This is a genomic window from Streptomyces sp. NPDC007088, from assembly GCF_042869355.1.
Classification (GTDB): domain Bacteria; phylum Actinomycetota; class Actinomycetes; order Streptomycetales; family Streptomycetaceae; genus Streptomyces.
In genome coordinates this window covers 1-57040 of the sequence record NZ_JBIAFO010000024.1, presented here as the reverse complement: position 1 = coordinate 57040, position 57040 = coordinate 1, and the positions used below count along the sequence as shown (strand labels likewise).

Below are 57040 nucleotides of genomic sequence, written 5' to 3'. Positions count from 1 at the left end.
GCGGCACATGAACAAGGGCGTGATGGTCGGAGCGGTGAAGGGATGACTGTGATGAAGCCTTCGATGAGCCGCCGCGGCTTCCTCGCCTCGGCCGCCGGTGCCACCGCCGGCCTGGCCCTGGCCGGCTGCGGCGACTACCAGCCGGTCTCGGCCAGGGCGGCCAACGCCGCCGCCCCGCTGCCCCAGTACATCCCGTACAAGGGGGTGCCGACGTCGATGCCCGCCACCGCGAGCGGCGTCTCCGCCGGCTACCGGCACTATCCGTCGCACCCGGTCGAGGCGCTGCCCGACGGCCCGCCCGCCAAGGGACCCGCCATCAAGATCATGACGCTGATCTTCAACCCGGTGCCACCACCGGTGGGCAAGAACGTCATGTGGCAGGCGCTCAACCGGTCCGTCGGCTGTGATCTCGAATTCGAGATCACGCCGGTCGCCGACTACCCGGACAAGTTCGCCGTGACCCTCGCGGGCGGCGATCTGCCCGACGCGATGCTCATGCTGCCGCCGAGCAACAACTCCGCGGCCACCCCCGGCATGCTGGACGCCCTCTTCGAGGACCTCACCCCGCACCTGTCGGGTGACAACGTCCGCGACTACCCCTACCTCGCCACCATCCCCTCCGCCTCGTGGGCGCCCTGCGTGCTCAACGGCGGGATCTACGGAATCCCGATGCCCCGCCCGGTCTCCGGCGGACCGGTCTTCACCCGGCTCGACCTGATCAACCAGCGGCACCTGGACCCGAGGCCGAGGAGCGGGGCGGAATTCCTCCAGTTGTGCAAGGACGTCACGGACCGCAGGCGCAACCAGTACGCGATGGGCGACCCGATCACCGCGTTCGACACGGTCATGCAGATGCTGCACGGCCCCAACCGGTGGCGCGAGGACCGGGGCAGGTTCATCTGGTGGTTCGAGACCGAGGAGTGCAAGCAGGCCCTGGACACGGTCCGCCGGATGACGAAGGACGGGGTGATGCACCCGGACGCCTACAGCGTCACCGGCAAGGTCAAGGACTGGTTCGGCAACGGGCAGATCGTCATCAATCCCGACGGCGCGGCCGCGTGGAACGACTACTACACCACCTACGGCGCGGCCACGAAGGGATTCGACCTCGGCTACCTGCTCCCACCGGGCTGGGACGGCGGCGAGGGCGTGCAGTGGCAGGGCCAGTCCTACTACGGCGTCCTCATCGTCAAGAAGGCGCCCAAGGCGCGGATCAAACAGATCCTGCGCGCGATGAACGCCCTCGCCTCCCCCTTCGGCACGGACGGCTACCTGCTGCGCAAGTACGGCGTCCGGGGCCCGGACCACACCGTCAAGGGCACCGACCCGATCCTCACCCCCAAGGGCACGGCCGAGGTCACGCTGCCGACGATCTTCGCCACGGACGCCCCCTTCACGCTGTACTACCCGCGCAAACCGGAGATCGTCCACACGCAGTACGCCTTCCAGTCCGAGGCCAACAAAGTGCTGCTCCCCGACCCGACCGAGGCCCTGTACTCGCCGACCAACGCCAAGATGTCCGCGCTGCTGCAGAAAACCCTGGACGACACCCGCAAGGGCATCATGCAGGGCCGCGTCCCCCTGAAGGAGTGGGACGACGCGATGCGCGACTGGCGCGGGAAAGCCGGCGACAAGATCCGGTCCGAGTACGAACAGGCATGGGAGATCCGCCACTGATGCCCCGCACCCCCGCCCAGTCCCGCGCCCACTGGGAGCGCACCGCCGACCGCATGCTGCTCGCCGTACGCCCCCACGCCACCGAGGACCACGGACTCATCCACCTGCCCGGTGTGCCGAGCCACAACGGCGCGCACAGCGACGGCCTGGAGGGCTTCGCCCGCACGTTCCTGCTGGCCGGCTTCCGGCTGGCGGGGGCCGCGGGCGCCGACCCCCACGACCTCGCCGGGTGGTACGCCGCCGGCCTGGCCGCCGGCACCGACCCGAAGAACCCGCGACGCTGGCCGACCTTCGCCGAGTGCAACCAGGCCAAGGTGGAGGCCGCCTCGATCGCCCTCGCGCTGCACGAGACCCGGCCGTGGATCTGGGACCGGCTCTCCGCACGCGTCCGGCAACGGGTGCTGGACTGGCTGGCCCCCATGGTCGGCAACCTCATGCCCGGCAACAACTGGATCTGGTTCCAGGCGGTCACCGAGGCGTTCGCCCGCACCGCCGGAGGCGAGTGGCTGCAACAGGACCTCGACCGCACCATCGCCCTCACCGACGGCTGGTACGCGGGCGAGGGCTGGTACTCCGACGGCCTCACCGGCGCCGGGCACCGCAACTTCGACCACTACAACGGCTGGGCGATGCACCTGTACCCGCTGTGGTTCTGCCGCATTCTCGGCGACGCGGCACCCGACGGACTGCTCGACCGCTACCGGCGAAGGCTGCACCGCTTCCTGCGGGACCAGCGGCTGCTGATCGGCGGCAACGGCTCGCCGCTGATCCAGGGCCGCTCGCTCACCTACCGGCACGCCGCGCTCGCCCCGATATGGACCGGCGCGCTCTTCGACGCCACCCCCCTCCCGCCGGGGGAGACCCGGGCGATCGCCACCCGCGTGCTCGACCACTTCACCGGGCACGGAGCGGTCGACACGGAGGGACTGCTCACCCTCGGCTGGCACCGGCCCTTCCGCGGCGTCCTCCAGGGCTACTCCGGACCCGCCTCCCCGTACTGGGCCGCCAAGGGCTTCATCGGCCTCGTCCTGCCGCCCGGACATCCCGTGTGGACCGAGGAGGAAACCCCGCTCGCCGTCGAACAGGGCGACTTCCACGCCACGTTGACCTCGCCGGGCTGGCTCGTCTCCGGCACGGCGTCGGACGGGGTCGTACGCGTCGTCCACCACGGCGGCGACCACAGCGACCCGGCCCGTCCGCACGCCGACGACCCCGGTTACGCGCGCTTCGCCTACTCCACGCACACCGCGCCGGAGACACCCGGCGACCCCACCCTCCCGGGAGGCAGCGCGGGCGCCGACCCGCTCGACAACGCCGTCGTACTGCTCGACGCGGCCGGACGCGCCTCGCACCGGCGCCCGGCCACGAGGATCTCACTCAACGGCGCCACAGCCGTCTCGCGCTCGCGCGCGCACTGGCCGCGGGACGCCACCTGGGACGTCTTCGGCGGCCCGGACACGGCGTACGCCCTCGGGCCCTGGATCACCGTCGGCTCCGCGCTGCGCGGCTCGGTCGAGGTCCGGGCCGTACGCGTCGACGGCGACCCCGGACCCGGCCACGTCCTGCGCGTCGGCGGCTGGGCGCTGGCCGTCGACCGTGCGCCGGCCGACACCCGCACCGCCCGGGTCGAGGGCGCAGACGGTCTCCTCTCCTCCGTCGTCGGGGTGCGGGGGCTCCCGAACGCCTCCGTGGTGCCCGCAACCGACAGCAACGCCCTCGGCCCCGCCTCCGGCACGCCCGTCGTGGAGACCGAAGGCCCCGTCGCCCACGCGACCTTGCACATCGCGCTGGTCCACCTCGGCGCCACCGCCCCCGCCGCCCCGCCCTCCGTCACCACCCGCGCCCGGGGCACCACTCTGCTCGCCGACGTGACCTGGCCGGACGGCACGGTCGACACCCTCCGGCTGCCCGCCCCCGACCCGGCCGCGTACACCCCCTGGAAGGACCCCGCCCGTGCATGACGACCGCCGGATCATCGAGGACCGGATCCGTAAACTGCTCGACCGGGTCGTCCGCCCCGCCCTCTACAGCGCCGCGGTCCCCTTCGACCTCAGCGCCTGGTACGTCGAGGGCGAACCGGTCCCCGTGGCCGCCGCCCTCGCCGCCGACTACCAGCCCTTCACCCACGGCGCCACCTGGGGCGGCCCCTGGGCGACGACCTGGCTGCGGGCGAAGGCGAAGATCCCCGACACCTGGCAGGGCCGGCGCGTCGAGGCCGTCTTCGACCTGGGCTTCGACCTCACCAAGGGCCCCGGCGGCCAGGCGGAGGGACTGGTCCACGACGCGCGGGGCGTACCGCTCCAGGGCCTCCACCCGTACCACCGCAGCGTGCTGCTGGCCCAGTCCGCGACCGGCGGCGCCGAGATCGACCTGCTCGTCGAACTGGCCGCCAACCCGCCCATCGTCGGCAGCGCCGGCCTGCACACCCACCACGGCTCGCCGCACACCGCGGGAACCGGCCACCTCTACGCCCTCAGGCAGGCCGAGATCGCGGTGCGCGAGAACGACGTGTGGCACCTCGTCCACGACCTTGAGGTCCTCGACGAGCTGATGCGGGAACTGCCGCTCGGCTCCACCCGGCGCCACGAGATCCTGCACGCCCTGCGCCGCGCCGCGGACGCCGTCGACCCGGCCGACGTCGCGGGCAGCGCGGCCGCCGCCCGCGACCGTCTGGCCGACATGCTCGCCCGGCCCGCGCACGCCTCCGCGCACACCCTCGCCGCCGTCGGCCACGCCCACATCGACTCGGCCTGGCTGTGGCCCGTGCGCGAGACGGTACGCAAGTGCGCGCGCACCTTCACCAACATGACCACCCTGGCCGAGGAGTACCCGGAGCTGGTCTTCGCCTGCTCCTCCGCCCAGCAGTACGCGTGGATGAAGGAACAGCGGCCCGAGATCTTCGCCCGTATCCGGGAGGCGGTCGAGAAGGGCACCTGGGCACCGGTCGGCGGCATGTGGGTCGAGGCCGACGGCAACCTCCCCGGCGGGGAGGCCCTGGCCCGTCAACTCGTCTACGGGCGCCGCTTCTTCGCCGAGGAGTTCGGCATCCAGCAGAAGGGCGTGTGGCTGCCCGACTCCTTCGGCTACACCGCCGCCTATCCGCAGCTCGCCCGGCTGGCCGGGGCGGAGTGGTTCCTCACCCAGAAACTCTCCTGGAACGAGACCAACCAGCTGCCGCACCACACCTTCCACTGGGAAGGCATCGACGGCACCCGCGTCTTCACCCACTTCCCGCCCGTCGACAGCTACAACGCCTCGCTCACCGCCGCCGAACTCGCGCACGCCGAGCGCAACTTCAGGGACAAGGGCGTGGCCACCCGCTCCCTCGTGCCCTTCGGGTACGGCGACGGCGGGGGCGGCCCCAGCCGCACCATGCTGGAGAAGGCCCGCCGGCTGCGCGACCTGGAGGGCTCACCGAAGGTCCTCGTGGAGGACCCCGACACGTTCTTCGCGAAAGCCCGCGCCGAGCGCTCCGAACTCCCGGTGTGGCGCGGCGAGCTGTACCTGGAGAACCACCGCGGTACCTACACCAGCCAGGCCCGCACCAAGCGCGGCAACCGCCGCAGCGAGGCCCTGCTGCGCGAGGCCGAGCTGTGGGCCGCCACCGCCGCGGTGCGGGCCGGGGCACCGTACCCCTACGAACGCCTGGAGACGGCCTGGCGGAAGGTGCTGCTCAACCAGTTCCACGACATCCTGCCCGGCTCCTCCATCGCCTGGGTGCACCAGCAGGCCGAGCGCGAGTACACCGAGATCCGCGAGGAGCTGGAGACGCTGATCGCCGACGCCGCGAGCCGGCTGCCCGGCGCCCCCGCCCTCCTCAACGCCGGCCCGTACGCGCGCCGCGAGGTCGCCGTCCTCGCGGGAGGCGGCACCGGGTTCGAGGGCGGCCAGCGGCTGTCGAACGGGGACATGGCCCTGCTCGCCGACGTCGGCGCGCTCGCCTCCGGCGGCACCGTGGACACGCCCCGCCGGCCGGTCACCGCCACCGCCGAGGACGGCGGCTTCAGGCTCGACAACGGCCTGCTCTCCGTCGTCGTGGACCGCCGGGGTCTGCTCACCTCGGTCCACGACCACGCCGCGGACCGCGAGGCCATCGCCCCCGGCACCGCGGGCAACCTGCTCCAACTGCACCCGGACGACCCGAACCTGTGGTCCGCGTGGAACATCGACTCCTACTACCGTGACACCGTCCACGACCTCGACCAGGCCGAGTCCGTGACGCTCGTGGACGAGGGGCCCCTCCTGGCGTCCGTGCGGGTCGAACACGCGCACGGCGCCTCGCGCTTCGTCCAGCACATCGAACTCGCCGCCGAGGGCGCCCAGATCACCGTCCGCAACGACATCGACTGGCAGGAGCGCGACACCGTCCTGAAGGCGGCCTGGCCGCTGGACGTGCACGCGGAACGGGAGAGCGCCGAGATCCAGTTCGGCCATGTGCAGCGGCCCACACACGAGAACACCAGCTGGGAGGCGGCCCGCTTCGAACTGTGGGCGCACCGCTGGGTGCACGTGGGGGAGCGGCGCTGGGGCGCGGCCCTGATCACCGACTCCACGTACGGCCACGACGTCCGCCGCGACACCCGTGAGGACGGCGGCACGACCACCACGGTACGGCTCTCCCTGCTCCGCGCCCCGCACAGTCCGGACCCGCGGGCCGACCGCGGGCGACACCGCTTCCGTTACGCGCTGCGTCCCGGCGCCGGCGTCGAGGAGGCCGTCGCCTCCGGCTACGCGCTGAACCTGCCGCTGCGACCGGCCCGCGTCGAGGCCGCCGCCCTGGTCGCCCTCGACACCACCGACATCGTGGTGGAGTCGGTGAAACTCGCCGACGACCGCGGCGGCGATGTCGTGGTGCGGCTGTACGAAGCCTGCGGCGGAGCGGTCCGCGCGCGCCTGGCCGCGGGCTTCCCCCTCGCCGCCGCCTTCGACTGCGACCTGCTGGAGCAGCCTCTCGCAGACCTGGAACCGTCCCGGGACGGTGGCGTGGACCTCAGGTTCCGTCCCTTCCAGATCCGCACCCTGCGGCTGCGCCCCGCGCCGCACTGAAGCGGGCAAAGGCACGCCGAGGAGGGTGAGCGCCGCGAGGCCCACCACCCGGTGCGGGGTGGCGGCCGTGGCTCAGCGGACCGCCGCCACCCACCCCGCGGTCCCGGCACCCGCTCTTGTCTCCGCACCTCGGCACTGGGAGGCTGCAGTGCCGCCTTCACCACGACCGGCGGACGTTCGACGGTCGTTCGCGTGGTGTTGGCGGCGCTGTCACCGGGGACGGCGATGTTCGGTGTCCTCACGTCCGCGCGGATCAGGAAGCGACCCCCCATGGCTCACACCCCCTCACGCAGAACGTTCCTCGTCTCCGCGACGGCCGTGGCCGCCGCCATGGCCGGCGGCGCCGCACGGGCCGCGACGGGCGCGGGGCCCGCGCCCGCCGCCGAGCCGGTGACGGTCGCCACCGATCCGCGGCTCGCACCGGTGCGGCACGTCGTGATCCTCATGCAGGAGAACCGCAGCTTCGACCACTACTTCGGGATGCTGAAGGGCGTACGCGGCTTCGGCGACCACACCGCCGTCGACCTGCCCGGCACCACCTCGGGCCCCTCCGGCCGGTCCGTCTTCCAGCAGCCGCGCGGCGGCGGTTCGCTCTTCCCCTGGCAGCTCAGCGCGGGCAGCGGCGGCTGGCGCAGCGCGCAGTGCAAGGTGGACGGCGGCGGCCACAGCTGGAGCGACCAGCACAACGCCTGGAACGGCGGCCGGATGAACAACTGGTACGCGGCCAAGAGCGGTACGGGAATGACGATGGGCTACCACACCCGCGCCGATCTCCCCTACACGTACGCGCTCGCCGACGCGTACACGGTCTGCGACGCCTACCACTGCTCCTCGCTCACCGGTACCGGCCCCAACCGCAACTACCTGTGGTCGGGTTCGACCGGCGTCGGTCTCGCGGGCGCCAACCAGGCCAACACCAACGGTGGTGACTTCCGCCGCAAGGAACAGAACTGGCAGACCTACGCCGAGGCGCTCCAGGGCGCCGGGGTGAGCTGGAAGGTCTATCAGGTCTACGACCGGGACGCGGCCCGCAACTACGGGGACAACGCCCTGGAGTACTTCAAGCCCTTCCTGACGAAGGACGCCGCACAGGACGGCAAGGGCGACGCGACGCTGTGGCAGCGGGGCGTGGCGGGGGTCCCCTACGACGGCGGGGACGTGGCGGACGCGCTTGTCGCCGCGCTCCGCGCCGACGTCCGCGCGGGGACGCTGCCGCGGGTCTCGTGGATCGTCACCGACTACGCCAACTCCGAGCACCCGAACGCGAGTCCGGGCAAGGGGGCGACGGTCACCAAGCGGGTGCTCGAAGCGCTCGCCGGCGACCAGAAGACGCTCGACTCGACGGTCTTCATCCTCACCTACGACGAGAACGACGGCTTCTTCGACCATGTGCCGCCCCCCGTGCCCGCCGACACCGGCGACCAGGCCGAGTACTCCGGCGGGGCCCCGGTCGGCCTCGGCTTCCGCGTACCGATGATCATCGCCTCGCCGTGGACGCGCACCGGCCGGGTCAACTCGCAGGTCTTCGACCACACGTCGGTACTGCGCTTCCTGGAGAAGTGGACCGGGGTGGGCTGCCCGAACATCAGCCCGTGGCGGCGCGCGGTGTGCGGCGACCTCACCTCGGCCTTCGACTTCGACAACCCCGTCTTCGGCCCGCTCCCCGCGCTGCCGGCGGTGACCCCGGCGGGCCAGCCCGTGATGGACACGAGCGCGTGCACGGTCACGAGCGCGCCCAGCGCCCCGTCCGGCACCGGCACCCTGCCGGTCCAGGAGAGCGGCAACAAACCCGCCTGCGCGCTGCCCTATCAGGTCAACGCCTACCTCGACCGCTACGAGGGCGGCAGCCCCAGCGGTACGCAGAAGATCTGGGTCAGCCTGGAGAACAAGGGCGCGCAGGCCACGTCGGCCGCGCACCTCGCGGCGTACGCCAACGGCTACCGCGGCGGCGGCCCCTGGCAGTACACGGTCGGCCCCGACGCCGCCACGAGCGACTTCTTCAACATCGGGGCCGGTTACGGCGGCGGGCGCTACGACCTGTCGGTGACCGGGCCGAACCGCTTCCTGCGCCGCTTCCGGGGCGACACGGGCGCGGGCGCCGGGCGCTTCGCACGCGTCCGCAGCCACTTCGACCCGTACGACGGCAAGCCGGCCCTGTGGCTCACGCTGACCAACGACGACCCGGGGCGCGCGCTCACCTTCACGGTGACCTCGACGCACTACCGCACCGGTACGTGGACGTACGAGGTCGCGTCGGGGCAGAGCGTCTCGGACTACTTCCAGCAGGTCGCCTACGCGGACGGCTGGTACGACTTCACGGTCACCGTGGCCGGCGACGCCGCCTTCTCCCAGCGCTTCGCCGGCCACATCGAGACGGGTGCCGTGAGCCGCACGGGCTCCGTGGTCTGAGCCCAGACGCCCTCGCGGGGCTCACCGGACCACGCCGAGCCCCGCGAGGCCGCCGCGCGAGGCCGTCCCACCGCACTGGAACGCCGGCCGCGCCCTGGCCGGCCGCTTCCGCGCGCCGTGGCGTCTGCTGGCCGGACCCGGCGTCATCGTCTCCCAGACCGTCGGCTCCTTCGGTGAGGGTGCCCAGTACGGTGCGGAGTTCCAGCGGAACCGCCGTCAGCGCGGGCACCTCACTCCGGCTCCGTTACGAGCCGGAGTGAGGTGAGCGCTTCCGTGATCAGGTCGCGTAGAGGCCGCCGTTCCCCCGGCTGAATCCACCGTTGCTCGGCCGCCTGCTGGATGAGCAGCCCCGCACCCGCTGCCAGCAGGGCGGTCTCCCCGTCGAGTCCGCGTTCACGCAGCGCCTCGGCTGTCGCGGCGGTAAGCGCCGCGCGTTTGGCTTCCTCGCGTTCCTGGAGTTCGGGAGTGGCATCGATGATCGTCCGCCGTGGCGCGGCCGGCACGCGGAAGTCCTCCAGCACCTCGTCGGCGGTGGCGCGCAGTGCCCGTACCACCATCTCGATCGGCCGCAGCCCGGCGGGGCACGCGCGCACCTCGCGGACCAGGACTCGCTTTTGGATCTCGGAGGTACGGCCGAAGAGGACTTCGCGCTTACTGGAGAAGTGGTTGAAGAAGGTGCGCTCCGTCAGACCGGCATGTGCGGCGATCTGCGCGACCGTCGTCTGGTCGTAGCCCTGCGCCGTGAACAGGCCGAGGGCGGCGTCGTGCAGGCGCTCGGCGGCGTTCGGCTCCCATCTCGGCATGGGGGCCACGATAGCGATTGCATTGACTGTAGTCACGTCGTACTGTGATTGCAGTCCCTGTCATCAAGACGCTCGCTGTGCGGGCGAGCTCTGGAGGCGACCAACGGTCCCTTCCCCGGGGCGTCGCCCCCCGGCCCGGTCGCGGTCGCGACCGCCCGCGTCCTCGCGCTGCCGTACGGGACGCGCCCGTTCCGCACGGTGGTGGACTTCACCCGCCCCGGCGTGGACGACATCCCCTCACTCGGTCACGTCACCCATCCGCAGAGCCATGCGCCACATGGGCTTCGAGCGGCTTCTCACCCTTGCACTCAGCTGAAGGACGCCATGAGAATCAGCGGAAACACCCTCTTCATCCCCGGTGCGACCAGCGGCATCGGTCTCGCCCTCGCCCAGCGCTTCAAGAGCCGCGGCAACACGGTCATCATCGGGGGGCGCCGCACCGAGATCCTCGACGAACTACGCGAGCAGGGTTTCGGCACCGTACGTATCGACACGGCCGACCCGAACAGCGTCACCGAGGCCGCCGCCCGGGTGATCGCCGAGTACCCGGACCTCAACGGCCTCGTCAACATGGCCGGGATCATGGTCCCCGAGGACTGGCACAAGGCCGAGGACTTCCTCTCGGTCGCCGAGGACACCGTTAACGTCAACCTTCTCGGCCCCATCCGGCTCATCGCCGCCTTCACCGAACAGTTGCAGAGCCAACCCAGCGCGACGATCATCAACGTCTCCTCCGGGCTCGCCTTCGTGCCGCTGGCACGCACCGCCACCTACTCGGCGACGAAGGCCGCGATCCACGCGCTCAGCGAAGCCGTCCGTGTCCAGTACGCGGACACGTCCGTACAGGTCATCGAGCTCGTCCCGCCGGTGGTCGCCACCGGCCTCGCCGACACCGCCCGCAACCCGCGCGCCATCCCCCTCGACGACTTCGCCGACCACGTCGTCGAACTGCTGGAGGGTGAACCCGACGCCCACGAGATCCTCGTCGAGCAGGTCGGACTCCAGCGCTACGCCGAGCGGCGCGGCGACTACGAGAAGGTCTTCGGCATCATCAACGGCCTACAGCGGCCGTAGCGCCTGCCGCCCCGCCACAGACGCGCCGCCGCCTCCCCGACCCGCTCAGCGGGTCGGGGAGGCGGCGGCTGCCGTGTCTCAGATCTCCTTGAAGTGCTCGAAAGGCTCCGCGCAGGAGCGGCACCGGTGCAGGGCGCGGCAGGAGGTCGCCGAGAAGCGGGAGAGTTCCTCGGTGTCACCCGCCCCGCACCGCGGGCACCGGACCTGAGCGCGGTGGCGGGTGGGGGACAGGCTCAGGGGTACCGGGCCCGAGCGGTGGCGGGGGGCCGGGCCCGGCGGGACGATCTGGTGTTCCGCGAGCGCCGCCCTGCCCTTCTCGGTGATCCAGTCGGTGGTCCACGGCGGGTCGAGCACGGTCCGCACCCGCGCCTCGCCGTACCCCGCCTCCCGCAGCGCCCGTACCGTCGAGGCGCGCATCTCGGCCATCGCGGGGCAGCCCGAGTACGTCGGGGTCAGCGACACCACGAGGGTGCCGTCCTCGTCGCGGGCCACGCCCCGCAGGACGCCGAGGTCGGCGAGGGTCAGCATCGGCAGCTCCGGGTCCTGGACCCGCGCCGCGGCCTCCCAGGCGCCGGCGAGGTCCGCGGGCACCCGGGGCGGCGCGCCCGCCGCCCCGGTCACCACGTCGCCCCCGGGTGGGCGCGGGCGACGACCTGAAGCTCCGCGAGCAGCGGCTCCAGGTGCTCCGTACGCGCGCCCGACCTGCCGCTGCCGGGCACCGGGGCCGCGGCGGGCACCGTCAGGCCGGCGGCCGTGAGGACCTGTTCCCACACGTCGCGGGACTCGGCCGCGACCTCACCGGCGTCGACACCGAGCGGGGCGGCCGAGGTGTCCTCGGCCAGTTCCCCGAGCCAGGGCGTGACCTCGGCGACCGCCGCCGTCATCCGGCGGCGCGACTGGTCGGTGCCGTCGCCCAGGCGCACCGCCCAGTCGGCGGCGAACTGCCGGTGGTAGGCCAGCTCCTTGACGCCCTTCGCGGCGATCGCCGCGAGCACCGGGTCGGGTGCCGAGGTGAGCCGCTGGAAGAGGGCCAGCCGCCACGCGGACACCGCGAGCAGCCGCGCCACGGAGAACGCGAAGTCGCCGTTGGGCAGTTCGGCGAGGCGGATGTTGCGGAACTCGGCGGCGTCCCGGAAGTAGGCGTAGTGGTCCTCGTCCCGGCCCGTGCCGTCGACCTGGCCGACCCGCGCGTACAGCAACCGGGCCTGACCGAGCAGGTCGAGGCCGATGTTGGCGAGGGCGAGCTCGATCTCCAGCTCGGGCGCGGCGGTCACCCACTGCGCGAGCCGCTGCGCGCTCACCAGCGCGTCGTCCGCGAGCGCCAGGCACAGCGCGGTGAGCGCCGGTGTGTCGACCCCCGCCGGAAGGCCCGTCTCCACCCCGTGCAGCGGGTCCTCGAAGCCCGTGCCGAAGGCCCAGCGCGCGTCGCCGTCCGCCGAGGAGTCGGCCAGCGACAGATTCAGGTGATCGTCACTCATGTGACCACTGCTCCTAGATGTACGGATAAGGATGCGATGTGTACGCGAGAACCCGGAGGGGTTCAGATGTGCGGGACGTCGGCGGGGATCTCGTAGAACGTCGGGTGCCGGTACACCTTGTCGCCGCTCGGCGCGAAGAAGGGGTCCTTCTCGTCCGGGGCCGAGGCGGCGATGTCGTCACTGCGCACCGCCCAGATCGACACCCCCTCGTTGCGGCGCGTGTACAGGTCCCGCGCGTTGGTCAGGGCCATCCGGTCGTCGGCCGCGCGCAGCGAACCGACGTGTACGTGGTTGAGGCCCCGCTTGCCGCGTACGAAGATCTCGTACAGCGGCCAGGAGTCCCGCACCGACTGGTTCTGGTCCGCGCTCATGCCGCGATCTCCGTCCGCTCACTGCCCGAGTGCTTCGCGGCGTGCGCCGCGGCCGCCTCGCGCACCCAGGCGCCGTCCTCGTGGGCGGCCCTGCGCCGCTCCACCCGTTCCTCGTTGCAGGGGCCGTCGCCCTTGATGACCCGCGTCAGCTCCGCGTAGTCGGGGGTCCCGAAGTCGTGGCGCCCCTCCTCCTCGTTCCACTTCAGCTCCGGGTCGGGCAGCGTCACGCCCAGGTGCCGGGCCTGCGGCACCGTCATGTCGACGAAGCGGCGGCGCAGTTCGTCGTTGGAGTGCCGCTTGATCTTCCAGGCCATCGACCGCTCCGAGTTCGGGGAGTCGCCGTCCGGCGGCCCGAACATCATCAGCGAGGGCCACCACCAGCGGTCCACGGCCTCCTGCACCATCCGCCGCTGGGCCTCGGTGCCCCGCATCATCGTCATGAGCAGTTCGTAGCCCTGGCGCTGGTGGAAGGACTCCTCCTTGCACACCCGGATCATGGCCCGCGCGTACGGCCCGTAGCTGGTGCGGCACAGCGGCACCTGATTGCAGATGGCGGCGCCGTCCACGAACCATCCGATGACGCCCACGTCGGCGAAGGTCGGAGTCGGATAGTTGAAGATCGAGGAGTACTTCTGCCGTCCGCTGATCAGCATCTCGGTCAGCTCGGCGCGGTCCGCGCCCAGCGTCTCCGCCGCGCTGTACAGGTAGAGGCCGTGCCCGGCCTCGTCCTGGACCTTCGCGAACAGGATCGACTTGCGCCGCAGCGAGGGGGCGCGGGTGATCCAGTCGCCCTCCGGCTGCATCCCGATGATCTCGGAGTGCGCGTGCTGGGCGATCTGCCGCACCAGCGTCCTGCGGTATCCCTCGGGCATCCAGTCGCGCGGCTCCACCCGCTGGTCCCGGGCGATGGTCGCGTCGAAGTGCTCCTGGAGCCGGTCCTCGGCCCCGTCGAGCGGGGTGACCTCAGCGGTGTCGCTCATGCCCTCACGTCCTTTCGCGGGATCTCGTGCCTGTGCGGGGTGACGGTCACGGGGATCAGCTCTCCCATCGGTAGAAGCCCTGTCCGCTGGAGCGGCCCAGCTCGCCGCGGGCCACCTTCTCGCGCAGCAGGCGCGGCGGCGCGAAACGCTCACCGAGGGTGCTGTGCAGGTACTCGGCGATCGCGAGCCGTACGTCCAGGCCGACGAGGTCGGTCAGGCGCAGCGGCCCCATCGGGTGCTTGTAGCCCAGCGACATCGCGTCGTCGATGGCCTCGGGCTCGGCGACGCCCTCCTCGACCATCCGGATCGCCTCCAGGCCCAGAGCCACCCCGAGGCGGCTGCTCGCGAAGCCGGGGGAGTCCTTGACCACGACGTCCTTCTTGCCGAGGCCCGCGGTCCAGGCGAGCGCCCGGTCCACGGCCCACCGCTCCGTACCGGCCGCGACGACCAGCTCGACCAGGGACGAGGCGGGAACCGGGTTGAAGAAGTGCATCCCGAGGAAGCGGCCGGGCCGCGTCAGCGCCGCCGAAAGCTCCGTCACCGAGAGGGAACTCGTGTTGGTCGCGAGCACGGTGTCCGCGCCGACGGCCCCCTCGGCCGCCGCGAGCAGCTCCGCCTTGAGCCCCGCGATCTCCGGCACGGCCTCGACGACCAGCTCGACCCCCTCCGGCAGCCGTGCGACCTCGCCCACGAAGGACAGGCGCCCGAGGATCTCGGCGGGCCCGGCGGGCAGCAGCCCGCGCCCCCCGGCACGCTCCAGCGAACCCGCGATCCGCTCCCGCACCCTCGCGGCCGCGTCCTTGTCCTGCTCCACCACGGTGACCCGGGCTCCGGCGGTCGCGAAGGACTGGGCGATGCCCGCACCCATCCGGCCGCCACCGATCACCGCGGCGTACCGCGGTACTTCCGCGCTCATGCCTGGACCTCCGTCCGTTTGCTACCCGACTTGTGCCCGCTGCCGGTGTCCCTCTCGCGCTTCCTGTCCAGGAATCCCGTCATGCGGTCCCTTTTGTCCTGCCCCTCGAACAGGACGGCCTGCGCGAGGTCGTCCGCGACCGGGTGCGCCCCGGGGGAGTCCACGACCAGCTTGGTCAGCCGCAGCGCCGTCGGGGAGGACTTCGCCATCCGGTCCAGTACGGCGTGCGCGGCCGGCAGCAGCTCCTCGGCCGCCACGACGTCCATCACCAGTCCGCAGCCGAGCGCCGACGCCGCGTCCAGCGTGCGTCCCGCGAGCAGGACCTGCTTGGCGACGGACTCGCCGACCAGCTCGGGCAGCCGCCAGCAGGCGCCGGCCGCCGCGAGGATGCCCAGGCCCGGCTCCGGGTTGCCGAAGACGGCCTTCGGCCCCGCGATCCGCAGGTCGCACGCGTAGCTCAGCTCCGCGCCGCCGCCCAGGGCCCAGCCGTCCACGGCGGCGAGGGTCGGCATCGGCAGCCTCCGCACCCGCTCGAACAGCCGGCTGTTCACGCCCTGGAGCGCCTGGTCCCGGCCGCGCTCCAGCAGCTCCGCGATGTCGGCGCCGCCCGCGAAGGCGCCGCCCGCGCCGGTCAGCAGCAGCATCCTGGGCTCGCGCTCCAGCAGCTCGCACACCGTGTGCAGTTCGCGGATCATCAGGGCGCTGATCGCGTTGCGCGCCTCGGGGCGGTCCAGGGTGACGACCACCCGGTCCTCGCCGGTCTCGACGCGCAGGGTCTCGAACGCGGGCAGTCCCGCGCGATCGGTACTCACACCCGCTCCACGAGCAGCGCCACGCCCTGGCCGACGCCGACGCACAGGGTCGCGAGACCGCGCCGGGCGTCCTCGCGTTCCAGGCGGCCCAGCAGGGTCAGCAGGACGCGGGAGCCGGAGGAGCCCAGCGGATGGCCCAGGGCGATGGCCCCGCCGTCCGCGTTGACCTCGGCCTCGTCCAGCCCCAGCCGGTCGATCACGCCGATGGCCTGAGCGGCGAAGGCCTCGTTGAGTTCGACGGCGTCGAGGCTGTCGACGGACCAGCCGGCCCGGTCCAGGGCCTTGAGCGTCGCCGGCACCGGGCCGAGGCCCATGAGGTGCGGCTCCACACCGGCCGAGGCGGAGGCCACGATCCGGGCACGCGGCGTCAGCCCGTACTGTTCGACGGCCGCCGCGCTCGCCACGACCAGCGCCGAGGCGCCGTCCGAGAGCGGCGAGGAGGAGCCCGCGGTCACGACGCCGCCGTCCCGGAAGACCGTACGCAGCTTGCCGAGCTTCTCCATCGAAGAGCCGGCGCGCGGACCCTCGTCCCGGGTGACCTCGCCGTCCTTGACGGGGACGGGCACGATCTCGCGGTCGAAACGGCCCGCCTCCTGCGCGGCCAGCGCCCGTTCGTGGCTGCGCAGCGCGAACGCGTCGGACCGCTCACGGGTGGTCCCGTCGAGCGCGGCGACCTCCTCGGCGGTCTCGCCCATGCTCAGCGTGCGGCGCGGCCCGCCGGGGCCCGCGGCGCGGTCGGCGGCGGCGAAGCGCGGGTTGGTGAAGCGCCAGCCCAGCGAGGTGTCGAAGACCTCGCCCGGCTTCGCCCACGGGGTGCCCGGCTTCGCCATGACCCAGGGGGCTCGGGTCATCGACTCGACGCCGCCCGCCACCGCGACGCGCGCCTCCCCGGCCCGGATCGCCTGCGCGGCGGAGGCCACGGCGGTGAGTCCGGAGGCGCACAACCGGTTCACGGTGTAGCCGGGGACGGTGTGCGGCAGCCCCGCGAGCAGGACGGCCATGCGGGCGACGTCGCGGTTGTCCTCACCGGCCTGGTTGGCGGCGCCGAGGATCACCTCGTCGATCGCCTCACCGGGCACCCCGGCGCGCCGCACGGCCTCGCCGACCACGAGGGCGGCGAGGTCGTCGGGGCGCACCGCGGCCAGCGCGCCGCCGTAGCGGCCCTGCGGGGTGCGGGCGCCGTCGATCAGGTAGACCTCGTCAGGCACGGCCGCCCTCCTCGTCCGCGGGGGTGGCGGGACGCCGGGACTGCAGTACCGCGAACCGGCCCGTCACGAACGCCGGATCGGTCAGGGTCGCCGAGGCGGCCGGGTTGGCCTGCGAGCCGTGGAAGTCGCTGAAGGCCGCGGACTGGTTCACGAAGACCTGCCCGGTGAAGTTCTCCGCGAGGTGCACGCCCGCGTCCAGGGCCGCCTCGCGCGCCGCCTCCAGGACCGGCTCCTCAGTGGAGTGCACGGTCGCGGTCAGCGCGCCGAACCGTCCGATCGTCTCGCGCAGCAGGTCGAGGGAGTGCTCGGTGGAGTCGGTCGCGATCACGAAGGAGACGGGACCGAACCACTCGGCCCGGTACACCTCGGCGTCCTCGGTCGCGTCCAGTACCGCGACCAGCGGGGTGCGCAGGACGGCCTGCGGGTACTCGGGGTGCTCGACCGGCCTGCCCCCGTACCGGACGCTGCCGACCGTACGGGCCTTCTCGACGCGGTCCAGGACGGCGCCGGTCGCGAGGGCGCCCAGGGTGCCGGCGGCCCGCTGCGGGTCGCCGAGCAGCTTGTCGAGGGCGCCGGAGAGGTCGGCGGCGAACTCGGCGGGGGTCTTGACGCCCTGGTCGCCGCGCAGACCCGAGCGGGGCACGTACAGGTTCTGCGGGGTCGTGCACATCTGGCCGCTGTAGAGCGACAGCGAGAACGCCAGATTGCGCAGCAGGCCCTTGTAGTCGTCGGTGGAGTCGAGGACGACGGTGTTGAGACCGGCCTTCTCGGTGTGCACCGCGGCCTGCCGGGCGTTGTCCTCCAGCCAGTCGCCAAAGCGCGTCGAACCGGTGAAGTCCACGATCCGCACGTCCGGATGGGTGGCGAGCGGCTGGGCCGAACGGCCGTCGGCCGCCTCCGCCGCCAGCAGTACGACGTTCGGGTCGAAGCCCGCCTCGGCCAGCACGTCCCGGGCGAGGCGGACGCTGAGCGCGAGCGGGAGCACGGCGTTCGCGTGCGGCTTGACGATCACCGGGTTGCCGGTGACCAGGCTCGCGAACAGGCCCGGATAGCCGTTCCAGGTGGGGAAGGTGTTGCAGGCGACGAGCACCGAGACGCCCCGGCCGACCGGGGTGAAGGTCTTGTCGAGGGCGATCGGCTCGCCCTTGCGCTGCGGCTTGACCCAGGAGGCGGTCGCCGGGTGCCGCTTCTGCGCGGCCCACGCGTAGGCCACGGCCTCCAGGCCCCGGTCCTGCGCGTTGGCGCCGCCGGCCTGGAAGGCCATGACGAAGGGCTGGCCGGTCGTGTGGTGCACGGCGTGCGCCATCTCGAAGCTCGCCGCGTTGAGCCGCGCGAGGATCTCGGCGGCGACCCCGGCCCGCTCGTCGGGCGTGGCGCGCCGCCACGCGCGGCCCGCCGTCCTGGCGACGGCCACGGCCTCGGCCGGGTCCACCCGCGGGTAGGTGATGCCGAGCTTCAGCCCGTACGGGGAGACCTCGGCGCCCACCGCCCCGGCCTCGCCCGGGTGGCCGGGCAGATCGAAGGGCTTGTCCAGGCGGGCGCGGAAGGCCGCCTCGCCCGCCGCGGGCGCCTCCTCGCCGTAGACCGACTTGCTGGGCGACTCCGGGTAGGCCGAGAAGTAGCCGCGCTCCGTCACGGCGTCGGCCGCCCGGCGCAGCAGCACCTCGTGACGTGCGAAGAAATCGGTCCTGGCCGTGGCGGAAGAAGACATGGGACCCCTTGACAGGCTGTTCGGATGCTGAATTACTGACCCGGTCGAAAGCTAACCGAATGTTCGGTCGGGCAGCAAGGGTGGTGAGCGCCACATGGGACGTGGCAGTGACACGAAGCCGGTCGAAGCGCACCATGGGAAGGCGGGGGACCCGGGCGCCGCAGCGGCGTCCGGACCGAGTCCGGAGCGCGCCATGTGGGCGAGGGACGCCGCTTCCCAGGGGCTGGGAATGGAACTGCTGTCCTCGGGGGACGGCGCCGCCCGGGTCCGCATGACGGTGACCGCCGCCATGGTCAACGGCCACGGCGTCGCCCACGGCGGTTTCCTGTTCACGCTCGCCGACACGGCCTTCGCCCTCGCCTGCAACAGCCGCGGTCCGGTGACCGTGGGGGCGGGCGCCGACATCGATTTCCTGGCCCCGGCCTTCGAGGGCGACGTCCTCGTCGCCGAGGCGGCAGAACGCGCCCGGTTCGGCCGCAGCGGTCTGTACGACGTGCGCATCGAGCGCGACGACCCCCAGCACAGCATCGTCGTCGAATTCCGCGGCCGTAGCCGCGTGATCCGCGGCGTGGAGGAAACAGCATGACGATCACCGAGGCCGGCACAACGGAGTCCTGGCCGGACAAGCCGCCCACCGGGAAGGCCCCGCGGTTGGGGGAGCCGCTTCCCGAGGCGCTGCGCGACACGGCCGAGCGGATGAGCCGCGAGGAGATCCGGGCGCTCCAGCTGGAGCGGCTCCAGCACACCCTGCGTCACGCCTACACCAATGTGCCGCTGTACCGCCGCAAGTTCGACGAGGCGGGCGTGCGCCCCGAGGACTGCCGGACCCTCGCGGACATCGCCAGGTTCCCCTTCACCACCAAGGCCGACCTGCGCGACACCTACCCCTTCGGGATGTTCGCGGTCCCGCAGAGCGAGGTCCGCCGCGTCCACGCCTCCAGCGGCACCACCGGCCGGCCCACCGTCGTCGGCTACACCGAGCGGGACCTCTCGAACTGGGCCGACCTCATCGCGCGCTCGCTGCGCGCTGCCGGGGCCCGGCCCGGTGACAAACTCCACAACGCCTACGGCTACGGGCTGTTCACCGGCGGACTCGGCGCGCACTACGGAGCCGAACGGGCCGGCTGTACCGTGATCCCGGCCTCCGGCGGCATGACCGCCCGCCAGGTGCAGCTCATCCAGGACTTCGAGCCCGCCGTCATCATGGTCACCCCCTCCTACCTGCTGACGCTGCTCGACGAGTTCGAGCGCCAGGGTGTGGACCCCCGGTCCACCTCGCTGCGCGTGGGCGTCTTCGGGGCCGAGCCGTGGACGGAGGAGATGCGCCGCGAGATCGAGGAGCGCATGGACATCCACGCGGTCGACATCTACGGCCTCTCCGAGGTCATGGGGCCCGGCGTCGCCCAGGAGTGCGTGGAGACCAAGGACGGTCTGCATGTCTGGGAGGACCACTTCCTGCCGGAGGTCGTCGACCCGGTCACGGACGAGGCGCTCCCCGACGGCGCCCCGGGCGAACTGGTCTTCACCTCGCTGACCAAGGAGGCGCTGCCGGTCATCCGCTACCGCACCCGCGACCTGACCCGGCTGCTGCCGGGCACCGCGCGGCCCGGGATGCGCCGGATGGAGAAGATCACCGGGCGCTGCGACGACATGATCATCCTGCGCGGGGTCAACCTCTTCCCGAGCCAGATCGAGGAGATCGTCCTCCAGACCCCCGCGCTCGCTCCGCACTTCCAGGTCAGACTGAGCCGCCGGGGCCGCATGGACCACCTCACGGTCCGCGTCGAGGCCCGCCACGACGCCTCCGCCCCGGCGCGCGAGAGCGCGGCCGCCGCCGTGACGAAGCGCGTCAAGGACGTCATCGGCGTCAGCGTCGCCGTCGACGTGGTCGACCCCGACACCCTGGAGCGCTCGGTCGGCAAGATCCGCCGCGTCATCGACGCGCGCGACAAGGACTGACCGGCTGCGGCGCCGTCCCGTGGCGGCCGTGACGGCGCTGCGGGACGGCCGCCGGGCCCGAGGCGACTGACGGGACGGCCGCCGGGCCCGCGGTGACTGACCGGGACGGCCGCCGGGCCCCGGGTGACCGACCCGGACGGCCGCGCTCACGGTTTTATGGTGTGACCTGTCTTACTCCTGGCCTTCGCGGGGCAACCTTTCGCACCTCTGTTTGTCTGACAACCGGATATGCGTGTGCCGGACGTCGAGCTGGGGGAGGCCGCCGAGTGAAGATCTCTTTCCTGATCCACAACGCCTATGGGATCGGCGCCACCATCCGGGGCACCACCCATCTCTCGGCCGCGCTCGCCGAGCGGCACGAGGTCGAGGTGGTCAGCGTGCACCGCGTCGCCGACGTCCCCGCCCTGCCCTTCGACCCCCGGGTCCGCGTCGGCTCCCTCATCGACATGCGCGAGGGCACCCCCGGCTACGAGGGCGACCACGTCCTGAACACCGGCACCCACCGCATGTTCCCCGACCCCGCCGTGGAACACGGCAGGCTGCGCTACCGCACCCTGCACGACCTGCGCCTGACCGAGTGGCTGGCCTGGACCGACGCCGAGGCCGTGATCGCCACCCGCCCCCTGCTCAACGGCTACCTCGCCCGGCACGGCAGCGACCGCTACCTGCGCATCGGCCAGGAACACCGCTTCCTCGACGCGTACGGGGAGCGGCTGCGCGCCGACCAGAACAGCGCGATCGGCTCCCTGGACGCCTTCGTCACCCTGACCGAGGCCGACGCCCGCGCCTACCGTGCCGCCCTCCCCTCCGCGGCCGACCGCGTGCACGCCGTCCCGCACGGCGTCCCCGCCACCGCCGCACACGAGTCCACCCGAGAGTCCAGGACCGTCGTGGCGGCCGGCCGGCTGGTGCCCGGAAAGCGCTACGACCGGCTGATCGACGCCTTCGCCAAGGTCAGCGGGGAGCGCCCCGGCTGGACCCTGCGCATCTACGGCCGTGGCCCCGAGCACGGGGCGCTGCGCCGCCGCATCGACAGCCTCGGCCTGTACGACCGCGTGTTCCTCATGGGCGCGGTCACCTCCATGGAGACGGAGTGGGCCAAGGCCGCCGTGGCCGCCGTCAGCTCCGACGAGGAGCCCTTCGGCCTGGGCATCGTGGAGGCCATGCGCTGCGCGGTGCCCGTCCTCGCGACCGACTGCCCGCACGGCCCCGCGACGATCATCGAGCACGACCGCAACGGGCTGCTCGTCCCGCGGGCCGGCGGCACCGACGCCTTCGCCCAGGCGCTCGCCTCCCTCATGGACGACCGTGCCCTGCGCCACCGCCTGGGCCGGGCCGCCGTCCCGCGCGCCGCCCAGTTCGACCCGGCCGTCGCCGCCGGACGCTACGAGGAGATCTTCCGGTCCGTCCAGGAGCGCCGCGCCCGCGAGCGCGCCGAACTCGACGCCCTCACCCCGGGCCGGGGCCGCGCCGCCAGAGCCGTCGCCGCCCCCAGGGAACCGGCCGCCGCCCGGCGCCCGCGCCTCCGGCCCCGCCGGGGCGCCGCGGGGACCGGGGCCACGCCCGCCGTCCCGCGCCCCGCGGGGCCGCCCGCCGCCCGCGCCAGGATCGTCTTCGACGGCGCGCTGGAGATCTCCCTCGACCCGGACACCGTCCCCGCGGGCCCGCTCGACTTCCTGGCCCGCCTGCGCCACGACCCCGAGGGCCGGGAGCTGCGCCTGCGGCTGCCCGGTGAGGGCGAGCCCCGCGTGGTGCTGGAGCGGCGCGCGAACCGCCTCGCCGAGGGGCGCTGGGACACCTATCTCATACGCCGGGACACCGGCAAGCGGCGCCGGCTGCGCGCCCTGCTCGTCGAACAGGCCGCGCTGCTCGAACTCGAACCGGTCGTCGACGCCGAGGGGCTGTCCTCCTGGGTCCCCTACCGCACGGCCGACGGCTACCTCGCCGTACGCGCCTGGCAGCGCCCCGCGCACGCCGAGATCCGGGCCGTGGAGAGCGGCGAGTCCGGCCTGCTGGTGAGCGCACGGCTCTACGGGGCGGCGCGGCTGCCCGCCGAGGGCGCGACCGTCCGGGCACAGGCCCGGGACCCGAGGACGGAGAGCTTCACCCTGACCGCCCGCGACCACGGCGGCGGCTCCTTCTCCTTCTCGTTCCCCTACGTCGTGCCGCTCACCGGCCGGCGCGCCGCCGAGGACGTGTGGGACTTCAGCCTGCTGCCCGAACCGGACTCCGCACCGATACCCGTGGGCAGGGTCCTCGGCGACATCGTGGACCGCAAGAGGACCGACATCCTGCCCCAGACACTCCTGAGCCACCCGGAGCGCGACACCACGACCCGCGTGCGCCCCTTCTTCAACGTCAAGGGCGATCTCTCGCTGCTCCTGCGCGACCGGACACCCGCGGCGGCCGACACCGTGCCCCTCGACTGACCCACCGGGCGGGCCCCTGCTGGACACGGCCCCGGGTAACGGTGAGACGGTGGCTGGAGAGCCGTACGAGCACCGAACCTGGAGGGACACCATGACCGCGTACAAGGTCGTCAACCCCGCCACGGGAGTCACCGAGCGTGAGTACCCCGAGGCCACCGACGCCGAGATCCAGGACGCCCTGGACCGCTCCCACCGGGCCTTCCTCGCCCGGCGCGACAGCGAGGTGAAGGACAGGGCGGCCGTCCTGGAACGGGTCGCCGCCCTCTACACCGAGCGCAAGGAGGAACTGGCCGCGATCATCACGCGGGAGATGGGCAAACCGGTCGCCCAGGCCCGGGGCGAGATCGACATCGTCGCCTCCATCTACCGCTACTACGCGAAGAACGGCCCCGGCTTCCTCAAGGACGAGGAACTCGACGTCGTCGCCGGCGGCAGCGCCGTGGTCCGCAAGGAGGGCATCGGCCCGCTGCTCGGGATCATGCCGTGGAACTTCCCGTACTATCAGGTGGCCCGGTTCGCGGCCCCCAACCTGATGCTCGGCAACACGATCCTGCTCAAGCACGCCCCGCAGTGCCCCGAGTCGGCACTCGCCATGGAGAAGGTCTTCCAGGACGCGGGCCTGGCCGAGGGCGCGTACATCAACCTGTTCGCGAGCAACGAGCAGGTATCCGACATCATCGCCGACCCGCGCGTGCAGGGCGTGTCCCTCACCGGTTCCGAGCGGGCCGGGGCGGCCGTCGCCGAGCAGGCGGGGCGCCACCTCAAGAAGGTCGTGCTCGAACTGGGCGGATCGGACCCCTTCCTGGTCCTGGAACCCGCCAGCCTCGACCGCGCCGTCAAGACCGCCTTCGTCGGCCGCTTCGGCAACGCGGGCCAGGCGTGCAACGCCGCCAAGCGCATCATCGTCCTGGCCGACCAGTACGAGGAGTTCACCGCCAAGTTCGCCGAGACGGTCAAGGCCGTGACCCCCGGCGATCCCGGTGACCCCGAGACCTTCATGGGCCCGCTCTCCTCCGAGCAGGCGGTGCGCAACCTCGCCGCGCAGATCGAGGACGCGGTCGAGAACGGCGCGACGGTCCTCACCGGCGGCAAGCGCGTCGACCGTGCGGGCGCCTGGTACGAGCCGACCGTCCTGACCGGCGTGCGCCCCGGGATGCGCGCCTTCCAGGAGGAGCTGTTCGGCCCGGCCGCCGTGATCTACAAGGTGGACACCGAGGAAGAGGCCGTCGCACTGGCCAACAACACCCCCTACGGCCTCGGCGCCTCCATCGCCGCCGCCGACGAGGAGCGGGCGCTGCGCGTCGCGGAGCAGCTCGACACCGGCATGGTCTACATCAACGAGGCCGGCGGCACCGCCGCGGAACTTCCCTTCGGCGGGGTCAAGCGCTCCGGCATCGGCCGGGAACTGGGCAAGTACGGCATGGAGGAGTTCGCCAACAAGAAGCTGGTCCGCGTCAAGCGCTGACCCACCCGGTTGCCGTCCCGGCCGCCGCCCCGCTACGCATAGACACTGTCTACGAGCTTCTGGTAGACAGTGTCCATGCGTACCGAGGGGGAACAGCCGACGGAACGGGCGGGAGCCGAAGTCCCCTTGCGGGAGCGGCTGGTGGACGTGGGCGTCGAACTCGTGCTGGACAGGGGCGCGGAGGCGCTCGGCCTGCGCGAGATCGCCCGCCGGGCGGGTGTCTCGCACGGCGCCCCGCGCCGCTGGTTCCCCACCCACCGCGCGCTGCTCTCGGCGATCGCCCGCCGCGGCTTCACCGACCTGGCCGGGCGCCTGGAGCGCGCCGCCCCGCGCGACTCGCCCGCGAGCGCCCGCGAACAGATCGAGGCCCTGGCCCGGGTCCACCTCGCGTACGCCCGGGAGCGGCGCGGCATGTTCGAGCTGATGTTCCGCCACGAACTGCTCGAAGGGGGCACGCGGGCGGGCACAGACCCCGAGATCTCCTCGGGAAGCGCGCGGACCGAGGCGGCGGCGCTCCCGCCGCTGCGCGCGGCCAGCCTGCCCCTCCTGCGCGGACTCGCCGCGCTCATCGCCCGGCACCGCGCCGAGCACGGGCTTCCCGGGACACCCGCACCCGAGGTGACGGCGGTGGCGCTCTGGTCCAACCTGCACGGACTCGCCCAACTGAGCGGCTGGGGCAGCCTCGGCCTCGCCCTCGGGACGGGCGCCGACGGGACGAGTGAGGAAGCGCGGCTGCTGACCGCCGTACTCGACGCCCACCTGGCCGGGCCCGCGTGAAAGGGGACGCCGGGCCCCCCGCCCGGCCGGTACTCGCCGCGAGCGTCACCGGCGCCGCGCTCGTCGCACTCGACGGCACGGTCCTGCTGATCGCCCAGCCCCGGCTCGCCGCCGAGTTCGGCGCGACGGCCGCGCAGGTGCAGTGGACGAGCACCGCCTACCTGCTCGCCGTCGCCGCGTTCCTCGTCCTCGCGGGCGGGCTCGGCGACCGCTACGGGCACGTGCGGCTGCTGCGGGTGGGCTGTGCCGGCTTCGCCGCCGCCTCCGCCGGTATCGCCCTCGCGCCCGGACTCGGCTGGGTCGTGGCGCTGCGTGCCGCCCAGGGCGTGTGCGGCGCGCTGCTGCAACCCGCGACCCTCGCCCTGCTGCGCACCGCCTACCCCCAGGACCGGGTCCCCCGCGCGGTCGCGCTGCGCACGGCCGGCATCGGGACCGCCTCGGCGGCGGGCCCGCTGCTCGGCGGGGCGCTCGTCGCCTCCCACGGCTGGCGCGCGGTGTTCGTCCTCAACGTGCCCGTGGCCCTCGCCGTCCTGCTCGCGACGACCCTCGTACGGATACCGGCGTCCACCGGGGCCCGCCCGGCCGGCCCGCGCGCCCGACTGTCCGGCCCCGCTCTCCTGGTGGGCCTGCTCGCCGCCGTCGTGTACACGCTGTCCACCGTGCCGCGCGCCGGCTGGGGCGGCGCCGCCGTGCTGCCCGGACTGGGCGGGACGGCGGTGCTGGGTGCCCTGCTCCTGGCGCGTGAACGCCGGACCACGGCGCCCCTGCTGCCCTCCGCCGTGGCCCGCTCGCGTCCGGTCGTGGCCTGTCTCGCCCTGCTCCTGACCTCGTCGGCCGCCCTCCAGGGCACGCTGTTCCAGGCCACGTTCGTCCTTCAGGACAGCCGCGGCCTCGGTCCGCTCGACGCCGCCCTGCGCATGGCACCGCTCACCGTGCTGATGGTGCTCGGCGCGCCGGCCGCCGCCGCGCTGCTGCGCCGCGCGGGCCCGCGTCGTACGGCGCTCGGCGGAAGCCTCCTGCTGGTCCTCGGCGTGGCGGCCGTGACCGGTGGCGCGGGGCCCGGCGGGAGGGGCCTCGTCCTGGGCGGCGGGGCGGCGCTGCTCGGTGCCGGCTTCGCCGCCGTCATGGTCACCGCCACCGGCACCGTCGTGGCCGAGGTGCCCGCCGGGTACGCCGGGACCGTCGGCGGGCTCAAACAGAGCGCCGCCACCGTCGGACCGGTCCTCGGTATCGCCCTGGCCTCGGGCGGGCCCGCCGCACACGGTTTCGCCGGACCGCTGCTCGCCGCCCTCGCGATTCTCGGGCTGTTCCCGGCCGCCTTGCTGCCCGGCCGGCTCAGCCCAGCCGCAACACCCGCACCCCGTACGGGGCGAGCCGCACCTCCGCCACCGCTTCCCCCGAGTCCACGTCCCGCAACTGCCTCCCTCCGCAGTCCGGACGCACCCGCGTCTCCTCGGCGCTCTGACTGACCAGCCACACGAAGCGGCGGCCGTCCTCGTGCTCCAGGACGTCGGCGGCCACCTCGGGCATCCCCGTGGTCACCGGCCGCCGGGCGCCCGCGAGTTGTGCGAGCGCCGCGTAGAGGCGGTGCGTCGCCTCGGGGTTGACCCGTGCCGTCCGCGCCGCCATGTGCTCCAGCGGGTACGTCGCCAACACGGTCCGGCCCGCGCCCAGTTCGTGCACCAGCAGGGCCGGGCGGCCGTGCGCGTCGACGGCGACCACCCGGGCCCCGGCGGGCACCACCGGCAGGTACGCCCTGCTGTCCTCGTTGCCCGCCACCGCGAACCGCAGCACCTCACCGGCCGCGAGCGGGCCGAAGTCCTCGGTGAAGGTCATCTCCAGGACCTCGTCCTCGATGGGCTCGGCCACCCCGTACGTCAGTTGCTGCTCGACGCCGAACAGCCCGTCCAGGCCGTGGAACCAGGGGCCCCGGGTCGTCGGGTACTCACCCGAGCAGAAGGACAGGTACACCGTGGCGCCCGCCCGCGCCCGCTCCTCCAGCGTGCGCCGCCCCCGCGTCGTCAGCTGCCGGGTGGCGGGCAGCAGGTACAGCAGGGCGTCCGGGGCGATGCCGTCCGCCTCCCTGGTCAGTCCCACCGGCAGGTCGGCGGCGTGGGCCGACACGTACGCCTGGTGCAGCGAGGAGAAGATGAGCGGCCGGTCGGCGGGCCGGCTGTAGGGGTAGCCGCGCTCCAGGAAGGCCGGCACCACGAGGGCCGCGTCCGCGTCGCAGCGGCGGCAGTTCGGGAAGTCCACCGCCTTGAGGGTCGCGGCGAAGGAGGCCAGCTCCAGCAGGGGCGGCTTGGGGCGGCCAAGGGCGTCGGTGACGCCGAAGTGCATCTCGAAGGGGTGGTGGTCGTAGGGCGACTGGTCCCACAGCGCGTCATAGTCCGTGTTGTTCCACGCCATCCAGCCGCTCGCCCCGCCCAGCAGCGAGTTGTGCAGGGTCTGCCGGTAGTAGACACCGGCCGCGCCCGCCGACACGGTGTCCGTGGACAGGCCGAACTCCTCCAGCACCACCGGCTGCCCGGTCACCGCGGCCAGTTCGCACTCGAAGGCCGCCCGGTAGTGCTGACGCGTGCGGTCGGTGTCCGAGCGGTAGACGTGCGGGCCCACGAAGTCGACGTACTCGGCGGTCTGCCGCAGCGAGAAACCGTTGTCGCGCCCGGTGACCTCGATGCCCCAGGCCCCGTCGCCCAGCGACACCGGCTGTGTCCCGCCCGCCGCGCGCACCGCGTCGCACATGAACTGCGCCCAGGCCGTGACGACGTCGCTGGAGGGCGGATCCACCTGATAGACGCGGCCGTAACCGGGCATCTCGTTGGTGATGAGCCAGCCGGTCACCGCGGGGTGGTCCTTGAAGCGACGCGTCATCTGCGACACGAACCACGCCTGCCGCCCCAGCAGCCACACGTCCTCGTACAGGTCGCGGTCCCCGCGCCAGGCCGGGTCCCAGTTCTCCCCGGACATGTGGCCCACGATGAAGGTGGGCACCGTGCCCATGCCCAGCTCCGTGTGCGCGTCGAGGAAGTCCCCGAAACGCGCGCACAGTTCCTCGTCCACCCGGTGCGGCTCGGGGTGGAAGTCGGGCCAGTAGAAGAAGGAACGGGTCATGTTCAGGCCGTGCTCGCGCAGGACGGACAGCTCCTCGCGGACCGTTACCGGATCATAGGAGCGCCACATCAGCGGACCTCCGGTACGCGACCAGAAGTTGGCGCCGAGCCACGGCAGGAGCGCGGAATCGTGGGTGAGCTGAACGCTGTGACGTCGCATGAGGCTGTGCGGGTCCTTCGTGTCGTGGAGGGATGACGGGGCGCCGCCCGGTCGGTGCGGCGCCACCCGGTCGGGGATCAGCGGGGTGTGTGCGGGCCCGTCGACTCACGGACCACCAGGCGCGGGCGGCCGGTCAGCGGGGCGTCGGGCACCTGCGACTCGCCGACCTGACGCAGCAGTTCACGGGCGGCGGCCGCGCCGACCTGCCGCACCTGCTGGTCGACGGTGGTCAGCCGCGGGTGCAGCCACCGGCCGAGGGGCAGGTTGTCGTACCCGACGACGGCGAGGTCCTGCGGCACCCGCAGCCCCCGGCGCTGCGCCGTGCCGATGCCGCACACCGCCATCGAGTCGTTGGCGTACACGACGGCGGTCGGCGGCTGCGCGAGCGCGAGCAGGTCCTCGGTGGCCCGGACGGCGGCCGCCTCGGTGAAGTCGGTGTGCACGACCCGGACCGGACGCAGCCCCGCGCCCGCCAGCTCGGCGAGCACGGCCGCACCGCGCGACCGGGTGTGCAGCAGTTCCCCGGGGCCCGTCACGCAGGCGATCCGGCGGTGCCCGAGGGCCAGCAGATGACGTACCGCCTCCCGCACCCCCGCCTCCTGCTCGGCCAGGCCCACCGAGGGCACCTGCGACTCCTGACCACCGGCGCCCAGCAGCACGGCGGGCAGGCCCAGCCGGCGCAGCAGCGGGGGCCGGGGATCGTCGGCGCGCGCGTCGGTCAGTACCGCCCCGTCGACCCGGCTCCCGGCCGCCAGCCGCTCGTACAGCGCGCTCTCCTCGCGCACGTCGTCCACGAGGTGCAGCAGCAGCCCGTAGCCGCGCGGCGACAACTCGCCCTCCAGACCCGTGATCAGCTCGCTGAAGTGGGGGTCCGCTCCCAGTACGTCGGTGGGCCGGCGCACCACCAGGGCGAGTGTCCTGGTACGCGAGCGGCGCAGCGCCGCCGCCGAGGCCGAGGGCGACCAGCCCAGCTCACGCGCGGTGTCGAGGACCCGTCGGCGGGTGGCCTCGGAGAGCCGCCCGGTCCCGTTGAGCGCCTGGGACACGGCGGCCGTGGAGACCCCGGCCAGCTCCGCCACCCGCTTGATCGTCGGCCGCCCGCTCACATCTTCACCGCCCCGGCCACGAGGGCCTGTTGCATCCGCTTCTGGAGCACGGTGTAGACGACCCAGACCGGAACCAGGGTCAGCACCGTGCCCGCCGTGAGCACACCGTAGTCGGTGCCGGTGATCGACTTGAGCGTGGGCAGCGCCACCTGGACCGTGCGCCGCGCCGGGTCCGGGCCGATGATCACCAGTGAGTACAGGTACTCGTTCCAGAAGGTCAGGAAGTTCATCAGCAGGATCGTCGCGATGCCCGGCAGGCACATCGGCGTGTACACGTGGCGCAGCACGGCGAAGGTCGAGGCGCCGTCGATGCGCGCCGCCTCCTCCATCTCGGGCGGGATGGTGCGCATGAACTGCACGAGAATCACCACCGACAGCGGCATCGCCGTGGCGGGCAGGAACAGCACCATGAAGACCTGCGTGTGGAACAGGCCGGTGGCCGCCGCGAGCAGGAAGGTCGGGAACAGCGCGGCGAAGGTCGGGATGAGGAAACCCAGCGAGAAGACCCCCTCGATCACCGCGCCCAGCCGCCCCGTGGCCCGCGCCAGCGCGAACGCGGCCGGCAGCGCGAGCGCCACCGTCAGGACCAGGGAACCCGCCGTCACCACTCCTGAGTTGAGGATCGCCAGGCCCAGGTCGGCATCGCCGAAGGAGGAGGTGAAGTTGCGCGGGGACAGGGAGGAGGGCAGCGAGAAGGCGTTCGAGAAGATCTGGTCGTTCGTCTTGAACGACGACACCAGCAGGTAGTACAGCGGGACGAGCAGCAGGGCCGCGTACGCCCAGGCGAGGATGTGCGCGGGCAGCCAGGACTTGCCGTGCTTCACGGGAGCAGCTCCGTTTCGGGAAAGGGCACACGGTTCGGGAGGGGGCCCGCGGAACAGCGCGCACGGGGGAGGACACCGAGGGCGGTTCGCGGGCGGGCCGTGTGCCAGAGGTCAGTAGCTCTGCCGGAAGACCCGGCGGATGCTCAGCAGGCCCACGAGCCCCACCAGGAACAGGATCACGCCCACCGCCTGGCTGTAGCCGAGATCGGCCGCGATGAACGCCTTCTGGTAGACGAGGAAGGACAGGGTGGTCGAGGAGGTGCCCGGACCGCCCTGGGTCAGCAGCAGCACCTGCTGCGCCGAACCGAACAGCGTCCACAGGAACTGGAGCATGGTCACCACGCCCACGTAGTCCCGGATCACCGGGAAGTGGATGCGCCACATCGCGCGCCAGTGCCCGGCCCCGTCCAGCTGCGCCGCCTCGCCGACCTCCTCGGGCACACTGGCGAGCCGCGCCGCGAACAGGACGGCGGTGAAACCGATCCCGCTCCACACGTCCAGCGCGATCACGCAGGCCAGCGCGGAGGAGGGCGAGGCGAGCCAGGCATCGGTGAGCGAGCCCAGGCCGGCCGCCTTGAGCACCCCGTTGACCAGGCCGTCCGGGGACAGTGCCGCGTAGAACACCATCGCCTTCGCGGGCGTCGAGATGAGCCCCGGGACGAACAGCAGGTACCGCAGTGCCCGGTGACCGGGCGGACGCTGGGCGACGTAGTAGCCGAGCATGTAGGCGCAGCCGATCATCACCGGCAGGGCGATCACCATCTGCACCGCCGTGTTGCGCACGGCGTCCCAGAACGTCGGATCGTCGAACACCGTACGGAAGTTGCCGAGGCCCGCGAAGGACACGGGCTGGAGCATCCCCGGCCAGCGCAGGGCGGCGATCACGAAGATCGCGACCATCGGCCCGACCATGAAGACCAGATACCACACGAGTGCGGGCACCGCGAGGATCGTGCCGCCCTGCTGCTTGCGGCGCGCGCGGCGCTCCGGCTCGGGCGCGGGGTCGGCGGGCAGCACCGCCGGGGCGCCGCCGGGGGACAACAGGGTCATGGGTCACTTCCAGGACGTCAGGGCGAAAGGGCGCACGGGGACGGGAGCGGCGAGAAGCCGTACGGGCGAGGGAGCGGACGGGCGGGCGGCGCGCGGCGCGGCCGGGGGAGCGGGGGCCACGGGCCGGTTGCCGCTCATGCCGAGCGGTAGGCGGCTTCGAGGGCCCGGCGCACCGCCGCCGCGCTGGTGCCGCGGGTGAAGGCCGTACTGGTGGCCGTGATGAGCGGCTGGTTGGCGACCGGCGGGACGTACACGTCGGGCACCACCGCCTGGCTCACCGAGTCCCCCAGCCGCTGGGCGGCGGCCACCAGCGGAAAGTCCCGGCTGGTCGTGGTGGTCCGCAGCGCCATGTCCCGCCCGCTCTCCGTCACGAAGCGGGACACGATGTCGTCCCGGTACAGGAAGCGCACGAACTTCTCGACCGCGTCGAGCTTCTTGCGCCCGTTCGGGCTGATCCACAGGCCGATCAGCGTGTAGGTGCGCAGGATCGTCGGCAGCTTGTGCGCGGCGCCCGGGGCGAGCGGCCAGCCGCCCACCTCGGTGTGCGCCGCGATCCGCGCCGGTACCTTCGCGAGCGCCGAGGACATCGCGGACTGGATCGCCGCGCGCCCGGTGTTGAACTGGGTGGTCATCGTGTCCGAGGTGAGGCCCTGCGCCTTGTCGGCGAAGACCCCCGCCTCCCGCAGGTGCACGAAGTACTCGATGCCCCGCCGCGCCCCTCGACTGCCGCTGAAGTCGCCCGTGCGGTAGAGGTGTTCGGCCTCACCTGCGCTCAGGAAGGTCTGGATGACCTGGGCCAGCAGCTTCTGCCCGGTCCAGTCGTTGCCGCCCACGGTGACCGGGGCGATCCCCTTGGCGCGCAGTCTGCGTGCGGCGCCGATCAGCGCGTCCCCGGTCCGCGGCGGGCCGTCGACACCGGCCCGCTCCAGCAGTGCCGTGTTGTAGGCGACGGGCCAGTTGGTCGCGAAGTACGGGAAGGCGCGCAGCCTGCCCTCGCCGTCCGTCCAGGCCCGCAGCGCCTGGGGCAGCACGCGCTCGCGCAAGCCCCAGTCGTCGAGGTGTTCGCGCACGTCGACCGTGGCTCCCACCCCGGTCCAGGCCAGCGTCTTGTCGTACAGGTTGACCATGACGACGTCCGGCTCCTTGCGGGCCAGCCGGGAGGTCTCGTAGACCTGCGCGAGGTCGTCGCCGTTGACCAGATTCTTGATCCGCAGCCCCGGATGCTCCTTCTCGAACAGCCGGCAGGCCGCGAGATAGGTGGGCGATCCGGGCGCGGTCGTCCCCAGCTGGGTGTGGACCACGAGGGTGCCGGGATCGGCGTCCGAGGAGCACCCACCGAGGGTGGGTACGGCGGCAGCAGTGGCAAGTCCGGCACCGGCGGCGAACAGGCCCCGCCGACTCAAGGGGGAGCGCACAGCGAACTCTCTCCAACCAGGAGGGTTAATCGATATACCAGGGGGTGGGCTAGACAGTAGGAACGGCGTGGGCGGGGTGTCAAGGGGTTCGCGCGCGGGTATCGGGCCGCGGGCGCCCGCCGTGCGCCCGCCGCGTCCGCCTCCGGTGCCGGCGTCACGGAGCCCTCCGGTGGCGGCGTCAGAGAGCGCTGCGGCGCGTGCGTCAGGGAGCCCTCGGTGCCGGCGTCAGGAGTGCGGGGGCCTGTCCGGCGGGGACGCGGCCTCCGAGTGGAGCAGCCGCCGTGCGGACCCGCCCCCGCCGGGGTTAGGACTGGGAGGGGCGCCGCGGGGCACCCGGCTCACCATCTGGTTCACCACTCAGCCCAGCAGCGAGGACCGACAGCCGCATGCCGACCCCACCACAGCCGCAGGACGGAACGGACGAGGACCCCGGCGCCTCGCTGCTCGACGGACTCACCGTCGACGACCGGCGCCCGGAGCGCCCCCTTCTGCTCGACGCCGAGGGCCGGTCGCTGCGCACCTGGCGCGAGAACTACCCCTACGAGCGGAAGATGGGCCGAGGCGCCTACGACAAGCGCAAACGCGTCCTCCAGATCGAGATGCTGAAGGTGCAGCGCTGGGTCAAGGACACCGGTCAGCGCCTCGTCGTGGTGTGCGAGGGGCGGGACGCGGCCGGGAAGGGCGGCACCATCCAGCGGTTCACCGAACGCCTCAACCCGCGTGGCGCCCGCGTCGTCGCCCTGGAGAAACCGACCGAACGCGAGGCCGGGCAGTGGTACTTCCAGCGCTACGTCAGCCAGCTCCCCTCCGCAGGGGAGATCGTGTTCTTCGACCGCTCCTGGTACAACCGCGCGGGGGTCGAGCGGGTCATGGGCTTCTGCACCACCGAGGAGTACGAGCACTTCCTGCGCCAGACCCCCGACTTCGAGCGCATGCTCACCGACGACGGCGTCATCCTCGTCAAGTTCTGGTTCTCGGTCTCCCGCGCCGAACAGCGCACCCGGTTCGCGATCCGCCAGATCGACCCCGTACGGCAGTGGAAACTGTCCCCGATCGACCTCGCCTCCCTGGATCGCTGGGACGACTACACCGAGGCGAAGATCGACATGTTCCGCGCCACCGACACCGACGCCGCGCCCTGGACCGTCGTCAAGAACAACGACAAACGGCGCGGCCGGCTGGAGGCCATGCGCAGTCTGCTCGACCGGCTCGACTACCCGGCCAAGGACCACAAGGCGGTGGGTACCCCCGACTCCAGGATCGTCGGGCCCGCCGACACCCTGCTGGAGGCCGGGGAGGAGAGCGCCAGTCTCTCGCCCACCCCGCTCGCCCCCGGCGGCCAGGGGCGCGGCACCCACCCCGAGACGTAGACCGGCCGGGTCCGCGCGCGGTACGGGTCCGCGCGCGGTACGGGGCCCGCGCGGCGCGGGCACCTCCGGGGCCCTGGCATGATCGAGGGATGTCAGATCGCATCATCGCCGCGTGTGACGGGGCGTCGAAGGGAAACCCGGGCCCCGCCGCCTGGGCGTGGGTCGCCGCCGACGCGGAGGGCACCCCGGAGCGCTGGGAGGCCGGACCGCTCGGCGTGGCCACCAACAACGTGGCGGAGCTGACGGCGCTGCTGCGGCTCCTGGAGACCACCGACCCCGCCCGGCCGCTGGAGGTCCGCATGGACTCCCAGTACGCCATGAAGGCCGTCACCGAATGGCTGCCCGGCTGGAAGCGGCGGGGCTGGAAGACGGCCGGCGGCAAGCCCGTCGCCAACCGGGAGCTGGTCGAGAGCATCGACGCCCTGCTCGGCGGGCGCCCCGTCGAGTTCCGCTACGTTCCCGCCCATCAGGTCGGAGGCGACCCGCTCAACGCGATCGCCGACCAGGCGGCCAGCGAGGCCGCCGTCAGCCAGGAACCGGCGGGCACCGCCCACGGCGCGGCCGCGCCCCCCGTCCCGAGCGTCTCCCGCACCGAACCCGCGCGCACCTGGGAAAACGGCGGCACGGGCGCCGCCCGCAAGAAGACGGCCCGTGCCTCCGGGTCCGCCCCCACCATCAAGGCCAAGTTCCCCGGGCGCTGCGCGTGCGGCCAGTCCTACGCCGCCGGCGAGTCGATCACCAAGGTCGGCAAGGGCTGGGGCCACCCGGCCTGCCGCGCGGAGTCCTGAGTGGTTCCCGGAGACACCTGACCGGCTTCGGGCGGGCCGGGGGGCGGGCAGTGCGCCGGAAGAGCCCCCCGCCAGGCGCGTACGCGTCAGAGGGGCGAGGAACCGGTGACCACCGGTTTTTCGCCCCTCTGACGCGTGAGGTGACGCCGTCGTGGCAGTCCGGGCGAACTCGTGGCCGCACCTGCCACCGGCGAACCGGTCAGACGGCCGACCACCCGTCGTCGACGGGGAGGACCGCGCCGCTGATGTTGCTCGCCGCGTCCGACGCGAGGAAGAGGATCGCCGCGGCCTGCTCCTCGGCGGCGGCCGGGCGGCCCATGTTGTGCAGATACGAGCCGACGGTCGCCGGGCCGTGCGCTCCCTGCTCGGCGTCGACCCTGATGTTCGTCGCCGTGCCGCCGGGCGCGATCGCGTTGGCCCGGATGCCCTTGTCCCGGTACATCACCGCGAGGGACTTGGTCAGGCCCACCACCCCGTGCTTGGAGGCGGTGTACGCCGCCCCCGCCGCGCTGCCGCGCAGCGAGGCCTCGGAGGCGGTCGAGACGATCGCGCCGCGCCCGGCCGCGAGCATGTGCGGCAGCGCCGCGCGGGTCAGCAGGAAGGGCGCGGTCAGGTTGACGCGCAGTACCCGCTCCCACTCGCCGTCGTCGGTGTCGGCCACGGCGGACATGCGGTCCATGACGCCCGCGTTGTTCACGAGGACGTCGACGCCCCCGAAGGAGTTCACGGCGGTGGCCACGACCTCGTCGACCACGCTCTGCTCACTCAGGTCACCGACCACGGCGACCGCCGTGCCGCCCGACTTCCCGATCTCGGCGACGACGTCGCGCGCGCCCCGCGCGTCGAGGTCGGCGACGAGGACCTTCGCGCCCTCGGCGGCGAATCGCAGCGCCGTGGCCCTGCCTATCCCGGAGCCGGCCCCCGTGACGACGACGCTGCGGCCCTCAAGGCCCGTGGTGATGCTCATGTGGTGCTCCCTCGCAGAAAAGACGCCGGCGGCCGGAGCCGGGACCGCCCCGCTTCCCGGTGCCCACCGGCACCTGTGAGCCTACGCTTTTATGTCGCGCAGTGCCATAAAGGCATCCAGTGTCATTAATTCGGGTACGGGAGAGAATGGGAAGCGGCACGGGACGAGGCGGAGGACGAGGGCCATGACGGCGAGCGCACGGGACCGGGAGCAGCCGGGAAGCGTCGATTCGGGGCACGGCAACCGGTCCGCGCGGGTCGGCCGCCCGCCGCTGACCGAGCGACGCAAGGCGGCCACCCGCCTGGAGATCGCCCGGGAGGCCGTCCGGCTCTTCGGTGCCCAGGGCGTGGCCGAGACCTCGGGGGAGGACATCGCTCGGGCCGTGGGCGTCTCCGTGCGCACCCTGTGGCGCTACTTCCCCTCGAAGGAACAGTGCGTGCGCCCCTTGCTCACCGGCGGTCTCGACTCCGTCATCGCCCACCTGCGGGCCTGGCCGAGGGACCGGCCGCTGTCGGAGGCGATCGGGGAGCAGTGGCGCGGAGTCACCCCCGAGGAGGCGGGCCTCACGCAGGAGCTGATCCGCCTGGCGGCGCGCGAGCCGGGCCTGCACGCGGTGTGGCTGGAGGTGCACCACGACGCCGAGGCGGTCTTCGCCGACTTCGTGGCCCAGCGCACCGGCCGCCACGCCGACGATCTGGCCGTGCGCGTCCAGGCCGTCATCATGAACGGCGCGATGCGGGTGGGCGCGGAGGAGTGGGCGCGCTCCGGGAACCGAGACCCCGATGCCCACGGACTGGCCGTACGCGCGGCCTGGCGCACGGCGCTGGAGGGCCTGGCCTGCTGAACCGTGGTGCGCCGGCCCGTGGCCGGGGCGCCTGCCGCCACGGCCCGTGCCCGTCCCGTCCCGTCGCGGCCGACGGGCGGTGGGCGGTGGCCCCCGTCCGGAGGCACGGCTGGCCGCGCCGGCCCGGCTGTCCGGGGGCACCGCTCGCCGCCCCAATCCGGCCTGGGTCTCCGCGGCTCCCGGCCCTCCCGGGCCGGGGCGCGGGGCGCGGGGTGCCTCCGCGTCCGTCGTTGTGCGCAGAACCTCTCCGCCCGACGTACGAGGCGCTGTCGTCATGATCCGTAAGCCCGTCGTTGCCTGCCGGGAGGCGTACGACCGGGGCGCGCGTCCGGCGCTCCGATGGGCCCCGGCCGGCAGGCCCGTCGGCGCGCGGTACATCGGTGCAGGTCGCGACGGTGGCGGCGCCGAGTGTGCATGTCAGCATGTCAACTATCGAGTGATACATGACTGCTTCACCGACATGTCGGCACTCCGTCATACCAATCGGGATATCTGGTGGAAAGCGCCCTCTGTGGATCACAGTGGGGCTCCCCGGACAGCCGGGGGACCCGCAAGACCGTGCGGCTCCCGCGAGGAGCCGTACGCGCACAGCACTTGGAGGAACCATCCACATGGCTACATCCCGTACCGGCCGGCGGATCGCCGCGACCCTGCTCGTCACCGGAAGCCTCCTGGGCGCCGCCGCCCTCCCGGCCGTGGCCGCCGACCACGACCGCGGACGCGACCAGGGGCGTGAGCACGGGCGCGACCAGGGACGTCACCACGGGCGTGACCACGGCCGCGACCACGGACGGCCCCAGGCCCCCCGCTCGTCGGTCGTGCTCGGTCCCGTCCAGTACGACAGCCCGGGGCCCGACAACAACTCCAACCGCAGCCGCAACGCGGAATGGGTGACGGTCAAGAACCTCGGGCGCCACCCGGTCAACCTGCGCGGCTGGACGCTGACCAACAGCGACCACGAGCGCTACCGCTTCGGCGACGTCCGGCTGCGCGGCAACTCCTCGGTCCGTGTGCACACCGGCTACGGCAAGAACACCTGGCGGGACCTCTTCCAGGGCAAGCGGGACTACTTCTGGGACAACCGCCGCGACACCGCGACCCTGAGCGACACCCGCGGTCGCGTCGCGGACCGCGAGTCCTGGGGGCGCCGTTCCTGATCTCCGGCACGACCGGGCGCCGCGGGTCCGGCGCCGTCCAGGGCGCGCCGTCCCCGCCACCCGGCGGGGGCGGCGCGCCCGTGTGTGTACCGGCCGTGAGGGCGGTGAGCCCCCGCGCGCACGGCCGCGAACCCCCGCCCGGAGCGGCCCGGAGGCCCCGCCGGACCTCGGAGTTCCCCGGAGCCGTACGACCCCTAGGCGGGGAAAGCGCCCGCTGCTAGCTTTAGTCAATGCGATTGACAAATCCCGGGCGTCTGCCTGGGCGAGCACCGCAGAGGGGAGTTACGAGCACCGTGAGCGACGCGAAACCGCAGCGACAGGCACTCGTCGTCCGGGGAGGATGGGAGGGGCACTCGCCGGTGGGGATCACCGACCTGTTCCTGCCCTTCCTCAAGGACGCGGGCTACGCGGTGGAGACGACCGACTCCCTCGACGTGTACACGGACGAAGCGCGACTGGCCGGCACCGATCTCGTGGTGCAGTGCTGGACGATGGGCACCATCACCCCCGAGCAGAGCAGGGGGCTGGCCGCCGCCGTGCGGGCGGGCACCGGACTGGCCGGCTGGCACGGCGGCATCGTGGACGCCTTCCGCGGCGACCTCGACTACCAGTTGCTCGTCGGCGGTCAGTTCCTCATGCACCCCGAGGGCTTCCACGACCACACCGTGCACATCGGCTCCGGCCACCCCGTCGTCGCCGGCCTGGACGACTTCCAGGTGCACACCGAGCAGTACTGGACGGCGACCGACCCGCTCGTCGAGGTGCACGCCACAACCGTGTTCCCACCGGGCGCGGACCGCGACCGGGAGGTCGTCATGCCGGCCGTGTGGACCCGGCGGTTCGGCGCGGGGCGGGTCTTCGTCTCCACCATCGGCCACAAGGCCGACGACTTCGACGTGCCGGAGGTCCGCACACTCACCGAACGGGGGCTGCTGTGGGCGAGCCGCTGAGGATAGGCGTCGTCGGCGCCGGCGCCATCAGCGGCGCCTACCTCGACACCCTGGAACGGCTCAGGGACACCTTGCGGATCACCGCGGTCGCCGACGTGAACCGGGTCCGGGCCCAGCAGGCCGCGGCCCGTGCCGGGCAGGGCGTGGCCGCGCTCGGTTCCGTGGCCGCCCTCGTCGCGCGCGAGGACGTCGACGCCGTCCTGAACCTGACCGTTCCCGCCGTGCACACCGAGGTCGCGCTCGCCGCCGTCGCCGCGGGCAAGCACGTCTACGGGGAGAAGCCGCTCGCCACCACGCGTGCGGAGGCCGCCGAGATCCTCACCGCGGCCCGCGCCGGCGGCGTACGCGTCGGCTGCGCGCCCGACACGGTCCTGGGCACCGGCGTCCAGACGGCCCGCAAGGCCGTGGACGACGGACTCGTCGGCACCCCGGTCGCCGCGACCGCCTTCATGGCCTGCCCCGGCCACGAGCGCTGGCACCCCGACCCGGAGTTCTACTACCGGCCCGGCGGCGGCCCCCTGCTCGACATGGGCCCCTACTACCTGTCCGCGCTCGTGCACCTGCTCGGCCCGGTGGTCCGGGTCACCGGCGCCGCCTCGGCCCCGCGCACCGAGCGGGAGATCGGCAGCGGGCCCCGCGCCGGGACGAGGTTCCCCGTCGAGGTGGACACGCACGTCACCGGAGTCCTGCACCACGCGGGCGGGGCGCTCACCACGCTCGTCATGAGCTTCGACGTCCAGGCCGCCCACCTGCCCTGCATCGAGGTGCACGGCACCGCGGGCTCCCTGTCGGTACCCGACCCGAACGGCTTCGGCGGCACCGTACTGCTCCACCGGGCCGGCGCCTGGGAGGAACTGCCCGTCAGCGCCGGTGTACGGGAGGGCGGCCGGGGTGTCGGGCTCGCCGATCTCGCCGAGTCCCTGCGCGAGGGCACCGAGCACCGCGCCTCGGCCGAGCTCGCCCAGCACGTCCTCGACGTCATGCTGAGCCTGCTCGACTCGGCCCACCAGGGGGTGTCCCTGCCGGTGGCCCAGGGCTGCGAACGCCCCAGGCCCGTACCGGAGATCTGACGGGCCCGGCGGCGGTCCCCGGCCGGGGGCGTGCACGGCACCGGCCCCGCACGTCCCCGGCCGGCCGAGGCCCGGGACACCCGCTCAGCGCATGCGCCGCAGCCCGTTCAGCACCTCCTGGAGCAACTGGGTGTCCGGCCGGGAACGGTCCCCGTCCCGGGCCGTCATCCGGCCCGAGCCGATGAGATCCGACACCAGCACCCGGACCAGCCCCACCGCGAGCCCGAGCCGGGCCGCCGCCTCCGCGAGAGCGGTGGGCCTCGCGCACAGACGGACGAGGGTTCGTTCCTCCCGGGTCGCCGAGACCGGCAGTTCGTGCTCGCCGGCCAGAGCGGTCAGCAAGGTGTCCAGTCCCAGCCGCGCGTGCGCCGCCCTGGCCCGTCCGCGCGTGATCACGTACGGACGCAGCGCGCCCCCGGCGCCTCCCGTGGCCGTACTCATACCGACCTCGAAGGCCGGGGGAGGACGACCGCGTGCCCGAGCTGTCCGGGCACACCCTCCGGCGCACCCTCGTCGAGCACCACGCCCTCCACCCCCTCCACGAGTTCCCTGACGCCCTCCGCGAGGTCCGCGCCGACTCGCGCCGCGACCGCGCCGGGTTCCGCCCGTCCGGGCTCCACCGGCCGGTCCAGTGCCTCGACCGGTACCAGGACGACGGCCCGCAGACCCCCGTACGGCGACGGGCTCAGGTCCACCTGGAAACCGTGCCGGCGCGCGAACCGGCCGACCACGGCGAGTCCCGTCTGCGGGATCTCACCGACGTCCCGCAGGCCGATCGGCCGGCGCCCCGAGACGATCTCCTTCGCCTTGCCCAGCCGGAACGCGTCGAGACCGAGCCCTCCGTCGTCCACCTCGATCACGGCTCCCTTCTGCACGGCACGCACCGTCACCGGGACCGAGGTCCGGGCCGGCGAGTACTCGGTGGCGTTCGCGAGGAGTTCCGCGACGAGATGGATGAGGGGCTCGGCGAGCGGCGCGGTCACCGCGAGATCGGGGGCGCCCGACACCTCGATCCGCTGGAAGTCGACGATGCGCCCGGAGGCGGCGCGCGCCACGTCCACCAGGGCCAGCGGCTTCTGCCACTGCTGCCCCGGCCATTCCCCGCACAGCACCTTCAGGCTCTGCGCGTGCCGGGCCTGCTGCGTCGCCGCGTGGTCGACCTGCATCGTGGCCTCCAGCAGATCCGGATCGTCGGGGTAGCGGTCCGTCAGGCCGGTCACGGTCGCCTGGATGCGGTGTGCGGAACTCTGCACCCGTCCCGCGAGCTCCACGAGCACCAGCCTGCGGCACTCCTCCTGGTACTCGGTCTCCTCCGCGACCTCCCGCAGGACCCGTTCGAACAGATCGGAGGCCACGTTCGCGAGAGCGGCGCTCTCGGGACGGGGCGGCGGGACCTCCAGGCCACGGACAGCCGCGGGCAGCCGCTGCTTGACGAGGTGTTCCAGCTCCAGACGCATCAGTTCGGCCTGCTCGGCGAGGTAGCTGTGCCAGTCGGCGTCCCTGCGTTCGGCGTGCGCCTCACGGCGGGCGAGTTCGACGGACAGCCGCTCGGTCTCGGCCAGCGCGGCGCGGTGGTGTCTGCGCAGGGCCTCGAAGCCGCACAGCGCCAGGGCCATCAGCGTGCCGAGCAGCACGGCGGTGGCCAGCCGGTGTGCCGCCATCAGGAACAGGGTGCCCCCGAACGTGCCGAGGGTCACGGTGAGCGTGGCGGGCCACAGCACACCGGCCGCGCGGGAGGGCGCCGGGACGGGCACGGAGGAAGGCGGGGAAGGGGGACGGGGCATGGAGCACCTTCGACAGGAACGACGCGTGGCGGACAGGGGGCGCGCTGCGCGCGTGGGCGGGTGCGGAGGAGGGAGCGAGAATGACATGTCGACAACGCGATATTCATCTTCGCTCGCCGGTACTCGGCCGGAGCCGGAGCCGGGCCTCGGACCCGACCGGGCCGGCCGTGGGTGTGCCCGGTGGCCGGGATCAGCCGCCGGTGCGCGACCCGTCCGCCGCACCCCTGCCTATCGCCCTGTTCAGCCGCATCGGCCCGCCGCCCTCCCTCTGCCCGTGTCCGTCGACGCCGCGCTCGCGTGCGCGGCCGAGCGCGGGCTGCCCGGAAGCGGCCTGCGCGCACCTGTCCTGGCGCGTCGCGGACGAGGGCCCGCGCAACTGACCGCGCGTCGAACGATGTTGCCTGAGCGTATAGCCCGGACGGCGGTATCCCGTGCATTACGGGGCAGTTCGCCCGTAAGAGGGGTGTTTTTCGTCACCGGGTGTGACGGGGAGGGGAGAGAGGCAGGCGTTCGGCGTGCCGCAGGGCGTCCGCGACCAGGGCGCCGCACGCCCCGCCGGGCAGCGAGTAGAGGGCGCGCCGGCCGTCCTTGCGCACGCGTACCAGCCCCGCCGCCCGCAGCCGCGCCAGGTGCTGGCTGACCGAGGGCCGGGCCGTCCCGCAGGCCGAACTGAGTTCCCCGACGCTCCACTCACCCTCCCGCAGCAGCCACAGCAGGCGCAGCCGGGTGGGATCGCCGAGCTGGGCGAAGACCCGCGCGGCGAGGGAGAACGACGGAGCCGCCGACGGCGCGGGCGACTGCGCGCCGTGGGCCGGGGCGGGGGAGCGGGAGTCGACCCGTGCGGCCACCGGGGGTCGTCGGACGGTGCGGGCGGGCCGGGCGGCGCCGCGCCCGCCGTCCGTACCTCTCGACTCCCCTTCCGTCACCACATGTTCATCGTACGGGGGCGGCCGGCCCCGCCGTCCCGACCGGCTCCCGTGGTGCGCGGCCGGGCGTCCCGGCGGTCTCCTCGCGCGCGAGGGCCGGCCTACGGGAGGATCGAGTCCACGTAGCCCCCGTCCACCCGCAGCGCGCCCCCGGTGGTCGCAGAGGCGAACGGCGAACTCAGGTACGTGACCATGTGGGCGATCTCCTCCGGCTCGATGAGGCGCTGCAGCAGCGACTGCGGCCGGTGCTCGCGCATGAACACCCGCTGCGCCTCCTCCCACGGCAGGTCCTTGTCCACGAGTTCGTACACGAAGTCCTCGACGCCTCCGGTGTGCGTCGGGCCCGCGATCACCGAGTTCACGGTGACTCCCGTGCCCGCCGCCTCCTTGGCGAAGCCGCGCGTCACCGAGAGCAGCGCCGTCTTGGTCATCCCGTAGTGGATCATCTCGGCCGGGACGACCACGGCGGAGTCGCTCGCGATGTTCAGCACCCGGCCCCAGCCCCGCTCCTTCATACGCGGCAGGTAGGCGCGGATCAGCCGGACCGCGGTCAGGACGTTCACCTCGAAGTAGCGGCGCCACTCCGCGTCCTCGATCTCCAGCGCCGGTTTGGCCCCGAAGACACCGAGGTTGTTCACGAGGATGTCGGTCTCCGGCAGCCGGTCCAGGACCTCGGCCAGTCCCTCGTCGCTCGCGAGGTCGCCGGGCACGGAGAGCAGTTCGGCGCCCGGCAGCTCTCCGCGCAGCCGCTCCACCGCCTCCCCGGTGCGCTCGGGGTCCCGTCCGTTGACCGCCACCCGCGCCCCGGCTGCCGCGAGCGAGGAGGCGATGGCCGCGCCGATGCCCTGGGTCGAGCCGGTGACCAGAGCGGTCCTGCCTTCGAGAGTGACCTGCATGGTGGTGCTGTCCTTTCGGTCGGTCCTGTGCGGGGAGCGCGCGTGAGCCCGCTCTGTACCGCTGTCCGCTCCTCCCATGGTCAATGCCTTTCCGTTCACGCGCGTGCCAGGACACCGGGCCGCGGAGCGCAGTCGGCGCCCGCCGAAGCGTGGAGAGGGCGCCGCGTGGCCGGTGGCGCGGGCACGGAGCGGACCGTCGCGTTCGACGTGGGGGAGCGGACGGCCTGGACCAGGCGCCACACGGCCAGGCGGCGGGCCCGGACGCCCTCCGCCCCGGCGCCCTCCGCTCCGGCCGGACCGTGCCGCCGAACGGGTGCCGGGCGAGGCGCCGAAACGGCGCCGAAGGGCAGGCGGCGGCGGGCGCGCGGGTGCGGGAGCGTGGACGGCGGGCCGCCGAGCGGCGTGCCGGTCCGCCCCTGGGGGCCCGGCCGATATATCACTGTCGCGTGGCTTTTCCGTCCGTTCGTCCTGCCCCCGCCGCACCGCTCGGCCCCCGTGCCGAAGCCGTATGACCGCGCTCATCGCCTGCCACTTCGCGCTGGCCCTGTTCGCCTCGCCGCTGGTGCGCCGGCTCGGCACCCGTGCCTTCGTGGTGCTCGCGCTGCCGCCGGCCGCCGCCGCGATCTGGGCCGGGGCGCAGTGGCGGGGCACCGCGGACGGAGAGGCCCGCGGCAGCTCGTGGCGGTGGCTGCCCGACTACGGCGTCGAGTTCGCGCTGCGCCTCGACGCGCTCGGCGAACTCATGGTGCTGCTCGTGGGCGGCGTCGGCGCTCTCGTCCTGCTGTACTGCGCCTCGTACTTCCCGGACCGCACCCCGCAGCTCGGCCGGTTCGCCGGCAACCTGCTCGCCTTCGCGGGCGCCATGCTCGGTCTCGTCCTCGCCGACGACCTGATCCTGCTGTACGTCTTCTGGGAACTGACGACCGTCTTCTCGTTCCTGCTCATCGGCCAGCACAGCGGCGTGAAACAGAACCGGCGCTCCGCGCTCCAGGCCCTCACGGTCACCACCATGGGCGGGCTCGCCATGCTCGTCGGCTTCCTGATCCTGGGACAGGCCGCCCACACCTACCGGCTGTCCGAGCTGATCGCCCACCCCCCGGCGTCCTCCGCCGCCGTCTCCACCGCCGTCGTCCTGGTCCTGTGCGGCGCCCTGTCGAAGTCCGCGATCTGGCCGTTCAGCCTGTGGCTGCCCAACGCCATGGCCGCGCCCACCCCGGTCAGCGCCTACCTGCACGCCGCCGCGATGGTCAAGGGCGGTGTGTACCTCGTCGCGCGGCTCGCCCCCGCCTTCGCCGACGTCACGCCCTGGCGGCCGCTGCTGCTGATCCTCGGCTCCGCGACCATGCTGCTCGGCGGCTGGCGGGCGCTGCGCCTGCACGACCTGAAGCTCGTCCTCGCCTACGGGACCGTGAGCCAGCTCGGCTTCCTCACCGTGCTGGCCGGGGCGGGCCACTACGACACCGGGGTCGCCGCCGTCGTGATGATCCTCGCGCACGCCCTGTTCAAGGCGCCGCTGTTCCTGGTGACCGGGATCATCGACCACGCGGCAGGTACCCGGGACCTGCGCGGCCTGTCCGGACTGGCCCGGCGGCTGCCCGCCGTGTGCGCCGTCGCCCTCGTCGCCGGGCTGTCGATGGCCGCCGTGCCGCCGATGCTCGGCTTCGCCGCGAAGGAGGCGGCGTTCCAGACGCTGCTCGACGGCTCGGCGGCCGACCGGTGGGCGCTGGCGGCGGCCGTCGTCGGCTCCGCGCTCACCACCGCCTACACGCTGCGCTACCTGTGGGGTGCCTTCGCCCGTAAACCGGGACACCACGACACCGCGACGCACCCCGTCCCCCGGGCCTTCCTCGCCGCCCCCGCCCTCCTCGCCTGCCTCTGCCTCGTGCTCGGGCCCGGTGTGGGCTGGACGGACCACCTCCTCAGCGCCTACGCCGCCGGCTTCCCGGCCCCGGCCCACCCCTACCACCTGGCTCTCTGGCACGGCTGGGGCCCCGCGCTGCTGCTCTCCGCCCTCGCCTGGGCCGGCGGACTCGGCCTGTTCCTGGCCGGCCGGCCCGTCGCCCGCCTCGGCCGGCTCCTCGCCTGGCGTTCCGCCGACCGCGAGTTCGGCCGGATTCTGCTGGGCCTGGAACGCACCGCCCTCCAGTGCACCGGATTCGTCCAGCGCGGCTCCCTGTCCGTGTACCTCGCCACTACCCTCGCCGTGGTGCTCGCCGGGCAGATCGCCGTGCTCGCCGTCGACTCCCCGTGGCGCGGTGCCCCCGCCCCCCGCCTGTGGGACAACCCCGCCCAGGCCGCGGTCACTGTCCTGACCTGCACGGTCGCCCTGCTGTCTCTGGGCGTGCGGCGCCGGATGAAGGCCGTCGTACTCGCCGGGCTGACCGGCTACGGCACCGCCCTGCTGTTCGTCGTCCAGGGCGCCCCCGACCTCGCCCTGACCCAGTTCTGCGTCGAGACCGTGTCGATGCTCGTGTTCGTCCTCGTCCTGCGCCGGATGCCCGTGTACTTCGAGGAGAACTTCACCCGCTGGCGCCGGACCGTGCGGATGCCGGTCGCCCTCGGCGGGGCCGCCGCCGTCGCCGTCGTCGTGTGGATCATGGCCGGGGCCCGCCGCGGCGACTTCGCCGGTGCCGCCATGGTCGAGGAGACCGACCACCACGGGCTCAAGGACGTCGTCGCCACCATTCTCGTCGACCTCCGCTCCTGGGACACCATGGGCGAGTCCAGCGTCCTGGCCGCCGCCGCGATCGGCGTCACCAGCCTCATCTACCTGCACCGGCGCACCGACCGTGACGATCCGCTGCCCGAACCCGCCCCCCGTGAGACGGCCGGCACCGGACTGCGCACCGCCTGGACCCAGTCGCACGGTGACCTCGCCGGGCTCCCCGAGGGCGACGAGGGCGCTCCCGGACGCACCTGGCTGGCCGCGGGCAGGACCCTCGCGCCCGAACACCGGTCCGTCGTCTTCGAGGTCGTCGCCCGCCTCGTCTACCACCCGATCCTCGTGCTCTCCGTCTACCTGCTGTTCTGCGCCGAGAACATGCCGGGCGGCGGCTTCGTCGCCGGACTCGTGGCCGGGCTCGCCTTCATCACCCGCTACCTCGCGGGCGGACGCTACGAACTCGCCGAGGCCGCGCCCTTCGGCCCCGGGCTCTTCACCGGCCTCGGCCTGGTCGTCTCGACCGGGGTCGCGCTGGGCGGACTCGCCGAGGGCACCGTCCTGCACGGCGGGACCTGGCACGGCCACGTCCCGCTCTTCGGAGAGGTCCACGCGTCCACGGCGCTCCTGTTCGACTGCGGGGTCTACCTCCTCGTCCTCGGCGTCGTCCTCGACATCGTGCGCGCCCTCGGCGGCAAGGTCGACCGGCAGATCGAACGGCTCGCCGCGCTGCGTGCCGCAGAGGGCCACGGGGGCGGCCGATGACGGTCAGCCTCAGCCTGCTCGTCGCCGCCGCCGTCCTGTGCGCGGTCGGCGGAATCCTCGTCCTCACCCGCTCCCTGACCCGCATCCTGCTCGGCACCGTCGTCCTCGGCAACGGCGTCAACCTGCTGATCCTCACCTCGACGGGCGCGGCCGGCGCCGCCCCGCTGCTCTACCCCGACGTCATCCGCAACCGCGTCACCGACCCGCTGCCGCAGGCCATCGCCCTCACCGCGATCGTCATCACCCTCGCCACCACCGCCTTCCTGCTCGCCATGGCCTACCGCAGCCAACAGGTCAGCGGCACCGACGAGATCAGCGACGACACCGAGGACCGGCTCGTCGCGCTGCGCGCCGAGGTCCTCGACGCGCGCAGCCAACTGCGCGCCCGCTACCGCGAGGCCCGCGCCGAACGCGGCAGGACCCCAGGACAGCGCGCCCGCTACCGCGCGGAGCGCAAACGACTGCGTGCCCGGCTGCGCGCCGACCGCGCCTATCAGGCCCGTGCCCGCGACGCCTCGGGCGACCTGTGGAACGACGTGCTCGGCGCCGATCCGGAGGACTACACGGACGGCGACGACCCGGGCCCGCAGGAGCCGCCCGCACCGGGGGAGGGCCCCTCGGGGCCCGGTCCCGCCGACGACCCGGACGAGCACGACCGCGACCCCGGGCGCCCCCGCCCGCCCGACCACCCCGCAGGACCCGGACAGGAAGGTGCACGGTGAACGCCCTCGTCCCCCTGCCCGTGCTGCTGCCGCTGTGCGTCACCGGACTCAAACTCGCCATCGGGCCCCGGCTGCACCGCCTCCAGCGCCTCATCAGCGTCGCCGTGCTCGGCGCCGTCCTCGTACTGGCCGTGGTCCTCCTGGTCGAGGCGGACCGCACGGGCCCCCTCGCCGTCAACCTCGGCGACTTCGCCCCGCCGCTCGGCATCACCCTCGTCGCCGACCGGCTCTCCGGCCTCATGCTCACCGTGTCCTCGGCCGTGACGTTGCTGGTCCTCGTGTACTCGCTCGGGCAGGGCATGGCCGACCGGGACGACGAGACGCCGCTCGGCGTGTTCCACCCCGCCTACCTCATCCTCGTCGCCGGAGTCTCCTGCACCTTCCTCGCCGGGGACCTCGTCAACCTCTACGTCGGCTTCGAGATCATGCTCGTCGCGAGTTTCGTCCTGCTCACCGTCGGCGGCACCGCGCCCCGCATCCGCGCCGGTTCCACGTACGTGATCATCTCGCTGTTCTCCTCGGTGCTCTTCCTCATCGCGATCGCCATGGCCTACTCGGCGGGGGGCACGGTGAACCTGGCACAGCTCGCCCTGCGCTTGCAGGACGTGCCCGTCGGGGTGCGCACCCTGCTGGAGGCGATGCTGCTCACCGTCTTCGCCATCAAGGCCGCCGTCTTCCCGCTCGCCGCGTGGCTGCCCGACTCCTACCCGACGGCGCCCGCGCCCGTGACCGCCGTGTTCGCCGGGCTGCTCACCAAGGTCGGCGTCTACTCGATGCTGCGCACCCAGACCCTGCTGTTCCCCGGACACCGCCTCGGCGACCTGCTGCTGCTCGCCGCGCTCGCCTCGATGGTGATCGGCGTCCTCGGCGCCGTCGCCCAGACCGACCTGAAACGGCTGCTGTCCTTCACCCTCATCAGCCACATCGGGTACATGGTCTTCGGCATCGGCCTCGCCTCCCGGGCCGGGCTCGGCGGCGCCATCGTCTACGTCGCCCACCACATCACCGTGCAGACGACGCTGTTCCTCGTCACCGGCCTCATCGAACGGCGCGGCGGCACCACCGAACTCACCCGGCTCGGCGGCCTCGCGCGCTCGGCACCGCTGCTCGCCGTGCTGTTCTTCGTCCCCGCGATGAACCTCGCCGGCATCCCGCCGCTGTCCGGCTTCATCGGCAAGCTCGGGCTCATGCGGGCCGGCGTCGAGAACGGTGGCGCCTGGGCGTGGGTCCTCGTCGCCGGTTCCGCCGCCACCAGCCTGCTCACCCTCTACGTCATGGCGAAGATCTGGAACCTCGCGTTCTGGCGCGAGGCCCCGCCCGGCCAGATCGCCGAGGGCGTCCTCCTGGAGTCCGACGAGGACGACGACGAGGGCGACGACGAGACGACCCGCCCCGAACCGGCGGGCCGCGCGGTCGCCGCGACCCTGAGCGGACGGGCCGTCACCACCACCAGCCGGCTGCCGCGCACCATGACTGTCGCGACCGCCGGGGCCGTCTGCCTCGGCCTGCTCTACACCGTCCTCGGCGGCCCGCTCACCAGTCTCGCCGACCGCGCCGCCGGTGAACTGCTCACCCGTTCCCCCTACATCGAGGCGGTGCTCGGACCATGAGCATCCTGTTCCGGGGCCGCAGACGCTCGCCCTACAGCTGGACCATCGGCGGGGGCACCAGCCGCCGCGTCCTGGACCTGCCCCTCATCGCCTGGCTCACCGTCATCTGGGTACTGCTGTGGGGCACCCTGTCCTGGGCCAACCTGATCAACGGGCTCGTCGTCGGCTTCCTGCTGTGCCTCGCGTTCCCGCTGCCCGCCGTCGATCTCGGGCTGCGACTGCGGCCCCTGGGCATCCTGCGCTTCCTCGGCTACCTGCTGTACGACATGTTCTCCTCCAGCGTCGAGGTGACCGGGAAGATCTTCTCCCGGGGCCCCTTCCACGCGGCCGTCGTCGCCGTCCCGCTGCGCTGCCGCAGCGATCTCATGCTCGCCGCCACCGCCGTGGCCGTCTCCAACGTGCCCGGCGGCTCCGTCGTCGAGGTACGGCGTGCGACGGCCACCCTGTTCCTGCACGTCCTGGACGCCGACGACCCCGAGCAGATCGAACGGGCGCGGCGCTCCGTATGGCGCATGGAGGAACTCACCGCCCGCGCCTTCGGCACCGCCGAGGACATCGAGGCCGTCAGCAACCCGCCCCGACCGGAAGGCAACCCGTCACCGTGAGCGCGCTGCACTCCGTCGAGAGGGGCCTGATCATCGCCGCGGGCTGCATGATCCTGCTGGCCGGGGCCCTCATCGTGATCCGTATCTGGCGCGGCCCCTCGATGCTCGACCGCGCCGTCGCCCTCGACGTCGTCGCGGCCCTCATCATCGCCGGGATCGGCGCCAAGTCCGCGCTGGACATGGACCCCTTCTACTTCCCGGTGATGCTCGTGCTCGCCTTCCTCGGCTTCACCGGCTCCGTGGGCATCGCCCGCTTCATCGCCGTCCGCGACCGGCCGCCACGGCGCGGGGACGGCAAGGACGTGACCCGGTGAGGCGCGGCGCCGCGGCGGCGCGCCGGTCCACGACCACGACGCGAAAGGACGAGCGATGAGCGTGGGAGCACAGGTCGCCGACCTGGCGGGGGCCCTGCTGCTGTTCTCCGGCTGCTTCCAGTGCCTCCTGGGAGTCATCGGCATGCTCCGGCTGCCGGACGTGCTCGCCCGCAGCCACGCCGCGACCAAACCCCAGACCCTCGGGATGCTGCTCGTCCTGGTCGGTGTCGCGCTGCGGCTGCGCAACGGCATCGACATCGGCACCCTCGCGCTCGTCGTGTTCTTCCAGTTCCTCACCAGCCCCGTCGCCTCGCACCTCGTCGCCCGCTCCGCCTACCGCACCGCGCAGACCGGCTCCCGCGATCTGGTACGCGACGACCTCGACCCGCAGCTCAGCGACGGCGAGGGCGACTAGAGAGGGCCTCGCGGACCGGCACGACGGCCTGGGCGAGCGGTACGAGACGCGCTCCGGCCGCCGACAACTCCCGCTCCACGGCGCGCCGCGTGAGCGCGGCGGGCACCTCGCCGTCCCAGTCCGCGTGCGCGCCCCGCACGAGGCGGACCGGATGGCCCCGGCGCAGGGCCGAGAGAACCGTCGCCCGGACACAGAGGCCGCTCGCGACGCCCGCGACCGTCACCGTGACCCCGGCGGGCAGCAGGCCCGCGAGCCCCGTCTCCTCGAAGGCGTCCGCCCGCCTCTTGTCGACCACCGGCTCGTCCTCGCGCGCCGCATGCTCCAGGTGCCAGCCGTGGCTGCCGGGCACACACCCCGCCTGACGCGGATCGTTGTGCCGTACGTGGATCACCCGCGTGCCCGAGGCCCGCGCCCCGGCCAGCAGCGCGGCCACCGCCTCCCGCAGCCCGGCCGCGTCGGGTACCGGGTCGGGCGGGGCGAACACCGAGCGCTGGAGGTCGATCAGGAGCAGGACGGAGGTCATGGGCGCCACGCTAGACACCCGCGCCGAAGGCGCCAACCGGTTTCCCCGCTGCGCCGGGCGAGGCCGCTCAGCGGCTGCCCTCCCGCCCGCCCGGCTCCAGGGGCGGGGCGGACAGCCCGGCGTGCGTACGGCACTGCGGGCCGGCGGGCCGCTTTCCGCCCTCCGGGGCGGGCCGGCGCACGAACAGCGCCGCGAGTACCGCCGCGAGGACCAGCAGGCCCGCCATGCCGAACGCGGCCCGGTGGAAGGCCGTGTTCACCGCCGACGCGTCCCGGTAGGCGTTGTCGGACAGCCCCACCGCGAGCGGCAGCGCCGCGACGACCAGCAACTGGGCGATCCGCGCCGCCGTGTTGTTGACCCCGCTCGCCAGCCCCGCCCGCTCCTCCTCCACCGAGGCCAGCACCGTCGCCGTCAGCGGGGCGACGAAGGTGCTCATCCCGAGGCCGAGCACCGCGACGGCGGGCAGGACACCGGAGAAGTACGAGGAACCGGGGCTGATCCGCAGCATCAGCAGCGCCCCCACCGCGCCGATCAGCGGACCCGCCACGAGCGGCACCCCCGGCCCCACACGCCGCGCCAGATCCCCCGACCAGGCCGACAGCACGAGCATGAGCACGGTGATCGGCAACGTCGCGACCCCGGCCTCCAGGGCGTCGTAGCCGAGGCCGTTCTGCAACTGGACGGGCAGCAGGAACAGCACCCCGCCGATCGCCGCGTACAGGCACAGCGTCATCAGGTTCGTCACGCTGAACAGCCGTGAGGAGAACAGGCCGAGCGGCAGCATCGGATTGCGGCCGCGCCGTTCCACCACCAGGAAGGCCACCCCCGCCGCGAGCCCGAACAGCGCGGGGAGCGCGACCTCGGACACCGCCGCGCCCGGCGCCGTGATCAGGGCGTAGCTGATGCCCGCGAGGAAGGCCGCCCCGAGAGCCGCGCCGAGCACGTCGAAACGCCGGCCGGCCGTCGACGGGTCCCGGCTCTCGGGCACGTGGCGCAGGGCGATCGCCAGGACCACCGCGCCCAGCGGCACGTTGATCAGGAAGATCCACCGCCAGCCGGGGCCGTCGATGAGCCAGCCGCCGAGGAAGGGCCCCACCGCCCCCGCGACACCGGTCAGCCCCGACCAGGCGCCGACCGCCTTCGCCTGGTCCTCCGTGCGGAAGGACGAGCGCACGAGCGCCAGCGAGCCCGGCGTCAGCAGCGCGCCCCCGATGCCCTGGAGGGCGCGCGCCGCGATGAGCAGGGTCCCGTCCCGCGCGATTCCGCACAGTACCGAGGCCGCCGCGAACCACACGACCCCCACCAGCAGCGTCCGCCGCCGCCCGAGCCGGTCGCCGAGCGCCCCGCCGAGCAGCAGCAGCGCCGACAGCGTCAGCATGTAGGCGTTGACGACCCACTGGAGGGTCGACAGGGAGGTGCCGAGGTCCGCGCCGATACGCGGCAACGCCACATTGACGACGGTGCCGTCGAGCATCGCCATCCCCGACGCGAGCACCGCACAGGCCAGTACCCAGCGGCCCCGCGCCGAGGCCAGGGCGAGCCGCCCGCCCCCGGCGTCCGGCGGGCCGTTCACCCGGTCCACCGGCCGGCTCCCCGCCAAACCGCTCCTGTGCTCTCCCTCGCCGGCACGCCGCTCAGCCCTCCCATCGCCAGTCGGTGACCTCGGGCAGGTCCTCGCCGTGCTCCCGTACGTAGGCGCGGTGGCGGGTACGGGTGTCCGCCATCTCCTGCCGCAGGCCCGCCGCCCGCTGGGCCAGCCCCGGAACCCGGTCGATCACGTCCATGACCAGCCGGTAGCGGTCCATGTCGTTGAGGACCACCATGTCGAAGGGGGTCGTCGTCGTCCCGCGCTCCCGGTAGCCGCGTACGTGCAGGTGCGGGTGGACGGACCGGCGGTAGGCCAGCCGGTGCACGAGCCAGGGGTACCCGTGGTACGCGAAGATCACCGGCCGGTCGCGGGTGAACAGCCCGTCGAAGTCGAAGTCCGGCATGCCGTGCGGGTGTTCCTTCTCCGTCATGAGCCGCGCGAGGTCCACGACGTTGACGACCCGCACGGCCAGCTCCGGCAGCCGCTGCCGCAGCAGTTGCGCGGCGGCCAGGATCTCCAGGGTCGGCGCGTCCCCGGCGCACGCGAGCACCACCTCCGGCACCCGGCCGCCCTCGGTCCCGGCCCACTCCCAGATACCGGCGCCCCGCGCGCAGTGCCCACGCGCCTCGTCGAGGGTCAGCCAGTCGAACCGCGGGTTCTTCCCCGCGACGATCACGTTGACGTTGTCGCGGCTCGCGAGCGCCTGTTCGGCGGTCACCAGGGTCGTGTTCGCGTCCGGCGGCAGGTAGACCCGGACGACCTCGGGGCTCTTGTTGAGCACATGGTCGATGAAGCCGGGGTCCTGGTGCGAGAAACCGTTGTGGTCCTGCCGCCACACGTGCGAGGTCAGCAGGTAGTTGAGCGAGGCGAGCGGGGCCCGCCACGGCAGTGCGCGGCTCGTGCGCAGCCACTTGATGTGCTGGTTGGCCATCGAGTCCACGATGTGCGCGAACGCCTCGTAGGTGGAGAACACCCCGTGCCGGCCGGTCAGCAGATACCCCTCCAGCCAGCCCTGGCACAGGTGCTCCGACAGGACCTCCATGACCCGGCCGTCCCGCGTCAGGTGCTCGTCGACCGGCAGGATCTCCTCCTGCCAGGTCTTCCCGGTCTCCTCGTACACCCCTTCGAGCCGGTTGGAGGCCGTCTCGTCCGGGCCCACGAGCCGGAAGTCGCGGCGGCCGGCCGTCTCCCGCATGATGTCGGCGAGATAGTGGCCGAGCACCCGCGTCGCCTCGTGGGTCGTCGTGCCGGGGCCGTCGAAGTGTGCCGCGTGCCGCTCCAGCGGGGGAGTGGGCAGCGACCTGAGGAGCCGGCCGCCGTTGGCCACCGGGTTCGCGCCCAGCCGCAGATCGCCCTCCGGGAGGCACTCCAGCACCTGCGGGCGCGGCCGGCCCTCCGCGTCGAACAGGTCCTCGGGCCCGTACGAGCGCATCCACCGCTCCAGCATCCGCAGGTGCTCCGGGTTCTCACGCACCTGGGAGAGCGGGACCTGATGGGCGCGCCACGTGCCCTCGACCGGCAGCCCGTCCACCTCGGCGGGCCCGGTCCAGCCCTTCGGCGTGCGCAGGATGATCATCGGCCAGTGGGCGCGCTCCGTGGAACGGCCCCGGCGCGCCTCGGCCTGGATCTCGTCGATCCGGCCGACCGCCTGCGCCAGCGCGCCCGCCATCAGCCGGTGCACCTCCTCCGGATCGTCGCCCGCGACCTCGATGGGCCGGTAGCCGAGCCCCCGCATCAGGTCGTAGAGCTCGGTCTGCGGGAGCCGGGCGAGGATCGTCGGATTGGCGATCTTGTACCCGTTGAGGTGCAGGACCGGCAGCACCGCGCCGTCGTGTGCCGGGTCGAGGAACTTGTTGGAGTGCCAGGAGGCCGCCAGCGGGCCCGTCTCCGCCTCCCCGTCGCCCACCACACAGGTCACCAGCAGGTCGGGACGGTCGAAGGCGGCCCCGTACGCGTGCAGCAGCGAGTAGCCCAGCTCACCACCCTCGTGGATGGAGCCGGGCACGTCCGGGGCCACGTGACTGGGCACCCCGCCGGGGAAGGAGAACTGCTTGAACAGCCGTCGCATGCCCGGCTCGTCCCGGCTCACGTCCGGGTAGATCTCGGAGTAACTGCCCTCCAGCCAGCAGTTGGCCAGCACCCCGGGCCCGCCGTGTCCGGGCCCCCACACGCACAGCGCGTTCTGCCGGCGCAGCCGGATCAGCCGGTTCAGGTGGGTGTACACGAGGTTCAGGCCCGGGACGGTGCCCCAGTGGCCCAGCAGGCGCGGCTTGACGTGCTCGGGCCGCAGCTCCTCGCGCAGCAGCGGGTTGGCCATGAGATAGATCTGGCCGACCGCCAGGTAGTTGGCCGCCCGCCAGTGCGCGAGCAGCGAGCGGAGTTCGTCCTCCGGCAGCTCGGGCGCGAGGGCGGTCGGTGTCTCGTACGTGAACTCCTGCATCGCAAGCCTTCCGGCACGTCTACCACTGGAATCGGCCGGCGGCGGGAACCCCGGCCGCCTCGGCCCGCGACGGCGCGGACCGCACTTCCCACCCCCGGTACCCCGACAGGCCCGCCGCCCATCGTCCAGCCTCCGTGTTTCCCGCACCGGCCGCCGCGGACGTGCGACGGGGGATGTGCGGTGGGCCCGCGCGCACCGCCTCCCGCGCCCCCGTGCAAACCTTTCCTGACCAGGCGTCCGCCCGCCCGGCAGGCCACCGTCAGTCGCGGACCCGGCTCTCCTCGCGGTACAGCAGGTCCTGGTACGCGGGATGGCGGGCGATCCACCCCGCGTAGAACGGGCACACCGCGAGGACCGGTGTGCCCGAGGCGCGCGCCGCGTCCAGTGAGGTCCGCACGAGGGCGCTGCCCACGCCCTGCCCCTCGTACGCCGGGTCCACCACGGTGTGCACGAAGGCGATCAGCCCCTCCGAGTCGACGTACTGCGCGAAGCCCGCGAGTTCCTGGCCCAGCCGCGCCTTGTACCTGCTTGTCCCGGGGTCGTCGGTGACCTCCACCGGCCGCGTACCGCGCTCACCCATCGGCCCGCCTCACTGTCGCAGCCCGCCGCACGAGGCGGCGCTGACGGGCACCAGCCTGACCCGCGCGGGCGCACCGCGCGAGCCGGACGGCGCCGTTCGCCTGAGCCGGACGCAGGGGCGCCCGGGGCCCGCGCGGCGGGAGGCCGAGCACTGACGGGTTGCTCCTCGCGGGCCGCTCATCCGTTCGGCCCGGGTCCCCTGGCCCGGCCCCACCGCCCGTCGGAGAGTGGTGCAGCGCGCGCCTGGCGCCACCGGGCGGACGATCCGCACCAGGGAGGACGACCACATGAAGATCGCGGTTCTGGGGGCCACCGGAGGTCAGGGGGGCGCCGTGCTCAACGCCCTGCGCGAGGCCGGACGGTCCGTACGCGCCGTCGTACGCGACCCCGGGGAGGCCCGCGCCCGGGGACTCGCCTCCTCCGGCGTCGAGGTGGTGCGCGCCGACCTCTCCGACACCGACTCGCTGGCCGCCGCCTTCCAGGGCGCCGCCGCCGCCTTCGCCGTCACCACCCCCTTCGAGTCGGGTTTCGAGGCGGAGAAGGCCCAGGGCGTCGCCATCGTCGACGCCGCGGCGCGCTCCGCGCTCCCGCACCTCGTCATGGCCTCCGTCGCGAGCGCCGACCGTGACACCGGCATCCCGCACTTCGACAGCAAGGCGCACACCGAGCGCGTCCTCGCGGCCTCCGGCCTGTCCGCCACCGTCGTCGCCCCCACCTACTTCTTCGACAACGTCTTCGGTGAGGTCCAGGAGATCGCGGACGGCGAGATCACCATGGCGCTGCCGCCCGATCTCCCGCTCCAGCAGGTCGCCCGACGCGACCTGGGGCGGGTCGTGGCCGCCGTGCTCGCCGACCCCGAGCGTTACCGGGGGAGGCGCATCGAGATCGCCGGCGACGACCCGACCCCCGCGCAGATGGCCCGTGCCATCGGCCGGGCGGCCGGCGGGCCCGTCAGCTTCCGGCAGATCCCCCTGGAGTCCGTCGTGCGCGCGAGCCCCGACATGGGGGCGATGTACACGTATCTCACCGAGGTCGGCTATCAGGTGGACATCCCGGCGCTGCACGCCGAGTTCCCCGACGTCGGGTGGAACTCGTTCGCCGACTGGGCGGCCGGACAGCACTGGCCGGTCCCGGGCAGCTGAACGCGGGCCGCGGCAAGCAGGACGACACGGCGGTGGGGGGGGGGCGGGGCGGGGGGGGGCCCCCCCCCCCCCCCCCCCCCCGGGCCCCCCCCCCCCCCCCCCCCCCCCCCGCCCCCCCCCCGCCGGGGCCCCCCCGGCCCCCC

At 73.3% G+C, this 57040-nt stretch carries 47 protein-coding genes and 1 pseudogene (1 of these 48 cut by a window edge); 25 read left to right on the top strand and 23 right to left on the bottom strand.

The genetic code is table 11. The features are described from left to right. The 5 genes from ACFYMP_RS27990 to ACFYMP_RS27970 all read left to right on the top strand — a co-directional run. A protein-coding gene (locus ACFYMP_RS27990; protein WP_388862751.1) for a carbohydrate ABC transporter permease crosses the window boundary here: on the top strand, window positions 1–46 show its 3' portion. Its footprint begins 896 nt before the window's first position; 46 of the gene's 942 nt are visible here — the last part of the coding sequence; its start codon lies beyond the left edge, outside the window; the stop codon is at window positions 44–46. Between the two features lie 5 nt (window positions 47–51). Further along, the gene (locus ACFYMP_RS27985; protein WP_388862749.1) at window positions 52–1677 is read left to right on the top strand and encodes an ABC transporter substrate-binding protein; all 1626 of its coding nucleotides are present in this window, start codon (window positions 52–54) and stop codon (window positions 1675–1677) included. Then, window positions 1677–3638, top strand: coding sequence for a DUF2264 domain-containing protein (locus ACFYMP_RS27980; RefSeq protein ID WP_388862747.1), 1962 nt, complete (start codon window positions 1677–1679; stop codon window positions 3636–3638). The genes ACFYMP_RS27985 and ACFYMP_RS27980 overlap by 1 nt, the downstream gene beginning before the upstream one ends. Beyond that, entirely contained in the window at window positions 3631–6723 is a 3093-nt protein-coding gene (locus ACFYMP_RS27975; protein WP_388862745.1) for an alpha-mannosidase, read from the top strand. Before ACFYMP_RS27980 ends, ACFYMP_RS27975 begins: the two co-directional genes overlap by 8 nt. Window positions 6724–6993: 270 nt before the next feature. Beyond that, on the top strand, window positions 6994–9132 hold the full coding sequence (locus tag ACFYMP_RS27970; protein WP_388862743.1) for a phosphocholine-specific phospholipase C: 2139 nt from the start codon (window positions 6994–6996) through the stop codon (window positions 9130–9132). Window positions 9133–9362: 230 nt separating this feature from the next. On the opposite strand, the gene ACFYMP_RS27965 is transcribed toward ACFYMP_RS27970, so the two are convergent. Next, window positions 9363–9935: a TetR/AcrR family transcriptional regulator gene (locus ACFYMP_RS27965; protein ID WP_388862741.1), complete on the bottom strand. Its 573-nt coding sequence runs from the start codon at window positions 9933–9935 to the stop codon at window positions 9363–9365. Window positions 9936–10259: 324 nt separating this feature from the next. On the opposite strand from ACFYMP_RS27965, the gene ACFYMP_RS27960 reads away from it, so the two are divergent. Beyond that, entirely contained in the window at window positions 10260–11009 is a 750-nt protein-coding gene (locus tag ACFYMP_RS27960) for an SDR family oxidoreductase (protein WP_388862740.1), read from the top strand. A 78-nt stretch (window positions 11010–11087) separates the two neighbouring features. On the opposite strand, the gene paaD is transcribed toward ACFYMP_RS27960, so the two are convergent. The 8 genes from paaD to paaN all read right to left on the bottom strand — a co-directional run bounded on the left by paaD (window position 11088) and on the right by paaN (window position 18485). After that, entirely contained in the window at window positions 11088–11630 is a 543-nt protein-coding gene (paaD, locus tag ACFYMP_RS27955; RefSeq protein WP_388862738.1) for a 1,2-phenylacetyl-CoA epoxidase subunit PaaD, read from the bottom strand. Further along, window positions 11627–12487 (bottom strand): 1,2-phenylacetyl-CoA epoxidase subunit PaaC, encoded by an 861-nt coding sequence (paaC, locus tag ACFYMP_RS27950; RefSeq protein ID WP_388862736.1) that lies wholly within the window; start codon window positions 12485–12487, stop codon window positions 11627–11629. The genes paaD and paaC overlap by 4 nt, the downstream gene beginning before the upstream one ends. A gap of 62 nt (window positions 12488–12549) precedes the next feature. After that, on the bottom strand, window positions 12550–12858 hold the full coding sequence (gene paaB / locus ACFYMP_RS27945; RefSeq protein WP_388862734.1) for a 1,2-phenylacetyl-CoA epoxidase subunit PaaB: 309 nt from the start codon (window positions 12856–12858) through the stop codon (window positions 12550–12552). Beyond that, window positions 12855–13838, bottom strand: coding sequence for a 1,2-phenylacetyl-CoA epoxidase subunit PaaA (paaA, locus tag ACFYMP_RS27940; RefSeq protein WP_388862732.1), 984 nt, complete (start codon window positions 13836–13838; stop codon window positions 12855–12857). Before paaA ends, paaB begins: the two co-directional genes overlap by 4 nt. A gap of 55 nt (window positions 13839–13893) precedes the next feature. Then, window positions 13894–14754 (bottom strand): 3-hydroxyacyl-CoA dehydrogenase family protein, encoded by an 861-nt coding sequence (locus ACFYMP_RS27935; protein ID WP_388862730.1) that lies wholly within the window; start codon window positions 14752–14754, stop codon window positions 13894–13896. Further along, a complete protein-coding gene (locus ACFYMP_RS27930; protein ID WP_388862728.1) occupies window positions 14751–15566 on the bottom strand; it encodes an enoyl-CoA hydratase/isomerase family protein in 816 nt (271 codons plus the stop codon). The genes ACFYMP_RS27935 and ACFYMP_RS27930 overlap by 4 nt, the downstream gene beginning before the upstream one ends. Further along, a complete protein-coding gene (locus ACFYMP_RS27925; RefSeq protein ID WP_388862726.1) occupies window positions 15563–16774 on the bottom strand; it encodes a thiolase family protein in 1212 nt (403 codons plus the stop codon). The genes ACFYMP_RS27930 and ACFYMP_RS27925 overlap by 4 nt, the downstream gene beginning before the upstream one ends. Continuing rightward, window positions 16767–18485, bottom strand: a complete 1719-nt coding sequence (gene paaN / locus ACFYMP_RS27920; protein WP_388862724.1) for a phenylacetic acid degradation protein PaaN — start codon at window positions 18483–18485, stop codon at window positions 16767–16769. Before paaN ends, ACFYMP_RS27925 begins: the two co-directional genes overlap by 8 nt. 94 nt (window positions 18486–18579) lie before the next feature. Between paaN and paaI the strand changes: the two genes are divergently transcribed. The 6 genes and pseudogenes from paaI to ACFYMP_RS27890 form a co-directional block, all read left to right on the top strand. Further along, the gene (paaI, locus tag ACFYMP_RS27915) at window positions 18580–19071 is read left to right on the top strand and encodes a hydroxyphenylacetyl-CoA thioesterase PaaI (protein ID WP_388862722.1); all 492 of its coding nucleotides are present in this window, start codon (window positions 18580–18582) and stop codon (window positions 19069–19071) included. Further along, on the top strand, window positions 19068–20444 hold the full coding sequence (gene paaK / locus ACFYMP_RS27910) for a phenylacetate--CoA ligase PaaK (RefSeq protein WP_388862720.1): 1377 nt from the start codon (window positions 19068–19070) through the stop codon (window positions 20442–20444). The genes paaI and paaK overlap by 4 nt, the downstream gene beginning before the upstream one ends. A gap of 266 nt (window positions 20445–20710) precedes the next feature. Then, entirely contained in the window at window positions 20711–22873 is a 2163-nt protein-coding gene (locus tag ACFYMP_RS27905; protein WP_388862718.1) for a glycosyltransferase, read from the top strand. A 91-nt stretch (window positions 22874–22964) separates the two neighbouring features. Continuing rightward, a complete protein-coding gene (locus tag ACFYMP_RS27900; RefSeq protein WP_388862716.1) occupies window positions 22965–24338 on the top strand; it encodes an NAD-dependent succinate-semialdehyde dehydrogenase in 1374 nt (457 codons plus the stop codon). Between the two features lie 75 nt (window positions 24339–24413). Then, complete coding sequence (locus tag ACFYMP_RS27895) at window positions 24414–25115, top strand: TetR/AcrR family transcriptional regulator (RefSeq protein WP_388862714.1); 702 nt, start codon at window positions 24414–24416, stop codon at window positions 25113–25115. Continuing rightward, window positions 25112–26464, top strand: a pseudogene (locus ACFYMP_RS27890) (MFS transporter); the annotation flags it as partial. The gene ACFYMP_RS27895 and the pseudogene ACFYMP_RS27890, both read left to right, overlap by 4 nt. Here the strand turns inward: ACFYMP_RS27890 and ACFYMP_RS27885 are convergent. From ACFYMP_RS27885 to ACFYMP_RS27865, 5 genes are all read right to left on the bottom strand, one after another. After that, window positions 26451–28388 carry a cellulase family glycosylhydrolase gene (locus ACFYMP_RS27885; RefSeq protein ID WP_388862712.1) on the bottom strand — a complete coding sequence of 646 codons (1938 nt, stop codon included), beginning with the start codon at window positions 28386–28388 and terminating at the stop codon, window positions 26451–26453. The pseudogene ACFYMP_RS27890 and the gene ACFYMP_RS27885 overlap by 14 nt on opposite strands. A 77-nt stretch (window positions 28389–28465) precedes the next feature. Continuing rightward, window positions 28466–29494 (bottom strand): LacI family DNA-binding transcriptional regulator, encoded by a 1029-nt coding sequence (locus tag ACFYMP_RS27880; RefSeq protein ID WP_388862710.1) that lies wholly within the window; start codon window positions 29492–29494, stop codon window positions 28466–28468. Beyond that, entirely contained in the window at window positions 29491–30318 is an 828-nt protein-coding gene (locus ACFYMP_RS27875) for a carbohydrate ABC transporter permease (protein ID WP_388862708.1), read from the bottom strand. Before ACFYMP_RS27875 ends, ACFYMP_RS27880 begins: the two co-directional genes overlap by 4 nt. Before the next feature lie 111 nt (window positions 30319–30429). Then, complete coding sequence (locus tag ACFYMP_RS27870) at window positions 30430–31368, bottom strand: carbohydrate ABC transporter permease (protein WP_388862706.1); 939 nt, start codon at window positions 31366–31368, stop codon at window positions 30430–30432. Between the two features lie 134 nt (window positions 31369–31502). Beyond that, complete coding sequence (locus ACFYMP_RS27865) at window positions 31503–32783, bottom strand: ABC transporter substrate-binding protein (RefSeq protein ID WP_388862704.1); 1281 nt, start codon at window positions 32781–32783, stop codon at window positions 31503–31505. A gap of 386 nt (window positions 32784–33169) precedes the next feature. Here ACFYMP_RS27865 and ppk2 point away from each other — a divergent pair, with 386 nt between their 5' ends. Together ppk2 and ACFYMP_RS27855 are read left to right on the top strand one after the other, a co-directional pair. Next, the gene (gene ppk2 / locus ACFYMP_RS27860) at window positions 33170–34153 is read left to right on the top strand and encodes a polyphosphate kinase 2 (protein WP_388862702.1); all 984 of its coding nucleotides are present in this window, start codon (window positions 33170–33172) and stop codon (window positions 34151–34153) included. 89 nt (window positions 34154–34242) lie between these two features. After that, window positions 34243–34941, top strand: a complete 699-nt coding sequence (locus ACFYMP_RS27855) for a ribonuclease H (protein WP_388862700.1) — start codon at window positions 34243–34245, stop codon at window positions 34939–34941. 199 nt (window positions 34942–35140) lie between these two features. Here ACFYMP_RS27855 and ACFYMP_RS27850 read toward each other — a convergent pair whose 3' ends face one another. Next, window positions 35141–35908: an SDR family NAD(P)-dependent oxidoreductase gene (locus tag ACFYMP_RS27850; protein WP_388862698.1), complete on the bottom strand. Its 768-nt coding sequence runs from the start codon at window positions 35906–35908 to the stop codon at window positions 35141–35143. Between the two features lie 184 nt (window positions 35909–36092). Here ACFYMP_RS27850 and ACFYMP_RS27845 point away from each other — a divergent pair, with 184 nt between their 5' ends. From ACFYMP_RS27845 to ACFYMP_RS27830, 4 genes are all read left to right on the top strand, one after another. Beyond that, a complete protein-coding gene (locus ACFYMP_RS27845) occupies window positions 36093–36752 on the top strand; it encodes a TetR/AcrR family transcriptional regulator (RefSeq protein ID WP_388862696.1) in 660 nt (219 codons plus the stop codon). A 611-nt stretch (window positions 36753–37363) separates the two neighbouring features. Then, on the top strand, window positions 37364–37909 hold the full coding sequence (locus ACFYMP_RS27840; protein WP_388862694.1) for a lamin tail domain-containing protein: 546 nt from the start codon (window positions 37364–37366) through the stop codon (window positions 37907–37909). Window positions 37910–38202: 293 nt separating this feature from the next. After that, a complete protein-coding gene (locus ACFYMP_RS27835; protein ID WP_388862692.1) occupies window positions 38203–38859 on the top strand; it encodes a ThuA domain-containing protein in 657 nt (218 codons plus the stop codon). Continuing rightward, window positions 38844–39929: a Gfo/Idh/MocA family protein gene (locus ACFYMP_RS27830; protein WP_388862690.1), complete on the top strand. Its 1086-nt coding sequence runs from the start codon at window positions 38844–38846 to the stop codon at window positions 39927–39929. The genes ACFYMP_RS27835 and ACFYMP_RS27830 overlap by 16 nt, the downstream gene beginning before the upstream one ends. Window positions 39930–40013: 84 nt before the next feature. Here the strand turns inward: ACFYMP_RS27830 and ACFYMP_RS27825 are convergent, their stop codons facing one another. The 4 genes from ACFYMP_RS27825 to ACFYMP_RS27810 form a co-directional block, all read right to left on the bottom strand. Further along, window positions 40014–40370: a DUF742 domain-containing protein gene (locus ACFYMP_RS27825; protein WP_388862688.1), complete on the bottom strand. Its 357-nt coding sequence runs from the start codon at window positions 40368–40370 to the stop codon at window positions 40014–40016. Next, the gene (locus tag ACFYMP_RS27820) at window positions 40367–41713 is read right to left on the bottom strand and encodes an ATP-binding protein (RefSeq protein WP_388862686.1); all 1347 of its coding nucleotides are present in this window, start codon (window positions 41711–41713) and stop codon (window positions 40367–40369) included. The genes ACFYMP_RS27825 and ACFYMP_RS27820 overlap by 4 nt, the downstream gene beginning before the upstream one ends. 473 nt (window positions 41714–42186) lie before the next feature. Beyond that, window positions 42187–42642 carry an ArsR/SmtB family transcription factor gene (locus tag ACFYMP_RS27815; RefSeq protein ID WP_388862684.1) on the bottom strand — a complete coding sequence of 152 codons (456 nt, stop codon included), beginning with the start codon at window positions 42640–42642 and terminating at the stop codon, window positions 42187–42189. Between the two features lie 98 nt (window positions 42643–42740). Then, window positions 42741–43535 carry an SDR family NAD(P)-dependent oxidoreductase gene (locus ACFYMP_RS27810; RefSeq protein ID WP_388862682.1) on the bottom strand — a complete coding sequence of 265 codons (795 nt, stop codon included), beginning with the start codon at window positions 43533–43535 and terminating at the stop codon, window positions 42741–42743. Between the two features lie 508 nt (window positions 43536–44043). Here ACFYMP_RS27810 and ACFYMP_RS27805 point away from each other — a divergent pair. Genes ACFYMP_RS27805 through mnhG form a run of 6 tightly spaced genes read left to right on the top strand, consistent with a single transcriptional unit; the run spans window position 44044 to window position 50625 of the window. Continuing rightward, window positions 44044–46959, top strand: coding sequence for a Na+/H+ antiporter subunit A (locus ACFYMP_RS27805; protein WP_388862680.1), 2916 nt, complete (start codon window positions 44044–44046; stop codon window positions 46957–46959). Beyond that, window positions 46956–47681: a Na(+)/H(+) antiporter subunit C gene (locus ACFYMP_RS27800; RefSeq protein ID WP_388862678.1), complete on the top strand. Its 726-nt coding sequence runs from the start codon at window positions 46956–46958 to the stop codon at window positions 47679–47681. The genes ACFYMP_RS27805 and ACFYMP_RS27800 overlap by 4 nt, the downstream gene beginning before the upstream one ends. Next, entirely contained in the window at window positions 47678–49291 is a 1614-nt protein-coding gene (locus ACFYMP_RS27795) for a Na+/H+ antiporter subunit D (protein ID WP_388862676.1), read from the top strand. The genes ACFYMP_RS27800 and ACFYMP_RS27795 overlap by 4 nt, the downstream gene beginning before the upstream one ends. Further along, window positions 49288–49896 carry a Na+/H+ antiporter subunit E gene (locus ACFYMP_RS27790; protein WP_388862674.1) on the top strand — a complete coding sequence of 203 codons (609 nt, stop codon included), beginning with the start codon at window positions 49288–49290 and terminating at the stop codon, window positions 49894–49896. Before ACFYMP_RS27795 ends, ACFYMP_RS27790 begins: the two co-directional genes overlap by 4 nt. Further along, window positions 49893–50210, top strand: coding sequence for a monovalent cation/H+ antiporter complex subunit F (locus ACFYMP_RS27785; protein ID WP_388862672.1), 318 nt, complete (start codon window positions 49893–49895; stop codon window positions 50208–50210). Before ACFYMP_RS27790 ends, ACFYMP_RS27785 begins: the two co-directional genes overlap by 4 nt. 55 nt (window positions 50211–50265) lie before the next feature. Then, the gene (mnhG, locus tag ACFYMP_RS27780; RefSeq protein WP_388862670.1) at window positions 50266–50625 is read left to right on the top strand and encodes a monovalent cation/H(+) antiporter subunit G; all 360 of its coding nucleotides are present in this window, start codon (window positions 50266–50268) and stop codon (window positions 50623–50625) included. On the opposite strand, the gene ACFYMP_RS27775 is transcribed toward mnhG, so the two are convergent. From ACFYMP_RS27775 to ACFYMP_RS27760, 4 genes are all read right to left on the bottom strand, one after another. Next, entirely contained in the window at window positions 50603–51148 is a 546-nt protein-coding gene (locus tag ACFYMP_RS27775) for an isochorismatase family protein (protein ID WP_388862668.1), read from the bottom strand. The genes mnhG and ACFYMP_RS27775 overlap by 23 nt on opposite strands. Before the next feature lie 67 nt (window positions 51149–51215). After that, window positions 51216–52628 (bottom strand): MFS transporter, encoded by a 1413-nt coding sequence (locus ACFYMP_RS27770; RefSeq protein ID WP_388862805.1) that lies wholly within the window; start codon window positions 52626–52628, stop codon window positions 51216–51218. Between the two features lie 154 nt (window positions 52629–52782). Next, window positions 52783–55176 (bottom strand): phosphoketolase, encoded by a 2394-nt coding sequence (locus ACFYMP_RS27765; RefSeq protein WP_388862666.1) that lies wholly within the window; start codon window positions 55174–55176, stop codon window positions 52783–52785. A gap of 259 nt (window positions 55177–55435) precedes the next feature. Beyond that, window positions 55436–55756 (bottom strand): GNAT family N-acetyltransferase, encoded by a 321-nt coding sequence (locus ACFYMP_RS27760; RefSeq protein ID WP_388862664.1) that lies wholly within the window; start codon window positions 55754–55756, stop codon window positions 55436–55438. A gap of 286 nt (window positions 55757–56042) precedes the next feature. On the opposite strand from ACFYMP_RS27760, the gene ACFYMP_RS27755 reads away from it, so the two are divergent. Next, window positions 56043–56897, top strand: coding sequence for an NmrA/HSCARG family protein (locus ACFYMP_RS27755; protein WP_388862662.1), 855 nt, complete (start codon window positions 56043–56045; stop codon window positions 56895–56897). Window positions 56898–57040 lie beyond the last annotated feature (143 nt).

Excerpts from the sequence above, each read along its gene's own strand:
- paaI (WP_388862722.1), top strand. The coding sequence starts at position 18,580 with ATGGGACGTGGCAGTGACACGAAGCCGGTCGAAGCGCACCATGGGAAG.
- ACFYMP_RS27900 (WP_388862716.1), top strand. The coding sequence starts at position 22,965 with ATGACCGCGTACAAGGTCGTCAACCCCGCCACGGGAGTCACCGAGCGT.
- ACFYMP_RS27935 (WP_388862730.1), bottom strand. The coding sequence starts at position 14,754 with ATGAGCGCGGAAGTACCGCGGTACGCCGCGGTGATCGGTGGCGGCCGG.
- ACFYMP_RS27965 (WP_388862741.1), bottom strand. The coding sequence starts at position 9,935 with ATGCCGAGATGGGAGCCGAACGCCGCCGAGCGCCTGCACGACGCCGCC.
- ACFYMP_RS27760 (WP_388862664.1), bottom strand. The coding sequence starts at position 55,756 with ATGGGTGAGCGCGGTACGCGGCCGGTGGAGGTCACCGACGACCCCGGG.
- ACFYMP_RS27855 (WP_388862700.1), top strand. The coding sequence starts at position 34,243 with ATGTCAGATCGCATCATCGCCGCGTGTGACGGGGCGTCGAAGGGAAAC.
- ACFYMP_RS27810 (WP_388862682.1), bottom strand. The coding sequence starts at position 43,535 with ATGCAGGTCACTCTCGAAGGCAGGACCGCTCTGGTCACCGGCTCGACC.
- ACFYMP_RS27805 (WP_388862680.1), top strand. The coding sequence starts at position 44,044 with ATGACCGCGCTCATCGCCTGCCACTTCGCGCTGGCCCTGTTCGCCTCG.
- ACFYMP_RS27775 (WP_388862668.1), bottom strand. The coding sequence starts at position 51,148 with ATGACCTCCGTCCTGCTCCTGATCGACCTCCAGCGCTCGGTGTTCGCC.
- paaB (WP_388862734.1), bottom strand. The coding sequence starts at position 12,858 with ATGAGCGCGGACCAGAACCAGTCGGTGCGGGACTCCTGGCCGCTGTAC.
- ACFYMP_RS27800 (WP_388862678.1), top strand. The coding sequence starts at position 46,956 with ATGACGGTCAGCCTCAGCCTGCTCGTCGCCGCCGCCGTCCTGTGCGCG.
- ACFYMP_RS27825 (WP_388862688.1), bottom strand. The coding sequence starts at position 40,370 with ATGAGTACGGCCACGGGAGGCGCCGGGGGCGCGCTGCGTCCGTACGTG.
- paaC (WP_388862736.1), bottom strand. The coding sequence starts at position 12,487 with ATGAGTGACGATCACCTGAATCTGTCGCTGGCCGACTCCTCGGCGGAC.
- paaA (WP_388862732.1), bottom strand. The coding sequence starts at position 13,838 with ATGAGCGACACCGCTGAGGTCACCCCGCTCGACGGGGCCGAGGACCGG.
- mnhG (WP_388862670.1), top strand. The coding sequence starts at position 50,266 with ATGAGCGTGGGAGCACAGGTCGCCGACCTGGCGGGGGCCCTGCTGCTG.
- ACFYMP_RS27850 (WP_388862698.1), bottom strand. The coding sequence starts at position 35,908 with ATGAGCATCACCACGGGCCTTGAGGGCCGCAGCGTCGTCGTCACGGGG.
- ACFYMP_RS27870 (WP_388862706.1), bottom strand. The coding sequence starts at position 31,368 with ATGACCCTGTTGTCCCCCGGCGGCGCCCCGGCGGTGCTGCCCGCCGAC.
- paaN (WP_388862724.1), bottom strand. The coding sequence starts at position 18,485 with ATGTCTTCTTCCGCCACGGCCAGGACCGATTTCTTCGCACGTCACGAG.
- ACFYMP_RS27885 (WP_388862712.1), bottom strand. The coding sequence starts at position 28,388 with ATGCGACGTCACAGCGTTCAGCTCACCCACGATTCCGCGCTCCTGCCG.
- ACFYMP_RS27960 (WP_388862740.1), top strand. The coding sequence starts at position 10,260 with ATGAGAATCAGCGGAAACACCCTCTTCATCCCCGGTGCGACCAGCGGC.
- ACFYMP_RS27755 (WP_388862662.1), top strand. The coding sequence starts at position 56,043 with ATGAAGATCGCGGTTCTGGGGGCCACCGGAGGTCAGGGGGGCGCCGTG.
- ACFYMP_RS27820 (WP_388862686.1), bottom strand. The coding sequence starts at position 41,713 with ATGCCCCGTCCCCCTTCCCCGCCTTCCTCCGTGCCCGTCCCGGCGCCC.
- ACFYMP_RS27765 (WP_388862666.1), bottom strand. The coding sequence starts at position 55,176 with ATGCAGGAGTTCACGTACGAGACACCGACCGCCCTCGCGCCCGAGCTG.
- ACFYMP_RS27970 (WP_388862743.1), top strand. The coding sequence starts at position 6,994 with ATGGCTCACACCCCCTCACGCAGAACGTTCCTCGTCTCCGCGACGGCC.
- ACFYMP_RS27985 (WP_388862749.1), top strand. The coding sequence starts at position 52 with ATGAAGCCTTCGATGAGCCGCCGCGGCTTCCTCGCCTCGGCCGCCGGT.
- ACFYMP_RS27790 (WP_388862674.1), top strand. The coding sequence starts at position 49,288 with ATGAGCATCCTGTTCCGGGGCCGCAGACGCTCGCCCTACAGCTGGACC.
- ACFYMP_RS27770 (WP_388862805.1), bottom strand. The coding sequence starts at position 52,628 with ATGGCGATGCTCGACGGCACCGTCGTCAATGTGGCGTTGCCGCGTATC.
- paaK (WP_388862720.1), top strand. The coding sequence starts at position 19,068 with ATGACGATCACCGAGGCCGGCACAACGGAGTCCTGGCCGGACAAGCCG.
- ppk2 (WP_388862702.1), top strand. The coding sequence starts at position 33,170 with ATGCCGACCCCACCACAGCCGCAGGACGGAACGGACGAGGACCCCGGC.
- ACFYMP_RS27845 (WP_388862696.1), top strand. The coding sequence starts at position 36,093 with ATGACGGCGAGCGCACGGGACCGGGAGCAGCCGGGAAGCGTCGATTCG.
- ACFYMP_RS27840 (WP_388862694.1), top strand. The coding sequence starts at position 37,364 with ATGGCTACATCCCGTACCGGCCGGCGGATCGCCGCGACCCTGCTCGTC.
- ACFYMP_RS27895 (WP_388862714.1), top strand. The coding sequence starts at position 24,414 with ATGCGTACCGAGGGGGAACAGCCGACGGAACGGGCGGGAGCCGAAGTC.
- ACFYMP_RS27980 (WP_388862747.1), top strand. The coding sequence starts at position 1,677 with ATGCCCCGCACCCCCGCCCAGTCCCGCGCCCACTGGGAGCGCACCGCC.